Source organism: Streptomyces sp. NPDC050842 (genome assembly GCF_044456565.1).
In the GTDB taxonomy this organism is placed as follows: domain Bacteria; phylum Actinomycetota; class Actinomycetes; order Streptomycetales; family Streptomycetaceae; genus Streptomyces.
Genome location: NZ_JBITGA010000016.1, coordinates 55,634 through 109,948, shown reverse-complemented (window position 1 = coordinate 109,948; position 54,315 = coordinate 55,634). Strand labels below are relative to the sequence as shown.

At 72.4% G+C, this 54,315-nt stretch carries 52 protein-coding genes (1 of these 52 running past the window's edge); 28 read left to right on the top strand and 24 right to left on the bottom strand.

Going from position 1 to position 54,315, the window contains the following annotated elements:
- Window positions 1-207 precede the first annotated feature (207 nt).
- Window positions 208-576 carry a zinc ribbon domain-containing protein YjdM gene (locus ACIBG6_RS37360; protein ID WP_399227223.1) on the top strand — a complete coding sequence of 123 codons (369 nt, stop codon included), beginning with the start codon at window positions 208-210 and terminating at the stop codon, window positions 574-576.
- Window positions 577-691: 115 nt separating this feature from the next.
- On the opposite strand, the gene ACIBG6_RS37355 is transcribed toward ACIBG6_RS37360, so the two are convergent.
- From ACIBG6_RS37355 to ACIBG6_RS37340, 4 genes are read right to left on the bottom strand one after another with little or no spacing between them, the layout of a single operon-like run.
- Window positions 692-3,715, bottom strand: a complete 3,024-nt coding sequence (locus ACIBG6_RS37355; RefSeq protein ID WP_399227222.1) for a DEAD/DEAH box helicase — start codon at window positions 3,713-3,715, stop codon at window positions 692-694.
- A 52-nt stretch (window positions 3,716-3,767) separates the two neighbouring features.
- Window positions 3,768-4,484, bottom strand: coding sequence for a class I SAM-dependent methyltransferase (locus tag ACIBG6_RS37350; RefSeq protein WP_399227221.1), 717 nt, complete (start codon window positions 4,482-4,484; stop codon window positions 3,768-3,770).
- A 34-nt stretch (window positions 4,485-4,518) separates the two neighbouring features.
- A complete protein-coding gene (locus tag ACIBG6_RS37345) occupies window positions 4,519-5,052 on the bottom strand; it encodes a hypothetical protein (RefSeq protein WP_399227220.1) in 534 nt (177 codons plus the stop codon).
- Window positions 5,046-5,495 (bottom strand): ATP-binding protein, encoded by a 450-nt coding sequence (locus ACIBG6_RS37340; RefSeq protein WP_399227219.1) that lies wholly within the window; start codon window positions 5,493-5,495, stop codon window positions 5,046-5,048. The genes ACIBG6_RS37345 and ACIBG6_RS37340 overlap by 7 nt, the downstream gene beginning before the upstream one ends.
- Before the next feature lie 262 nt (window positions 5,496-5,757).
- Between ACIBG6_RS37340 and ACIBG6_RS37335 the strand changes: the two genes are divergently transcribed.
- The 3 genes from ACIBG6_RS37335 to ACIBG6_RS37325 all read left to right on the top strand — a co-directional run bounded on the left by ACIBG6_RS37335 (window position 5,758) and on the right by ACIBG6_RS37325 (window position 7,747).
- Window positions 5,758-6,630: a helix-turn-helix domain-containing protein gene (locus tag ACIBG6_RS37335; protein ID WP_399227218.1), complete on the top strand. Its 873-nt coding sequence runs from the start codon at window positions 5,758-5,760 to the stop codon at window positions 6,628-6,630.
- A complete protein-coding gene (locus ACIBG6_RS37330) occupies window positions 6,631-6,867 on the top strand; it encodes a DUF397 domain-containing protein (RefSeq protein WP_055640502.1) in 237 nt (78 codons plus the stop codon).
- A gap of 73 nt (window positions 6,868-6,940) precedes the next feature.
- Window positions 6,941-7,747, top strand: coding sequence for an SAM-dependent methyltransferase (locus tag ACIBG6_RS37325; RefSeq protein WP_317600773.1), 807 nt, complete (start codon window positions 6,941-6,943; stop codon window positions 7,745-7,747).
- Between the two features lie 92 nt (window positions 7,748-7,839).
- Here ACIBG6_RS37325 and ACIBG6_RS37320 read toward each other — a convergent pair whose 3' ends face one another.
- Both ACIBG6_RS37320 and ACIBG6_RS37315 read right to left on the bottom strand, forming a co-directional pair.
- On the bottom strand, window positions 7,840-9,750 hold the full coding sequence (locus ACIBG6_RS37320) for a M64 family metallopeptidase (protein WP_399227217.1): 1,911 nt from the start codon (window positions 9,748-9,750) through the stop codon (window positions 7,840-7,842).
- A gap of 101 nt (window positions 9,751-9,851) precedes the next feature.
- The gene (locus ACIBG6_RS37315) at window positions 9,852-11,195 is read right to left on the bottom strand and encodes a 6-phospho-beta-glucosidase (RefSeq protein WP_399227216.1); all 1,344 of its coding nucleotides are present in this window, start codon (window positions 11,193-11,195) and stop codon (window positions 9,852-9,854) included.
- Between the two features lie 149 nt (window positions 11,196-11,344).
- On the opposite strand from ACIBG6_RS37315, the gene ACIBG6_RS37310 reads away from it, so the two are divergent.
- Window positions 11,345-11,776 (top strand): YchJ family protein, encoded by a 432-nt coding sequence (locus ACIBG6_RS37310; protein WP_399227215.1) that lies wholly within the window; start codon window positions 11,345-11,347, stop codon window positions 11,774-11,776.
- 65 nt (window positions 11,777-11,841) lie between these two features.
- Here ACIBG6_RS37310 and ACIBG6_RS37305 read toward each other — a convergent pair whose 3' ends face one another.
- The 3 genes from ACIBG6_RS37305 to ACIBG6_RS37295 all read right to left on the bottom strand — a co-directional run bounded on the left by ACIBG6_RS37305 (window position 11,842) and on the right by ACIBG6_RS37295 (window position 15,702).
- Window positions 11,842-13,944, bottom strand: coding sequence for an MDR family MFS transporter (locus ACIBG6_RS37305; RefSeq protein WP_399227214.1), 2,103 nt, complete (start codon window positions 13,942-13,944; stop codon window positions 11,842-11,844).
- 64 nt (window positions 13,945-14,008) lie between these two features.
- Window positions 14,009-14,260, bottom strand: coding sequence for a hypothetical protein (locus ACIBG6_RS37300; protein ID WP_024761539.1), 252 nt, complete (start codon window positions 14,258-14,260; stop codon window positions 14,009-14,011).
- Between the two features lie 383 nt (window positions 14,261-14,643).
- Window positions 14,644-15,702 (bottom strand): ATP-dependent DNA ligase, encoded by a 1,059-nt coding sequence (locus ACIBG6_RS37295; RefSeq protein ID WP_399227213.1) that lies wholly within the window; start codon window positions 15,700-15,702, stop codon window positions 14,644-14,646.
- A 52-nt stretch (window positions 15,703-15,754) separates the two neighbouring features.
- On the opposite strand from ACIBG6_RS37295, the gene ligD reads away from it, so the two are divergent.
- Window positions 15,755-16,786, top strand: a complete 1,032-nt coding sequence (gene ligD / locus ACIBG6_RS37290; protein ID WP_399227212.1) for a non-homologous end-joining DNA ligase — start codon at window positions 15,755-15,757, stop codon at window positions 16,784-16,786.
- A gap of 120 nt (window positions 16,787-16,906) precedes the next feature.
- The gene (locus ACIBG6_RS37285; RefSeq protein WP_399227211.1) at window positions 16,907-17,809 is read left to right on the top strand and encodes an alpha/beta hydrolase; all 903 of its coding nucleotides are present in this window, start codon (window positions 16,907-16,909) and stop codon (window positions 17,807-17,809) included.
- On the opposite strand, the gene ACIBG6_RS37280 is transcribed toward ACIBG6_RS37285, so the two are convergent.
- The 4 genes from ACIBG6_RS37280 to ACIBG6_RS37265 all read right to left on the bottom strand — a co-directional run bounded on the left by ACIBG6_RS37280 (window position 17,790) and on the right by ACIBG6_RS37265 (window position 22,280).
- Window positions 17,790-19,571, bottom strand: coding sequence for a hypothetical protein (locus ACIBG6_RS37280; protein WP_399227210.1), 1,782 nt, complete (start codon window positions 19,569-19,571; stop codon window positions 17,790-17,792). The two genes, ACIBG6_RS37285 and ACIBG6_RS37280, sit on opposite strands and share 20 nt — an antisense overlap.
- A 205-nt stretch (window positions 19,572-19,776) precedes the next feature.
- Window positions 19,777-20,475: a TetR/AcrR family transcriptional regulator gene (locus ACIBG6_RS37275; RefSeq protein WP_399227209.1), complete on the bottom strand. Its 699-nt coding sequence runs from the start codon at window positions 20,473-20,475 to the stop codon at window positions 19,777-19,779.
- Between the two features lie 68 nt (window positions 20,476-20,543).
- Window positions 20,544-21,368: an NAD(P)H-binding protein gene (locus tag ACIBG6_RS37270; RefSeq protein ID WP_399227208.1), complete on the bottom strand. Its 825-nt coding sequence runs from the start codon at window positions 21,366-21,368 to the stop codon at window positions 20,544-20,546.
- Between the two features lie 120 nt (window positions 21,369-21,488).
- Window positions 21,489-22,280: an IclR family transcriptional regulator gene (locus ACIBG6_RS37265; RefSeq protein ID WP_399227207.1), complete on the bottom strand. Its 792-nt coding sequence runs from the start codon at window positions 22,278-22,280 to the stop codon at window positions 21,489-21,491.
- Between the two features lie 199 nt (window positions 22,281-22,479).
- Between ACIBG6_RS37265 and ACIBG6_RS37260 the strand changes: the two genes are divergently transcribed.
- From ACIBG6_RS37260 to ACIBG6_RS37225, 8 genes are all read left to right on the top strand, one after another.
- Complete coding sequence (locus ACIBG6_RS37260; protein WP_399227206.1) at window positions 22,480-22,593, top strand: putative leader peptide; 114 nt, start codon at window positions 22,480-22,482, stop codon at window positions 22,591-22,593.
- Window positions 22,594-22,861: 268 nt separating this feature from the next.
- Entirely contained in the window at window positions 22,862-23,890 is a 1,029-nt protein-coding gene (locus ACIBG6_RS37255; RefSeq protein WP_399227205.1) for an ABC transporter substrate-binding protein, read from the top strand.
- Between the two features lie 65 nt (window positions 23,891-23,955).
- The gene (locus ACIBG6_RS37250; RefSeq protein WP_399227204.1) at window positions 23,956-24,957 is read left to right on the top strand and encodes an ABC transporter substrate-binding protein; all 1,002 of its coding nucleotides are present in this window, start codon (window positions 23,956-23,958) and stop codon (window positions 24,955-24,957) included.
- Window positions 24,954-25,892, top strand: coding sequence for an ABC transporter permease (locus ACIBG6_RS37245; protein ID WP_399227203.1), 939 nt, complete (start codon window positions 24,954-24,956; stop codon window positions 25,890-25,892). Before ACIBG6_RS37250 ends, ACIBG6_RS37245 begins: the two co-directional genes overlap by 4 nt.
- Window positions 25,889-26,686, top strand: a complete 798-nt coding sequence (locus ACIBG6_RS37240) for an ABC transporter ATP-binding protein (protein ID WP_399227202.1) — start codon at window positions 25,889-25,891, stop codon at window positions 26,684-26,686. The genes ACIBG6_RS37245 and ACIBG6_RS37240 overlap by 4 nt, the downstream gene beginning before the upstream one ends.
- Window positions 26,683-27,546 carry an ABC transporter substrate-binding protein gene (locus ACIBG6_RS37235; protein ID WP_399227201.1) on the top strand — a complete coding sequence of 288 codons (864 nt, stop codon included), beginning with the start codon at window positions 26,683-26,685 and terminating at the stop codon, window positions 27,544-27,546. Before ACIBG6_RS37240 ends, ACIBG6_RS37235 begins: the two co-directional genes overlap by 4 nt.
- Before the next feature lie 5 nt (window positions 27,547-27,551).
- Window positions 27,552-28,634 carry an LLM class flavin-dependent oxidoreductase gene (locus tag ACIBG6_RS37230; RefSeq protein ID WP_399227200.1) on the top strand — a complete coding sequence of 361 codons (1,083 nt, stop codon included), beginning with the start codon at window positions 27,552-27,554 and terminating at the stop codon, window positions 28,632-28,634.
- A gap of 46 nt (window positions 28,635-28,680) precedes the next feature.
- Window positions 28,681-28,938, top strand: coding sequence for a WhiB family transcriptional regulator (locus ACIBG6_RS37225; RefSeq protein ID WP_329620278.1), 258 nt, complete (start codon window positions 28,681-28,683; stop codon window positions 28,936-28,938).
- 37 nt (window positions 28,939-28,975) lie between these two features.
- Here the strand turns inward: ACIBG6_RS37225 and ACIBG6_RS37220 are convergent, their stop codons facing one another.
- The 3 genes from ACIBG6_RS37220 to ACIBG6_RS37210 form a co-directional block, all read right to left on the bottom strand.
- Window positions 28,976-29,950 (bottom strand): acyl-ACP desaturase, encoded by a 975-nt coding sequence (locus tag ACIBG6_RS37220; RefSeq protein WP_399227199.1) that lies wholly within the window; start codon window positions 29,948-29,950, stop codon window positions 28,976-28,978.
- Between the two features lie 262 nt (window positions 29,951-30,212).
- Window positions 30,213-30,446, bottom strand: coding sequence for a hypothetical protein (locus ACIBG6_RS37215; RefSeq protein WP_399227198.1), 234 nt, complete (start codon window positions 30,444-30,446; stop codon window positions 30,213-30,215).
- 14 nt (window positions 30,447-30,460) lie between these two features.
- Window positions 30,461-31,312 (bottom strand): helix-turn-helix domain-containing protein, encoded by an 852-nt coding sequence (locus tag ACIBG6_RS37210; RefSeq protein ID WP_399227197.1) that lies wholly within the window; start codon window positions 31,310-31,312, stop codon window positions 30,461-30,463.
- A gap of 182 nt (window positions 31,313-31,494) precedes the next feature.
- On the opposite strand from ACIBG6_RS37210, the gene ACIBG6_RS37205 reads away from it, so the two are divergent.
- Window positions 31,495-31,968, top strand: coding sequence for an ATP-binding protein (locus ACIBG6_RS37205; protein ID WP_399227196.1), 474 nt, complete (start codon window positions 31,495-31,497; stop codon window positions 31,966-31,968).
- 87 nt (window positions 31,969-32,055) lie between these two features.
- On the opposite strand, the gene ACIBG6_RS37200 is transcribed toward ACIBG6_RS37205, so the two are convergent.
- The 3 genes from ACIBG6_RS37200 to ACIBG6_RS37190 all read right to left on the bottom strand — a co-directional run bounded on the left by ACIBG6_RS37200 (window position 32,056) and on the right by ACIBG6_RS37190 (window position 35,009).
- The gene (locus ACIBG6_RS37200; protein ID WP_399227195.1) at window positions 32,056-33,696 is read right to left on the bottom strand and encodes an ABC-F family ATP-binding cassette domain-containing protein; all 1,641 of its coding nucleotides are present in this window, start codon (window positions 33,694-33,696) and stop codon (window positions 32,056-32,058) included.
- A 277-nt stretch (window positions 33,697-33,973) separates the two neighbouring features.
- Entirely contained in the window at window positions 33,974-34,390 is a 417-nt protein-coding gene (locus ACIBG6_RS37195) for an SsgA family sporulation/cell division regulator (RefSeq protein ID WP_399227194.1), read from the bottom strand.
- 142 nt (window positions 34,391-34,532) lie between these two features.
- Complete coding sequence (locus ACIBG6_RS37190) at window positions 34,533-35,009, bottom strand: (4Fe-4S)-binding protein (protein ID WP_399227193.1); 477 nt, start codon at window positions 35,007-35,009, stop codon at window positions 34,533-34,535.
- 87 nt (window positions 35,010-35,096) lie between these two features.
- On the opposite strand from ACIBG6_RS37190, the gene ACIBG6_RS37185 reads away from it, so the two are divergent.
- Window positions 35,097-36,179 carry a WD40/YVTN/BNR-like repeat-containing protein gene (locus ACIBG6_RS37185; RefSeq protein ID WP_399227192.1) on the top strand — a complete coding sequence of 361 codons (1,083 nt, stop codon included), beginning with the start codon at window positions 35,097-35,099 and terminating at the stop codon, window positions 36,177-36,179.
- Between the two features lie 19 nt (window positions 36,180-36,198).
- On the opposite strand, the gene ACIBG6_RS37180 is transcribed toward ACIBG6_RS37185, so the two are convergent.
- Window positions 36,199-36,498, bottom strand: coding sequence for a YciI family protein (locus ACIBG6_RS37180; protein ID WP_399227191.1), 300 nt, complete (start codon window positions 36,496-36,498; stop codon window positions 36,199-36,201).
- A gap of 96 nt (window positions 36,499-36,594) precedes the next feature.
- On the opposite strand from ACIBG6_RS37180, the gene ACIBG6_RS37175 reads away from it, so the two are divergent.
- Window positions 36,595-37,290 carry an endonuclease V gene (locus ACIBG6_RS37175; protein ID WP_399227190.1) on the top strand — a complete coding sequence of 232 codons (696 nt, stop codon included), beginning with the start codon at window positions 36,595-36,597 and terminating at the stop codon, window positions 37,288-37,290.
- A 126-nt stretch (window positions 37,291-37,416) separates the two neighbouring features.
- A complete protein-coding gene (locus ACIBG6_RS37170; protein WP_399227189.1) occupies window positions 37,417-37,788 on the top strand; it encodes a VOC family protein in 372 nt (123 codons plus the stop codon).
- 72 nt (window positions 37,789-37,860) lie between these two features.
- On the opposite strand, the gene ACIBG6_RS37165 is transcribed toward ACIBG6_RS37170, so the two are convergent.
- Window positions 37,861-39,141: a saccharopine dehydrogenase family protein gene (locus ACIBG6_RS37165; RefSeq protein ID WP_399227188.1), complete on the bottom strand. Its 1,281-nt coding sequence runs from the start codon at window positions 39,139-39,141 to the stop codon at window positions 37,861-37,863.
- 181 nt (window positions 39,142-39,322) lie between these two features.
- On the opposite strand from ACIBG6_RS37165, the gene ACIBG6_RS37160 reads away from it, so the two are divergent.
- From ACIBG6_RS37160 to ACIBG6_RS37145, 4 genes are read left to right on the top strand one after another with little or no spacing between them, the layout of a single operon-like run.
- Window positions 39,323-40,486 (top strand): CaiB/BaiF CoA transferase family protein, encoded by a 1,164-nt coding sequence (locus ACIBG6_RS37160; RefSeq protein WP_399227187.1) that lies wholly within the window; start codon window positions 39,323-39,325, stop codon window positions 40,484-40,486.
- On the top strand, window positions 40,483-41,625 hold the full coding sequence (locus tag ACIBG6_RS37155) for an acyl-CoA dehydrogenase family protein (protein ID WP_399227185.1): 1,143 nt from the start codon (window positions 40,483-40,485) through the stop codon (window positions 41,623-41,625). Before ACIBG6_RS37160 ends, ACIBG6_RS37155 begins: the two co-directional genes overlap by 4 nt.
- Window positions 41,626-41,671: 46 nt before the next feature.
- Window positions 41,672-42,886, top strand: coding sequence for an acetyl-CoA C-acetyltransferase (locus ACIBG6_RS37150; protein WP_399227184.1), 1,215 nt, complete (start codon window positions 41,672-41,674; stop codon window positions 42,884-42,886).
- Window positions 42,887-42,933: 47 nt separating this feature from the next.
- The gene (locus ACIBG6_RS37145; protein WP_399227183.1) at window positions 42,934-45,108 is read left to right on the top strand and encodes a 3-hydroxyacyl-CoA dehydrogenase NAD-binding domain-containing protein; all 2,175 of its coding nucleotides are present in this window, start codon (window positions 42,934-42,936) and stop codon (window positions 45,106-45,108) included.
- On the opposite strand, the gene ACIBG6_RS37140 is transcribed toward ACIBG6_RS37145, so the two are convergent.
- Window positions 45,095-45,823, bottom strand: coding sequence for a MerR family transcriptional regulator (locus ACIBG6_RS37140; RefSeq protein ID WP_399227182.1), 729 nt, complete (start codon window positions 45,821-45,823; stop codon window positions 45,095-45,097). The two genes, ACIBG6_RS37145 and ACIBG6_RS37140, sit on opposite strands and share 14 nt — an antisense overlap.
- A gap of 223 nt (window positions 45,824-46,046) precedes the next feature.
- Between ACIBG6_RS37140 and ACIBG6_RS37135 the strand changes: the two genes are divergently transcribed.
- Window positions 46,047-46,547, top strand: a complete 501-nt coding sequence (locus tag ACIBG6_RS37135) for a hypothetical protein (RefSeq protein WP_399227181.1) — start codon at window positions 46,047-46,049, stop codon at window positions 46,545-46,547.
- A 29-nt stretch (window positions 46,548-46,576) separates the two neighbouring features.
- Here the strand turns inward: ACIBG6_RS37135 and sph are convergent, their stop codons facing one another.
- Window positions 46,577-47,611 carry a sphingomyelin phosphodiesterase gene (sph, locus tag ACIBG6_RS37130; protein ID WP_399227179.1) on the bottom strand — a complete coding sequence of 345 codons (1,035 nt, stop codon included), beginning with the start codon at window positions 47,609-47,611 and terminating at the stop codon, window positions 46,577-46,579.
- A gap of 125 nt (window positions 47,612-47,736) precedes the next feature.
- On the opposite strand from sph, the gene ACIBG6_RS37125 reads away from it, so the two are divergent.
- On the top strand, window positions 47,737-48,225 hold the full coding sequence (locus ACIBG6_RS37125) for a hypothetical protein (protein ID WP_399227178.1): 489 nt from the start codon (window positions 47,737-47,739) through the stop codon (window positions 48,223-48,225).
- Window positions 48,226-48,334: 109 nt separating this feature from the next.
- Entirely contained in the window at window positions 48,335-49,219 is an 885-nt protein-coding gene (locus tag ACIBG6_RS37120; protein ID WP_399227177.1) for an oxygenase MpaB family protein, read from the top strand.
- A gap of 38 nt (window positions 49,220-49,257) precedes the next feature.
- Here the strand turns inward: ACIBG6_RS37120 and ACIBG6_RS37115 are convergent, their stop codons facing one another.
- Window positions 49,258-50,811, bottom strand: coding sequence for a M1 family metallopeptidase (locus ACIBG6_RS37115; protein WP_399227176.1), 1,554 nt, complete (start codon window positions 50,809-50,811; stop codon window positions 49,258-49,260).
- Between the two features lie 224 nt (window positions 50,812-51,035).
- Here ACIBG6_RS37115 and ACIBG6_RS37110 point away from each other — a divergent pair, with 224 nt between their 5' ends.
- Window positions 51,036-53,096, top strand: coding sequence for a Xaa-Pro dipeptidyl-peptidase (locus tag ACIBG6_RS37110; protein ID WP_399227175.1), 2,061 nt, complete (start codon window positions 51,036-51,038; stop codon window positions 53,094-53,096).
- A protein-coding gene (locus ACIBG6_RS37105; RefSeq protein ID WP_399227174.1) for a M14 family metallocarboxypeptidase crosses the window boundary here: on the top strand, window positions 53,093-54,315 show its 5' portion. 85 nt of this gene lie beyond the right edge of the window; 1,223 of the gene's 1,308 nt are visible here — the first part of the coding sequence; it begins with the start codon at window positions 53,093-53,095; its stop codon lies off the right edge, out of view. Before ACIBG6_RS37110 ends, ACIBG6_RS37105 begins: the two co-directional genes overlap by 4 nt.

Sequence of the window (54,315 nt, the reverse complement as noted above, 5' to 3'; positions counted from 1 at the left end):
CGTGACTCCTTGGAAGTTTCCTTCAACCTTGCACGGCCGGAAGGAGCATCAGTGCACCACCGCGCCCCGCGCCGCCCCCCCCCCCCCCCCCCCCCCCCCCCCCCCCCCCCCGCCCCCCCCCCCCCCCCCCCCCCCCCCCCTTCTCGTTTTCCACAGGCCGGGCGAGCGGCCGGGATGGCGATGACGCCGGGCGCCTATCCTGGGGGAGTGATCGAGAACCTTCCCCCGTGTCCCCAGTGCTCCAGCGAGTACACGTACGAGATGAACGACCTGGTGGTGTGCCCGGAGTGCGGCCACGAGTGGGTTCCGGCGGCCGACGGCGCGACGGACGGTGACGGTACGGCCGCGGCCGGCGAGCGCGTGATCAAGGACGCCGTCGGCAACGTGCTCACCGACGGCGACACGGTGACGGTAGTGAAGGCCCTCAAGGTCAAGGGCAACCCGTCCGGCATCAAGGCGGGCACCAAGGTACGCAACATCCGCCTGGTCGACGGCGTCGACGGCCACGACATCGACTGCAAGATCGACGGCTTCGGCGCGATGCAGCTCAAGTCCAGCGTGGTCAAGAAGGCCTGATCGCTGCGCGGAGGACGACAGGCCGGGGTTCCCCCAGCTCCCCTGACCGCGGCCATCGCCGACGACTCCGGCGCCGTGGTCGTCACCCACGACACCGGGCACGGACCACCATGGGTCACAGGGAGTTGTAGGACGCGAGCCAGCCCGAGGCCAGGCGGTCGCCGCGGGTGAAGACGACGTCGCCGCAGCCGGACGCCGCCGGGTCGGGAGTCAGGCCTGTCGCGCGTTCGGCGAGCAGGGCGAAGTAGGCGGAGGGGGAGAGCGCGCAGTCGCGAGGGGGTGTCGTGCCGGGCCAGTCGGGTGAGCCGAGGCCGAGGTCGAGGGCGGCGCGCCAGAGGCGGGGGACCAGGTGCGGGGCCAAGGGGGCGGTGGCCATGCGTTCGCAGATCCAGAGGAGGCGGCCCGCGCCGCGGGTGGGGCCGAGGGAGCGCCAGCGGATGCGCTGCGAGAGGTCCGAGGCGACCACAGCGACCCAGGGAGGCACTGTCCCGAGGGGGCCTTGGGCGCCGAGCCAGCCGAGGTAGCGGCGGGCTTCCTCCAAGATGTTGGTCATGCTTTCGACCGGGATGCCGAGGACGTAGCCGGAGTGGGTGCGGAAGAGCCGGGGTTGGTGGGCGATCAGGAGCAGTACCGCCCGGGCCAGGTCTCCGGCGATCAGCGGGGGTTCCTCCGTGCCGTCCGCCTGGGGTGCGTCGTGGTTTCCGAGAGCGCCGCTGCGCAGCACTTCGATCAGCGCGCGGCGTGACCGGTCGGAGAACGGGGCCTGTTCGAGGGCGGGCAGCCGGGTGCTGAGGACGTCCGCGAGGAGGTCCTCGGCGGCGTCGGGGGAGTCGGGTTCGGGCACGCGCCGGAGGACCGAGCCGATCTCCGAGGCGAGTTCGGCGTCGACCATGAAGCGGCTGGTCAGCGTGCCGAGGGCGGTGGGGCGCCAGGCGCTCGTGCCGGCGTCGGCGTCCGGCCCGGACTCGGAGGGGGCGAGCAGCCCCGCCGTGGCGAGGAAGGCGGCGGCCTCGTGCACGGGGTCGTGGGAGTCGTGGCCCTGATGCATGACGAAGGACTCGGCCCACCATTCCTCGGCGTCGGCGAGGGACGTCACGCTGCCCTGGACCGCCTCCGCGAGCAGGTGGTCAGGGAGACGTTCGTCAAGACGGGACCGCACGGTGTAGCCGACCGCGAGCCGCGCCTGCCAGTGGGCGCGTTCGTTCTCCTCGGCGAGCAGGAAGGCCCAGCCTTCGCGCTCGCCCGCGCCGACCCGGCCGGCACGGCCGAACATCTGCTGGACCATCGACACCTCCATGCGTTCCTGCCCGATGGTGGTGTCGGCGACGACGACCGCGCGGGCGGGCAGGTTGACGCCCGCGGCGACGGTCGAGGTCGCGACGAGGACATCGGCCTCGCGTGCGCGGAAGGCGCGTTCGGCCTCACGCTTGAAGGGCCAGTCGCGGTAGTGGAGCCGTACGCCCGCCTTGGTGCAGAGCCGTTCCACGGTGTCGGCGTCGTCGGCGTCGACACCGGCTGTGGGCACGCCGCGGTCAGCGGCGAGCGCGAGGGCGGTCGAGCGTACCCGGCGTTTGCTGCCGCAGAAGACGAGCACGCTGCCTCCGTCGGCGACGATGTCGCGGGCGATTCCGACCGTCGCCGCGGTGCGGAGGGCGGCGCGTTCGGTCCAGCTCCGGGCCTCGGCCGTGGGCAGGACGGGAAGCTGCCAGGTCAGCCGCGTGGGCCGCCAGGCGGTGCGCAGCAGCCGGGCACCGAGCCAGTCGGCGACCTCGTCGGCGTTGGCGACCGTGGCGGAGAGCCCGACGATGCGGACCTGGGCGGTGTCCCTGCGTACCCGGGTGAGGAGTGCTTCGAGCACGGCTCCGCGGCTGGGGTCGCCGAGGAGGTGGATCTCGTCGACGATCAGGCAGCCGACTTCGGCCAGCGCGTCGCGCAGGGAGCCGGTCCGGCAGATGGACTCGAACTTCTCGGTCGTCGCCACCCAGATGTCGGCGGTCCGGATCAGCTCGGCGTCGACGGCGAACTCCCCGGTGAGACGGACCACGACCAGCCCGTTGTCGCGCCACAGGGCCAGGTCGCGGTCGAGTTCGTCGGTCAGGGAGCGCTGGGGGACGAGCCAGGCGGCCTTGCGCCCGGAGGCGTGGGCCTTGAGCGCGGCGACCATGCCGATGGGGGTCTTTCCCGCGCCGGTGGGTGCGACGACGACCAGGGGGGCGTCGTCCGCGAGGACGGCGGGTACCGCGTCGGCTTGCGCGGGGTTGAACCGGGGGTGTGGGAGCAGCCGGGCCCAGTCCGTGGGGATCAGGTCGGTGACGGGGACGTACCCGGCGTCGCCGGCCGTGCCCGGAGGCAGGTCCTCCAGGGTGTCCCACTGCCCTGCGAAGGAGTCCCGGGCGGCGTGGGACCCGGGGCCGGTGACCGGTGTGGAGACTGCCCCGGTCGTTCGGACGGGATGCGCGACCAGGTCCGTGGGGCCGCCGAGGTCATTGAGCGTGCCGATGTGCTCCGACTCGATCCAGTACCGCGCGGTGCGAAACGGTACGGCCTCCTCGGTCAGGTGGGTGCGCAGGGCGCTGAAGCGCGGCCCCTCCGGAAGGATCACCCGTACGTCGTCGGCGGCCTTGACGGCGGCGGCGGACGGGCGCCACACGGGGTCCGTCACCTTGTGCCACAGCAGGGCACGCCGCTCGGGGCTCTCCGGCACGGGGAGGTCGTCCGGCCATCCGCCGTGGGATGTGCCCGCCGCTGCCGGCGAGGTCGCCCGCGGTGGCCTGGGGGCGGGGACGGTGAGGGGTGGCCCTCCCCGGTGGGCGCGGGGCGCGGTCACGGAACCGCCGGTCGCCGTCGGTGCGGCCCCCAGCTGGTCGTATGTCTTCAGCCCCAGGTCGGTGAGGGTGAGGGCCCGGGGGCACGCGGGGCAGACGAGGGCGACGTACCGGTAGATCCGGCCGCCCGACTCGTAGGGCCTGCGGAGAGTGTGCAGCGGTCCGGCGCAGTCGGGGCACGGGTGTGGGACCTGCTCCTCGTAGCTCCAGCCGGGCTCGTCGAAGCGGGGCAGCAGCGGACCGGGCATCGCCGTGCCCCAGCGCTGCCGCACCAGCGCGGCGACGGACAGGTCCTCGGTCTTCTCCTCAGCCATGCCCCGACTCTGGCAGGGTGCACGACGCCCGTGCCAGCGGTTTCGGGCAAGATCACTCGGCGCGCTTTCGGGCCACCACCAGGCGGCAGTGGGGGCTGCCGTCGTCTTGTCTGCCCAGGGGTTCGATCGGGGTCAGGGAGACGTCGAATCCCGCTTCTTCCAGGCGGGTGCGGACGTCCGTGAGGCGGAAGGTGCGGTAGTACATGACGAACCGCGGGCGCCATAGAGCGTTCCGGACGCGCATCGTGGCGTCGAAGCCCCACAGCGTCCAGTAGAGGCGCGAGCCGACCCGGGGTGGGGCCGGGAGGGGGAAGGCGAAGGTGCCGCCGGGGCGGAGTGAGGCGTGGACCTGGGTGAAGAGGGTGCGCTGGGCGTCCGGGACGAAGTGGCCGAAGGCGCCGAAGCTGACGGCCAGGTCGAAGACCGGGGCGAACGGCAGGGCCAGGGCGTCCGCGCGGACCAGGGTGGCCGTCGGGTGGGCGCGGCGGGCCCGGGTCAGCATGCCCGTACTGAAGTCGACGCCCGTGACGCGGCCCGCGCACACGGAGCGGAGGACGCCGAGTCCGGCGCCGGTGCCGCAGCAGACGTCGAGCCCCGAGTCGAAGGGGCCGAGCTCCTCCAGGGTGTCGGCCACCGCGGTCAGGAGGCGGTCGGAGGTGCGGAAAGGGGTCGCGTCGAACTTGTTCGCGAGCAGGTCGTAACCGTGCTCGACCGAGGAGAGGGCCTGGACGGTCAGCTCGCGGAGGCTGGGGCCCTGCGGGGTGAACATGGTCCCGAGCCTATGCGGTCATCGCCCCTGAGTGTCAGAGCGCACTGCGTACGGGGGGCGCCGGGGGCGTGGACCAGGCGGGGGCGATTCCCGTCAGCTGGCAGGCGAGCAGGTAGAGGGGGATCGGCGGTGTGTAGGGGGAGGTGCCGTCGGGGTGGTGGACGAGGCGGGGCCCGCGGTCCGGGACCTCGGCGCCGGGTGCGTAACAGGCGGGCAGCGGCCAGGTCAGGTCCAGGTCGGAGCCGGCCGGGACGAGCCACCACCACCAGTCGGTGTCGGCGTAGACGCAGCCCTTGGCGGGGAGGCGGGAGAGGATCTTGAAGCCGAAGCGGGCCGGGACGCCGACGGCGTCGCAGCCGAGGCCCGTGTACAGGCCGGCGGGGACGGTCAGGCGGGTCGCTCCGAGTTCCGGGGAGTCGAGGGTGCCGGAGCCGGGCGATGTGGAGCCGAGTGCCCTGCCGTGCGGTCCCCTGGGGTCCGAGGCACCGCGCTGGCGCGGGACCGTCGTGCTCTCCGCGGGCCTGCGGGCCGACCGGGGGATCAGGAGGGTGGCCACCGACCTCAGCACGGTTCCCCCATGCCGTGGGCCAGCTCCGCCCAGACGATCTGCGCCGTGCCGTGCCCGGTGCGGTCGGCGCCCCAGGCGGTGCACAGCGCGTCGACTATGAGCAGTCCGCGGCCGCGTTCGTCCTCGCCGCAGTCGCGCATCCGCGGTCCCGCAGGGCCGCCCTCGTCGCGTACCGCTATGCGCAAGGTGTCCTCGCCCTCGCGGAGTTCGCAGACCACCCGGCCGCTCGCGGTGTGGACGACGGCGTTGGTGACGAGTTCCGAGACGACCAGGGCGACCGTGTCGCGTATGCCGGGGCCGCAGCCCCAGAGGATGAGCCGCTCCTCCGCGAGTCGGCGGGCCCGCGCCACCGAGGCGGTCAGGGCGGGGAGCTCGAACGCGAAGCGGCGTACGCCATCGGTGCGGGTGCCGGTGTCTGTCAGGGGTTCCGGGCGCTGGGCCATGACTCGAGGGCTCATGAGACCTGAAGGCTGCGCGTTACCAGAAGCCACGACCGGTTCCTCACAACAGTGGGCAGGACTGCCGTACGGCGCTGCCCCCGTGGCGCGGTGGCGCACGGCGGCAGCGTGTACTGGTTCACCGGAACACTGTCCTCCTGACTCGGACACTTGGCAAGTGGCACTCTGAAAATTGCAGAGTGCTGTGTTCTCTACGGCCCGGCTTCGTGGCACACTCGTCGAAACAGTGCGTCGGGGAGGTCTGAGAGTGAGCGAGCCGCGGTCCGCCCCCACGGTGGGACAGGTCGTTCTCGGCCGGCGTCTGCAGGATCTGCGGGAGCGTGCCGGCCTGAAGAGGGAAGAGGCGGCCAAGATCCTCCGGGTGGCCCCGGCCACCGTCCGGCGCATGGAGACGGCCGAGGTCGCACTGAAGGTCCCGTACGTACAACTCCTGCTGAAGGAGTACGGGATCACGGACGCCGAGGCCGAGGGCTTCGTCGCCCTCACGGAAGAGGCCAACCTCCCGGGCTGGTGGCAGCGGTTCCACGACGTGCTGCCCGGCTGGTTCTCCATGTACGTGAGCCTGGAGGGGGCGGCCAGCCTCATCCGCGCGTACGAACCCCAGTTCATCCCCGGTCTCCTGCAGACCGAGGCCTACGCCCGAGCCATTCTGCGCAGCGGGGCGGTCGGCGGCAGCGATGCCGGCAAGGACGAGGACGCCGAGCGTCATGTAGCCCTACGGATGGAGCGCCAGTCCCTGCTGACGAGGGACGACGCCCCGAAGTTCTGGGTGATCATGGACGAGACGGTGTTCCGCCGACCGGTCGGTGACGGGCCCGAAGTGATGCGCGACCAGCTGGACCGGCTGCTCGAAGCGTCCGAGTTGCCGAACGTCACCCTGCAGATCGCGGAGTTCGCGTCCGGCCACCACCCCGGCACCTACGGACCGTTCGTCCTCTTCCGCTTCGCCATGCCCGAACTCCCGGACATGGTCTACAGCGAGTACCTGACCGGCGCCGTCTATCTCGACGCGCGCCCCGAGGTGGCATCCCACCTGGAGGTCATGGACCGCATGGCGGCTCAGGCCGCGACTGCACAACGCACGAAGGAGATTCTCCGGGATCTCCGCAAGGAGCTGTGAATGGATCGCATATACAACGGCATGCCCGCCGCTGAGCTCGGTGCCGATGGCTGGCACAAGCCCTGGAGCGGCGGGAACGGGGGCAACTGCGTGGAGGCCATGAAGCTGGCCGACGGCAGAGTCGCCGTGCGACAGTCCGCAGACCCTGAAGGACCCGCGCTCATCTACACCCACGGGGAGATCGCCGCTTTCATCCAGGGGGCCAAATCCGGTCAGGCTGACTTTCTGCTCACCTGACCCTTCCGCCTCGCCCGCTCCGTCGCGTAACTCTTGCTGAAGTGCCACTCGTTCGTCCCGACCAGGAGAGCCGATGACCCAGGACCCCGCATCCGTACGGATCGACACCAGCAAGCCGCATCCGGCACGCATGTACGACTGGTTCCTGGGCGGCAAGGACAATTACCCGGTCGACGAGGCGATGGCGAAGCAGCTGCTCACCGTCGACGCCCGGGGCCGGGACATGGCCCGAGTCAACAGGGCCTTCATGCACCGCGCCATCCGCTGGCTCAGCGCCCACGGCGTCCGGCAGTACCTGGACGTCGGTACGGGCATCCCGACCGAGCCCAACCTGCACCAGATCGCGCAGGGGGCCGCGCCGGAGTCCCGCATCGTCTACTGCGACTACGACCCGATCGTGCTCGCGCACGCGGCCGCCCTGCTGCGCTCGACCCCGGAAGGGGCCACCGAGTACATCCAGGCGGACGCCCGTGAGCCCGAGATCATCCTCGAAAGGGCCGGAAAGGTCCTTGATTTCGACAAGCCCATCGCTCTGTCGATGCTCGCCCTGCTGCACTTCGTCGGGGACGAGGACGGGGCCTACGACCTGGTCGCCAAGCTCGTCGACAAGCTGGCCCCGGGCAGCTACGTCGTCCTCTCCCACGTCACCGGGGACTTCGACCCGGAGGGCGCCGCGAAGGCGAGCGCCATGTACAAGGCGCGCGGACTGACCCTGCGGCCCCGCTCGCGCGACGAACTCGCCGCGTTCTTCGAGGGCCTGGAGTTCGTCGAGCCGGGCGTCTCGCTCACCGCCGAGTGGCACCCGGAGCTGGGCGAGCCCGTCCCGGTCCAGGGCGACGACCCGATCCCGGGGTGGGCCGCCGTGGCCCGCAAGCCCTGACGAGGTCTCTGAACAGTGCGCGCGAAGGCCCGCGGACCGAGGGGAGGTCCGCGGGCCTTCGCCTGCGCCCGGGCGATCGGCGGGCGCGCGGGCTAGGGAGCCAGGGGGGCGACCAGCGTCACGCGGAAGCTCCGCGCCCGGCTCACGTTCCCGGCCGCGTCGATCGTGCGGTACTCGACCGTGTGCGTGCCGTAGTCCGGGGTCGCGTCGTCCCACGGCACCGCCCGGCTCCGGCCCAGCTTCCCGTACACGAGGTCGTCGATCACCGTACCGCTCGGCGAGAAGCGGAAGGGCGCGTCGGCGTCCGTCGGCCAGCCGTAGTACGTGTACCAGCCGTCGCCGTCGACCCGGAACTGGCTCACCACGGCGCCGTCCTGGTCGTCGCGCGCGGTCAGCCGCATCGTGAACGGCCCGTCGTAGACGTACTCGACGGGGAGCCCGGGGCGCCGCACGGTGCGCAGAGGCGTGGACAGTTCGTACGAGGACGTGGCCGGACGCGCGTCGACCGTCCAGCTCACCTGCTCCTCCGTGCCCGGGATGCGCGCCGTCAGCCGGTGCGTGCCGGGCGTGAGGTCCAGTGAACCCAGGTCCAGGTCACGGTCGTTGCGGCTTTTGCCGCCCGCCGGGTGGACGGTTCGGCCGTCCAGGCGCCACTGCACGGCGAGGGTGCTGTCCGTCGGGTGTGTGGTGTCCGCGTGGACGACCGTCCGGGCGCCGACCGGGTCCCCGGTGGGGGTGTGACCGGTGAACGCGGCCTTCACCGGCGTCTTCCGGGTCGTGAGGGAGGTGTCGACCGTCCAGTCGACCGTGCGGGTGAGCGCCGTCGAGGCGCGGACGGCCGGGTCGCGCACGAAGGGCGTCGGGTCGGTGACCGTCGCCGTGAGCGTGTGCGTGCCGGGGGAGAGGTCCAGCCTCCGCAGGTCGATCGTGCGCGCGCCGCGGGTGGTGAGGTCGCGCCCGTCCAGCCGCCAGGTCACGGCGAGTTCACCACCGACCGGGTGCAGGGTGTCCACCCACACGGTCCGGTCCGCGCCGATCGGCGCGCTGTCGGGCGTGTGGTCCTGGACCAGGTCGACCTTCGCGGAGATCGCCCGGACCATCACCTCGCGCTCCACCTGGTCGAAGGCGTAGCCGAGGGTCTTCATCAGGGAGTGCCGGCTGGGCCGCCAGACGCCCTTCGTGCTGTACAGGCCGCCCTCGTGGCGGCCGATGACCCCGCCCGACTCGCTCTCCTCGCCCAGCCAGCGCCACCACTTGGCCCGCTGCTCCCGCATCTGAACCTCCGTCAGGAGGGTGTGGTGCGTGGAGCCGGGCTCCGGTCCCGAGTAGGTCCCGCCCGGTACGCCGCGCGCGTAGTAGTCGTACTCGTCCTGGAGGCCGCCGAGCGAGTGGCCTATCTCGTGCGGGGTGATGAGGGAGGACAGGGCGTTGCCGCCGGACGCCGTGGCGTAACTCCCGCCCGCGCCACCGTAGGTGGAGCTGTGGGCGAGGGCGACGATCTGCCGATTGGCGCGACTCGTGCCGGGGACGAGATCGGCGAGCGCGCCGGCCTTCGCGCTGTCGACGGTGAGCAGTCGCTGCACGCTGTCCGGGTTGCAGCCGCCCCAGAAGCCCATGTCGAGGGCGGTGTCGCGGGCGGGTGCCGCCAGGCCCGGGTCGCAGTCCACGCCGGACTGGGCCGAAGGTGCCTCCACCGCCCACACGTTGACGTACGAGCGGTACGAGGCGAAGGGCTCGATGCTCCACAGCGTGTTCAGATGCCGCTCGAGGTCGGCCCGGAAGGCCGGCATCTCCGCGGCCGTGTAGCCGTCGCCCATGAACACCAGGTTGAACCGCCGGTCCGCGGGCCCGGTCGTCTGGACGGGGACGACGACCGGCCCGTCGGCCGTCGTCGGGGTCTCGGCGGCCGCCGGTCCCGTTCCCACGAGTCCGACGGCCAGCAGACAGACCGCGACGAGGCGGGCCAGGCCTCTCCGTGCTCCCTTGCGACGCTGTGAGGTCATGGGGCGCGAGCCTAGGCCGCGCCCCTGATCCCGTAAAGATGTTCGTCAGCCGTACTGCACCACGACGGATCCGTGAATCCTCCGCGTCGCTTCGGTGCCGCTCAGTGCCGCAGATAGGCCAGACCGGCGTGCTCCGCCGTGTAGTTCTCCACCAGGCGTCGCGCCACCGACACCGAGTCGACCAGCGGATGCAGGGCGAACGCCTTGACCGCCGTCGCCCGCGAGCCGCTCTCCACCGCGGCGAGCACCTCCCGCTCCACCGCCTTCACCGCGGTCACGAGACCGACGGCGTGGTACGGCAGCGGGGCCACCGACACCGGGTGCGCGCCGTTCGCGTCCACGAAGCAGGGGACCTCGATGACGGCGTCCGCGTCGAGCGCGGCCAGCGTGGAGCCGTTGCGCACGTTGAGGATGAGCGTGGCCCGTTCGTCGCGCGCGACCGCCCGCATGAGGGCGAGCGCCACCTTCTCGTAACCGCCCGACTCCAGGTCCTCCTCGTCGCGTTCGCCGATTCCGGCGGCCTCGCGGTTGGCGGCCATGTAGGTGGCCTCACGGTCGGCGAGCGTCCGGTGCCAGGTGTCCAGGGCGGGCGTGTCGGGCTTGCCCATCTCCTCGTAGAAACCGGCCTGTTGGTCGCGCAGATAGGCGCCGCGGGTGCGCTCCGCGGTCCGGTAGGCGTGCACGGCCTCGCGGTTGAAGTAGTAGTAGTGCAGGTACTCGTTGGGGACGGCGCCGAGTGAGCGCAGCCACTCCGGGCCGAACAGCCTGCCCTCCTCGAAGGACCCGAGGGCCTCCTCGTCGGCGAGGAGCCGGGGGAGTTCGTCACGACCGCCGATCCGCAGACCGCGCAGCCAGCCCAGGTGGTTGAGGCCCACGTAGTCGATCCACGCCTCGTCGGGGTGCGCGCCGAGGACGCGGGCGACGCGGCGGCCCAGGCCCACGGGGGAGTCGCAGATGCCGACGACCCGGTCGCCGAGGATCCGGGACATGGCCTCGGTCACGAGCCCGGCGGGGTTGGTGAAGTTGATGACCCAGGCGTCCGGGGCGAGTGCGGCGACCCTGCGGGCGATGTGCTCCGCGACGGGCACGGTCCGCAGGCCGTACGCGATACCGCCCGCCCCGACGGTCTCCTGGCCGAGCACCCCTTCCGCGAGGGCGATCCGCTCGTCCGCCGCCCTGCCCTCCAGGCCGCCGACCCGGATCGCGGAGAACACGAAGTCGGCCCCGCGCAGCGCCTCGTCGAGGTCGGTCGTCGCCGTCACCACGGGCGCGTCCGGCACCCCTTCGCCCTGTTCCACGAGCACCCTGGCGATGGCCGAGAGGCGGCCCTCGTCGAGGTCGTACAGGGTGACGTGGGTGACCCGCCCCTGGCCGTGGTCGCCGAGGAGGGCGCCGTACACCAGCGGCACCCGGAATCCGCCGCCTCCGAGAATCGTCAGTTTCATGCCCGTACGCTACTCGCGCGCACCCCGCCGACAGCGGGACGACGGGCGGGCGTCCACGGCGCCGTCCACATGTCGGGCGCGGGGCCCGCGCGCCCCTGGGGGTGTCGTGCCGATCAGGCCGGGCCCGCGGCGTGGGGGAGAATGGCGGCATGTCCCGACGCAAGACCCGTCCCCGTACGTCCCCGGCCGTCACCGCGGACTCCCCCTGCCCCTGCGGCCTCGATGCCGCGTACGGCGCGTGCTGCGGCCGTCTCCACAGCGGAACGGCGGGCACGGCGCCGACGGCGGAGCTGCTCATGCGCTCCCGCTACAGCGCCTTCGTCGTCCGCGACGAGGCGTACCTGCTGCGCACCTGGGCGCCGGAGACCCGCCCCGGCGAGGTCGGCTTCGACCCGGCGCTGCGCTGGACCGGCCTGGAGATCCAGGAGACCACCGACGGCACCGCCTTCCACCAGCACGGCACCGTCACCTTCGCGGCGGGCTACGTCCACGGCGGCGAGCCCGGCGCGATGCGCGAGCGGAGCCGCTTCGCCCGCCACGAGGGTGCCTGGGTGTACGTGGACGGCGACGTCACCGAATAGCACCAGCCGTCTTCACCGGATGGCGCTCGGCGTCTTCACCGAGCAGCGACGGCGGCGTCACCGCGTCACCGCGTCACGGATACGGCCCGGTCCTCCGTCCGGCGCCCCGGGAGTCCGCTCGCCAGGTCCTCGGCGACGATCTTCTTCGCGATGGCGTCCGTCGCCACCCGCAGCTCGGGACCGCTCGGTCGGCCGCGCTCCTGCTCGATCCGGTCGGAGAGCCAGTCGCCCCAGGCCCGGGTGATCACCCCCGCCTCGCGCTCGCCCGCCGGGGTGTGCGAGAGCAGGTTGCCGTCCCGGGTGAGGAAGCCCTCGTCGACCATCCGGTCGAAGACCGGCAGGATCACCTCGGGCGGCACCCGCCGCCCGGCCGCGATCAGGCCGAGGCTGGCGTGCCCGACCGTCCGGGTGAAGAGCTCGACCTGCATCACCGCCCAGGCTCCCGCCGTGTCGAGCCGGGTGTCGGACGAGCCGACGATCCGCCGGGCGGTGTCGAAGTCGATGGTGCGGAGGATCCGGCCGACGGACAGTTCGAGGAGCTTCGCCGAGTCGCCGGACATCGTGGGGGAGGCGAACCCGTCGCCCATGTCCGGTGCGGCGGCGCGGGCCGAGTCGCGGAGCGTCACCTGCTTGAGGAAGAGGGCCACGACGAACCCGATCGCGGCGACCGGCACCGTCCACAGGAAGACGGTGTGGAGGGTGTCCGCGTAGGCGTGCACGATCGGTTCCGCGACCTCGGCGGGCAGGCCGTGCACCCCGGCCGGGCTCTGCGCCGCCTGCGCCAGACCCGCCGGGTCGATGCCGAGGCTCCCGGCGATCGCCGCCGCGTCGGCGACCCCCGCCGTGAGGTTGGGCGTGAGGGCGTTGACGTAGATCGTGCCGAAGACGGCGGTTCCGAAGGCGCTGCCGAGCGTACGGAAGAAGGTGACGCCCGAGGTCGCGGTGCCGAGGTCGGCGTAGTCGACGGTGTTCTGCACGGCGATGGTCAGGACCTGCATGCACAGGCCGATGCCGACGCCGAGTACGAACATGTAGAGCGACTCCAGCCAGGTGCCCGTCTCCGGTCCCATGAGCGAGAGCAGGAAGAGGCCGATGCCCATCACCAGACAGCCGACGATCGGGAAGATCCGGTAGTGGCCCGTCTTGCTGACGACGTTGCCGCTGAAGATCGACGCGATGAGCAGTCCGACGACCATGGGGAGGGTGCGGATGCCGGAGACGGTCGCCGAGTCCCCGTCGACGTACTGGAGATAGGTCGGCAGGAAGGTCATCGCGCCGAGCATGGCGAAGCCCACGACGAAGCTCAGCACGGAGCAGACGGTGAAGACCGGGTTGGCGAACAGCCGCATGGGCAGCATGGGTTCGGCCGCCCGGGTCTCCACCCAGCAGAACAGGGCGAGTGCGAGGAGGCCGCCGGCGAAGAGCCCGATGATGACGCCGGAGGTCCACGCGTACTCGTTGCCGCCCCAACTGGTCGCGAGGATCAGGGCGCTGGAGCCGGCGGCGACGAACGCGATGCCGGCGTAGTCGATGACGGGGCGGCTCGCGGAGCGTACGGAGGGGATCGTGCGGGCGGCGGCGATCACGACCAGGATCGCGATGGGGACATTGACGTAGAACGCCCAGCGCCAGCTCAGATGGTCGGTGAACAGTCCGCCGAGGAGCGGGCCGATGACGGTGGAGACACCGAACACGGCCCCGATCGCGCCCTGGTACTTGCCGCGTTCGCGCAGCGGGATCACATCGGCGATGAGCGCCATCGAGGTGACCATGAGGCCGCCGGCGCCGATGCCCTGGAGACCGCGCCAGACGATCAGCAGCGTCATGTTCGTGGCGAGCCCGCAGAGGAACGAGCCGGTGATGAAGATGATCGCCGAAATCTGGAAGATCACCTTGCGGCCGAACAGGTCGCCGAACTTGCCGACGAGGACGGTCGCGACCGTCTCGGCGAGCAGATAGGCGGTGACCACCCATGACATGTGGGCCGCGCCGCCGAGATCCGAGACGATCGTGGGCAGGGCGGTGCCGACGATCGTCTGGTCGAGGGCGGCGAGGAGGACGCCCAGCATGATCGTGCCGAACACGATGTTGCGGCGGCGCTTGTCGAGCACGGGTGGCTCGGTCGTGGCGGCCGGGGGCGCGGGCACTGCGTCGCTGGTCGTGGTCACCTTCGCAGCGTCACACCGCCACCGGCCTCGTGCATGCGGGGGACGGCCGAACAGGTGTACTGGGTCAGGGGGTGACAGGCAGTTGGGGATGGTGCTTGGCGAGGATCTTGTTGGCCCGCGCCAGCGCCGCGAGGGCGTGCTCGCGGTCCGCCCGGTCCTCCGCGCAGAGCGGCCCCCGGAACCGGTACACCTCGCGCGCCGCGCAGTCCGCGTCGACCTCGGCCTGGAGGACGTGCAGCGGGAGACAGGCGCCGATCAGTGCGGCCACGCTGTCGGGGATCGGTACGGGGACGAGGGGCGAGGGAGAGGCGATCACGGGGCAGTCCTTGTGGGTCCGGGGAGGGTGCGGAGTGTCTCCACCTCCATACGTACCGGATCGCCGTTCGGGTTCCGGCACGGGGCTGTCGCGACGGCGTGACGACGGGAGGCCCCGCGGGCGGGGAAGACTCCCGGCTGGGGAGCGGGAGGTGCGCCGGCGGCCGGCACCGCCTTGCTGCGTTCCCGCAGGTGCGGGGGTGGTCGGCGGCTCTTGCGCGGCACGGCGAAGCCCGCGCATCGAGAAGACGTTCGTCGAACATCTTCTCGATGAGGGGGTGTTGGGTGGAGGTGGCGGGCCGCGGAATGTGAACCATCTCACTCGCGGTTCCGGCGGCTTCCGCCCACGGTGATTCCGTGCGTGCTCGTCGTATGCGACGTGCCCTACGAGAGGATCTCCGTCAGGTCGTACGAGACGGGCTCGTCCAACTGCCCGTAGCCACAGGACTCCGGCGTCCGGTCCGGGCGCCAGCGCTTGAACTGGGCCGTGTGGCGGAAGCGGTCGCCTTCCATGTGGTCGTACCCGACCTCGCACACCCGCTCCGGCCGCAGCGCCACCCACGACAGGTCCTTCTTGCCCGACCAGCGGCTCGGCGCACCCGGCAGCCGGGCGCCCTCGTGCGCGGACTCGTCCGTCCACGCCGCCCACGGGTGCCCGTCCGGCGGATCCATGCGCAGCGGTTCCAGCTCCTCGACGAGCTCGGCGCGCCGGGCGGCGGTGAAGGCGGCGCACACGCCGACGTGCTGGAGGACGCCAACGTCGTCGTACAGGCCGAGCAGCAGCGACCCGACCACCGGCCCGCTCTTGTGGAAGCGGTAGCCGGCCACGACCACGTCGGCCGTCCGTTCGTGCTTGATCTTGTACATGAGACGGGCGTCCGGCCGGTACGGCAGGTCGAGCGGCTTGGCGATCACCCCGTCGAGCCCCGCCCCCTCGTACTGCTCGAACCAGCGGGCGGCCACCTCGACGTCCCGGGTCGCGGGCGCCAGATGGACCGGGGCGTCGACCCCGTCGAGAACCCGCTCCAGGGCCTCCCGCCGCTCGCTCATCCCCACGTCCAGCAGGGATTCGTCCCCGAGGGCGAGCAGGTCGAAGGCGACGAACCGCGCCGGAGTGGTCTCCGCGAGCATGCGGACCCGGGAGTCGGCCGGGTGGATCCGCTCGCTGAGCCGGTCGAAGTCGAGGTGGCCGTCGTGCTCGATCACGATCTCGCCGTCGACCACGCAGCGCTCCGGCAGCCGGGTCGCGAGCGCCTCGACCAGCTCGGGGAAGTACCGGGTCAGCGGCTTGCCGGTGCGGCTGCCGATGACGAGCTCCGGCCCGTCGCGATGGACGATCGCGCGGAAGCCGTCCCACTTCGCCTCGTACTGCATCCCGGGCGGAATCCGCTTCACGGACTTGGCGAGCATCGGTTTCACGGGCGGCATCACCGGCAGATCCATGGGTCGATTGTCCGGTATGCGGGACTTGTCGGCGAACCCTAGGCTGACCGGCATGGCAGGCAAGGCAGCAGCGATGGAACTGGAAGTCGGCGGCCGGACCGTGCGGGTCTCGAACCCGGACAAGGTGTACTTCCCCGAACCCGGCTACACCAAGCTCGACATGGTCACCTACTACCTCACCGTCGGCGACGGCATCACCCGCGCCCTGCGGAACCGGCCCACCACCCTGGAGCGCTACCCCGACGGGGTGACCGGCGAGTCCTTCTTCCAGAAGCGGGCCCCGAAGTACCTGCCCGACTGGATCCCCACCGCCCACATCACCTTCCCCAGCGGCCGCTCCGCCGACGAGATGTGCCCCACCGAGCCGGCCGCCGTGCTCTGGGCCGCCAATCTCGGCGCCGTCACCTTCCACCCCTGGCCCGTACGGCGGGAGGACACCGACCACCCCGACGAACTCCGCATCGACCTCGACCCGCAGCCCGGCACGGAGTACGCCGACGCCGTCCGCGCCGCCCACGAGCTGCGCTCCGTCCTCGACGAGCACGGACTGCGCGGCTGGCCGAAGACCTCGGGCGGCCGCGGGATCCACGTCTTCGTGCCGATCGCGCCCGACTGGACCTTCACGCAGGTCAGAAGGGCGGCCATCGCCTGCGGCCGGGAGCTGGAGCGACGGATGCCGGAGCAGGTCACCACGAAGTGGTGGAAGGAGGAGCGCGGTGAGCGGATCTTCGTCGACTACAACCAGACCGCCCGGGACCGGACCATCGCCTCCGCCTACTCGGTACGTCCGCGCCCGCACGCGCCCGTCTCGGCGCCACTGCGGTGGGACGAGATCGACGACGCCGTGCCGCGCGACTTCGACATCAGGACGATGCAGGTCCGGTACGCCGAACTCGGCGACGTCCACGCCGACATGGACGGTGAGCGGTTCAGCCTGGAGTCCCTGCTCGAACTGGCCCGGCGGGACGAGGCGGAGCACGGGCTCGGCGACCTGCCGTATCCGCCGGAGTACCCGAAGATGCCGGGCGAACCGAAGCGGGTCCAGCCGAGCCGCGCGAAGAAGGAACCCTCCGAAGAGGCGTGACAGGGCGGGCCGACCCGTTCCGGGTGGGGGCCGGCCCGCTCTGTCTCTCCGATCCTAAAACAACACGAACGGTCGTGCTAACATTTTTCGCACATCCTGGCCGACCGAGGAGATCCCGGCATGTACCCGATGGCTCCGCTCGTACGCACCGCCCTGAACACCGCCGCCCGCGTCGCCCCAGGACCGGCCGGACGCCTGGCCTTCCACCTCTTCGTCCGCCCGCTGGGCCGGGCCCGGCAGCGTCCCGAGGAGCAGACGCTCTTCGCCGCCGCCCGTACGGAACGCCTCCGCGTCCGGGGCAAGGACGTCGTCACGTACGCCTGGGGCGACGGGCGCAGGCCGGTCCTGCTCGTCCACGGCTGGTCCTCGCGCGCCTCACGGCTCACCGCCTTCGCCGAGGCGCTGATCGAGCGCGGCTACAGCCCGGTCGCCTTCGACGCACCGGGCCACGGCGAGTCCTCGGGCAGGGCGAGCAACATCATCGAATACCGCGCGATCATCCGGGAGTTGCACGCCGCGCACGGGGACTTCGACGCCGTCGTCGCCCATTCCTTCGGCGTCCTCGCCACCCACCTCGCCCTCCGCGACGGCGTCCGCGCCGATCGCCTGGTGGGGCTGGGCGGCGTCTCTTCCTTCACCATGCTCCTTGCGGGCTTCCGGGCCGGCTTCGGCGTGGACGAGCTCGTGATCCGGCGCATGCGCGCCCATGTCGAGCGACGGGTCGCGCCCGGCGAGCCCGGGATCTGGGACCGGTTCGACGCCGACGGGTCACCCGCCGAACTCGACCTCCCCGTCCTGCTGTTCCACGACGAGGCCGACGACATGGTCCCGGTCGTCCAGGGCCGCCGCCTGGCCCGCGCCCACGGCGACCGGGCCCGGCTCGTCGTCACCCAGGGCCTCGGCCACCGCCGTATCCTCACGGATCCGGGCGTCGTGGCCGAGGCGGTGGACTTCGCGACCGCCGGCTCCGCCACGGAACCGGCGGTCACGACACGCGACGGAGTCAGTCCAACGGCGTGGTGATCGTCGCCGAGTTGTTGCCGGACCGGGGATCAGGTGTGGTGCCGGTCGCGGAGGCCCCGTTCGTGACGGCCCCGGTCGAGCGCACCATCACCCTGAGCGTGAGGGTGGCCGTCGCGCCGCTGGCCAGGGTGCCGAAGCGGCAGGTCACGGTGTCCGTACTGCCCGCCGGCGGGGTGTCGCACGTGCCGGTGGACGGCGTGGCCGAGGTGAAGCGGACGTTCGCCGGGAGGTTGTCGGTGAGGACCACGTCCTGCGCCGCGTTCGGGCCGTGGTTGCGGACCCGGACCGTGTAGGTGAGGATCCCCCCGTCGGCCACCGGCTCAGGGCTCGCCGCGATGGAGGTGGCCAGGTCGGCGAGCGGCCGGAACACGGCGATGCTGTGCGTGTTGCCGGCGGCGATCGCGGTGATGCCTTCGAGGTACCGGAGACACGGCGAGGTCTCGCCGATGGCGCAGACCCGGAAGGGGGTGTGGCGCTCGGTCTTGGTGCCGTCGCCGAGCTGGCCGGATGCGTTGGCACCCCACGCGCGCACGGAGCCGTCGGAGCGCAGCGCGAGGCTGTGCAGGCCGTTCGGACCTCCGGCGACGGCGGTGACGCCCGTCAGGACCCCCGCGCAGCCGCCGGGGGCGCACACCTGGACCGGGACGAGTCGTACGAAGGTGTCCCCGACGCCGAGCTGGCCGTTGGCGTTGTACCCCCAGGCGAGGGCGGTGCCGTCACTGCGGGCCGCCAGGCTGTGGTAGGCGCCGGCCCCCACGGACCTCACCCCCGAGAGGAAGGCGCCGCAGGGCGCGAACTGCCCCAGCGCGCAGACCTGTACGGGGGTCGTGGCCACCGCGCCGGTGCCGTCGCCCAGGGCCGCTCCGGAGCCCCAGGTGAAGACGGAGCCGTCGCTCCGCGCCGCGATGCTGTGAACGGTGCCGGCCGCGACGGAGACCACGTCGGACAGGCTGGCGACCGGCACGGGGGAGGTGCGGAAGATGGTGGTGCCGTCGCCGAGCTGGCCGTCGTCGTTGAGGCCCCAGGAGCGGACGTGGCCGTCGGAGAGCAGCGCGAGACTGTGCTGGTATCCACCGGCGATGCTGGTGACATTGCTCAGGTACGACGTGCACGGGGCGGTCCCGCCCACGGCGCAGACCCGGACCGGCGACGTCTCGTGGTTGACCGCACTGCCCTCGCCGAGCTGGCCGAAGCCGTTGTTGCCCCAGGACACGACGGTCCCGTCGGTGAGCAGCGCGAGGCTGTGGACGTCGCCGGCCGCGACGGCGACGACGCCGTCCAGGAAGGACGTGCACGGCGCCGGTTCGCCGACGGCGCACACCTTGACGGGCGTGGTGCGGTCGGTGTGGGTGCCGTCACCGAGCTGGCCGCTGAGGTTGGCGCCCCAGCTGATGACAGAACCGTTCTCCAGGAGGGCGATGCTGTGGTCATCACCGCCCGCGACCTGCACGATCTTGCCGAGCGGCGTGGTGCAGGTCGCGTTTCCGCAGGCTCGTCCCGGGATGCTGCTCGACCCGGCGGTGCTGCCGTCGCCGAGCTGACCGCGCGCGTTGTTCCCCCAGGTGAGGACGGTGCCCGGCGGGGCCGTACGGATGTCCCGTGCCCCCGCGCTGTCGGCGTACGCGGGGGGTGCGGAGGACAGTCCGGCGCCGGGCAGCACCAGGGCGGTGGCCAGCGAGGCCGCGAGGGCGGCCATCGAGGTGAGTGTTCTTCGCAGGGCGGGTCTGCGGCGGGCGCCTGGCGGAGTGTCCGAGTCGGACATACGCGCTCCTCTCACGGGCCGGAGCGGACCGGAGGCGGGTTGCCGACGATTCCGTCCGACGCGCTCACCCTGCGGGTGCGTCCGGTCGCGCGCGCGAGCGACACCCCGCCCTCACTCGATCGGCGAGTGCGCCGTAGCCGGGCGGCTGGCCCGGGATGCGGGGAGTGCGGGGGCGTGAGAGGAAGGAGCCTTGCACGTGTGCGGGTCAGGCCGGATCGACAAGGGCTTCGCGGCCCTTCTCCGTGGCCGAGGAACGCAGCCGGGCCGTGACGCCCCGCTCGGCGCGACCGTACGCGCGGGTGTCGCCGAGCAGCACGGACTGCGCGTTGGCCGCCTCCATGAGGGCGATCACCTCGAAGGCCAGCTGCTCCACGTCCAGGTCCTCGGTGAAGTCGCCCACCGCGCGGGCTTCCGACAGGCTCCGCTCCATGTACGCGTTCCAGTCGATGCGGGCCCGGGCCACGGCGTCGTGCACCGGACCCGTACGGGCATCGAACTCGGCCGAGACCGCGTAGAAGAAGCAGCCGCCTGAGAAGACCCGCCCCGAGGAGTACGTGAGCCAGTTCCGGCACAGCGCGCGCACACGGGATGCCCCCGGCGGCACGTCCTTCAGGGGGGCGACGACCTGCTCGGCGAAGACGGCGACGGCGGCCCTGATGGTGGCGAGCTGGAGCTCCTCCTTGGAACCGAAGAGCGCGAAGACACCGCTCTTGCTCAGCTCCAGCTCGGTCGCGATCCGGCCGAGGGACAGGCCTTCGAGCCCCTCGACGGACGCGATGTCCATGGTGCGGCCGAGGACGAGGCGTCGCGTCTGGTTGCCGCGCTCGACCCGTCCGTCCGTCTTGGTACCGGAGCCGGCGCGCGTGCCGGTCCCGGTGGTGGTGCTTCCCGTGCTGCCGCTCATGCCCCCATCGTACTGAACGCACGACCGTGCGGAAATCTGCGCGTACGGGCGTGCCGCACCTCTCGCGGTCAGGCGCGGAAGGCGGCGGCGTGGACCGTCGCCCACTGGGCGAAGCTCCGGGGCGGACGGCCGAGGACCTGCTCGACGGCCGGCGTCACCTCGGCCGCCGACGCGGGCACGGTCGCCCACATGCGCAGCATGAAGTCGATGCCCTCCTCGGGCCATCCCGCGGCCCGCCACTGGCGACGGGCCTCGTCGTCGGTCAGGTCGGTGAAGCGGAGCTCGCGGCCGGTCGCCGCCGCGAGCGCGGCCACCTTGTCGGCCGGGGCGAGGGCCTCGGGCCCCGTCACGACGAGCCGCCGACCCGCGTGACCACCCCGTACGAGCAGCTCCGTGATCACGTCGGCGACGTCCGCCTCGTCGGCCGAGGCGGTCCGCCGCCCCGCGTACGGCTCGCGGACCTCCGCCGTGGCGCGAACGGTGTCCGCCCACCCCAGGGTGTTGGCCATCAGGTCGATCGGCCAGACGAACGTCCACTCCAGGCCGCTCGCCCGGACCGCCCGCTCCAACTCGCCGCCCTCGTCCGGGGCGAGGACCGTCAGCCGCCGCACGCCCGCCGCGGCGCACATCGCCATGAGCTGCGGGCCGGTCCGCAGTGGGGCGTGGTCGTAGCCGGTGGCTCCGAGCAGGTGCAGGGCGGACACCCCGTCGAAAGCGGACTTCAAGGTCCCCGGGTCGGTGAGATCGCCGCCCACCACCTCCACGTCCCCGGGCAGGCGGCTCGCCCCCGCCGGGGTACGGGTGAGGGCCCGCACCTTCCGTCCCTCGCGCCGGAGCCCCTCGACCACCCGGCGCCCCAGGGTCCCCGTCGCACCGGTCACCAGAATCGTCACGTCGCTCACTCCTCGTCCGCGCGGGGCGGCGAGGCTTCGTCCGCGCCGCCACTCGCGACGAACGCTAGGCGGCAAGTAGGACGGATTGTGTCCTACTTGGCGGGTGGGGGGCGGGGGTCGTCAGGTGCGGTCTCCGGGGTCCCGCCGTTCCGTCGGGGCCAGGAGCAGGACTTCCAGCGCCCTCGCGCACTCCCGTGCCTGCGCCAGGTACCAGTCGAGCCGCGCGTCGGTGATCAGTTCCGGCGTCGCGCGGACGGCGAGCGCGAACCGCGCGTGCCCCGCCCGCTCCAGAACCGGTACGGCCACGGTCCGTACCCCGTGGGCCGACTCGCCGTCGTTGAGGGCGTACCCCGCCTCCCGCACGCGGGCCAACTCGGCGGTCAGAGCCGGGGGTTCGACGATGGTCCGCTCCGTGAACGCGGGCAGCGGCGGCAGGGAGCGCGGGCCGCCCTCGCCCGCGCGGGGCCAGGCGAGCAGCACCTTGCCGAGCGCCGTGGAGTGCAGGGGCCGGCGCAGGCCGACCTTCGGCGTCACCGAACCGCCCGCCACGATCACCACGTGAGGGCCGCTGCGCAGCGCCAAGTCCGCCGTCGCGCCCGTCCGTTCGGCCAGATCGGCGAGCTCGGGCGTGGCCAGGTGCAGCCCCCGCTGGTGGTACGAGAGCCGGCCCAGCTCCGTCATCGCCGGACCGAGCCGGTAGCGGGCGGTCCGGGCGTCCTGCTCCAGGAAGCCCGCGCCGAGCAGGGTCCGTGCCAGCCGGTGCGCCGTGGAGGTGGAGAGCGCGAGCCGGCGTGCGAGGTCGGAGGCGCTCAGATCGGGCCCGTTGTCGTGGAAACAGTGCAGCACGTCCAGGGCGCGGCGGACCGCCTGGGCGCCCGCCGGGGGTCGGGCGATGCCGGCCTCGGTCGTCATAGGGTTCGCTCCCCGTGGGTGATCGGGCTCCCACGCTCCCACATGGCGGGAGCCGAATCGGGCGGGAGACGGGGTCGGAAACACTCTGTTCATACGCAATCCCACATCGTGGGAGTCGAGTTGTGAGGGGCCGAACTTCCGTGGCAGGGTTCCGGCCAACACACCACAGCGGCGACGACGCGAAGGGAGCAGGCCCGCGATGAACGGACGACGTACCGCACGCTCCATTCCCGCCGCCTCTCCCGAGGCTCCCGCACTCACCCGGCGCCGCCACATAGACCTGGCGCGCGTCGCCGCCGCGACCTGTCGCTGAGCCGTCCGTACGCCGTCGCCCTGCGCACCCCGCCTCCGGCTCACCGGCTCGGCGGCGAAGGTTCCTGAAGAGACGCGCTCGCCGCGCCGGCCCCACTCCCGCTGACACGGGTTCTTTCCGCTGCGGCCTGTGACCTGTCACCGGTGACCTGCGTACCGGCCCGTTCGTTCCTCGCGCCGCGTTTCCGACGCGCGTCCTCGCCTCCACCACGCCACTGAGCGGCCCGGCCCCCTGTGCGCCGGCCCCACCACACCCAGGGAATCCCTCCATGACCCCTGCCCCTGCCCGCGTCCCCGACACGCTCTGGTTCACCCGCTGCCCGGTCCCCACCGCCACCGGTGTCGCCGCCGACCGCGGCTGGCTGGCCGGCGAGTTCGCCCCGGACGGGATCGCCGTCCGCTCCCTCCAGGACGCCGAACCCGGCGCCGACCGCGCCGCCCACTTCACCCACGCTCTTCCCGGGCTCTTCCGCGAGGGCGGCAACGTGCCGGCGCTGTGGGCCCGTTCACGCGGCGAGCGCACCCGACTCGTCGGCCTCACCTGGATCGAGGAGCGCCAGGCCGTACTCGTCGCCCCCGGCTCCCCGATCCGCGGAGCCGCCGCCCTGCTCGGCCTCCGGCTCGCCGTGCCTCGCCACTCCGTGCCGATCGACTTCTGGCGGGCCATGGCCCTGCGCGGCTTCGAGGGAGTCCTCGCCTCGGCGGGGTACGGACTCGCCGACGCCGTCCTCGTCGACGTACCGGCCGACGGGTACTCCGGACAGTGGGCGGCCGAGCTGGCCGCACTGCGCCGGGGCGAGGTCGACGCCGTGTACGTGAAGGGCGCCCTCGCCGTCGAGGCGGCCCGTCGCGCCGGAGCCGAGGTCGCCGTGGAACTCGACGAGCTCCCCGACCCCGCGCACCGCGTCAACAACGGCACCCCGCGCCCCCTCACCGTGCACCAGGACCTCCTGGACGAGCATCCCGAGCTGGTGGCCCGCTTCCTCGCCGTCCTGCTCCGCGCCGCCGACTGGGCCGCCGACGAGCCCGCCGAGGTCGCCCGCATCCTCGGTGCCGAGACCGGCGCGGGCGCCGAGGGTGTCGCCGGCGCCTACCGGCCCGGCACCCACCGCACCCTCCACCCGGACCTGTCGGCCGGCCGGCTCGCCCTGCTCGCCCGCCAGGAGGAGGCGCTGCGCGCGCACGGCTTCCTGCCCGAGGCCGTGGACGTACGGGCCTGGGCCGACCCGGAGCCCCTGCGCCGCGCCCGCCTCCTCGCCCCCGCCGCCCTTCGGCAGTCCCCGCACCCCGTCCCGTAACCGCGAAGCGCCGCCGCCTCGCCCGCTCCAGCCCTCCCGACCCGCCTCCGAGAAGGACGACCGCCATGCGCTCACTCACCCCGCTCGCCGCTCTGGCGGCCCTCGCCGCCCTCTCCACCGTCACCGCCTGCGGCGCCGCCACGGGAACGGAAGCGTCGAAGGGAACGAACGGCACCGTCACCGTCCGCATCCCCGACCCCGGCAACGCGGGCGTGCTCGCCCGCGGCAAGAAGGACGGCAGCCTCGACGAGGCGCTCGCCGCCGTCGGCGCCAAGGTGGCCTGGACCGGCAGCGCCGGCCCCTTCGCCCCCGCCGCCCAGGCCATGAACGCCGACCAGCTCGACATCGCGACCGGCTCCATCACCTCCGGCATCACGTCCCTCTCCCAGAGCCCCGGCTTCGCCTTCTTCACGGCCACCGACCCCGACCCCGTCGGCGAGGGCATCCTCGTCCGCGAGGGCTCCGACATCGCCTCCGTCAAGGACCTCGTCGGCCGCAAGGTCGCCGTCAACAAGGGCGGAACCGGCGAGTACCTGCTGCTCAAGGCCCTCGCCCGGGCAGGCGTCCCCGCCGACAAGGTCGAGCGGGTCTATCTGCGCCCCGACCAGACGGCCGCCGTCTTCAACGCGGGCCAGGTCGACGCCTGGGCCGTCTGGTCCACCTACGCCGTCGCCGAGATCGGCTCCGGCAAGGCGCACTTCGTCGCCGACGGCACCGCGATCGGATCCGACAACTACAGCCTGAACGCGGTCCGTTCGGACTTCGCCGCGCAGCACCCCGAGGTCGTGAAGGCGCTCTACCGCTACCTCCACGAGAACAGCGCCAAGGAGAAGAGCGACCCGGCCGCCTACCTCAACGTCTTCACCGACGCCGGCCCCACGGCCGTCAACGGCAAGGCCAAGGAGGTCCAGATCGGCTTCACCCGCAGGGGAGGCACCGTCGACCCGATCGGCGCGGAGGACATCAAGCGCTTCGAGACCGTCGCCGGGTTCTACGCCGACCAGAAGGTCACCCCGAGCAAGGTCGACATCGCCGCCCATCTCCTCGACATCGAGAAGCTGTCATGACGAGCGTGACGACCGAGGCGACCAAGGCGGCCGAGGAGGCCGAGGCGATCGAGGAGGCCGAGGCGATCGAGGAGGTCAAGGCGACGACGACGGCCACGGCCACCGCGACCGCCACCGCGACCGGACTCGTCGCGCCCCGCCCGCCCGTCCGGCGACCCCGCTCCCGCACCCGCTCCCTCACCGTCCGCGCCCTCGGCCCGGTCGCCCTCCTCGCCCTGTGGTGGATCTCCTCCGCCACCGGCCTCCTCACCCCCGACGTGCTCGCGTCACCACCCCAAGTCGTCACAGCAGTAGGGGAATTGTGGGGGAACGGTCAGCTTCCGGACGCGCTCGCCACGTCCCTCACCCGCTCGGGCATCGGACTCGTCATCGGTCTTGCCGCCGGGCTCACCCTCGGCATCACCACCGGCTTCACCCGGCTCGGCGACGAGCTCCTCGACTCCTCCCTCCAGACCCTGCGCACCATCCCCTTCCTCTCCCTCGTCCCGCTCTTCATGGTGTGGTTCGGCATCAACGAGACCGCGAAGATCCTGCTCATCGCCGTCGCCACCACCTTCCCCATGTACGTCTCCACCTCCGGCGGCGTCCGCAACACCGACCGCAAGCTCGTCGAGGCCATGCGCAGCTTCGGCCTCGGCCGCCTCGCGATCGTCCGCCAGGTCGTCCTGCCCGGCGCACTGCCCTCGCTCCTCGCCGGACTCCGGCTCTCCATGACGCTGAGCGTGATCGCGCTCATCGCCGCCGAGGAGATCAACGCCACCGAAGGCATCGGCTACTTGATGTCCCAGGCCCAGAGCTACGCCCGCACCGACATCCTCGCCGTCTGCATCCTCGTGTACGGACTGCTCGGCCTCACCGCCGACGTCCTCGTCCGCGGACTGGAGCGGATCCTCATGCCCTGGCGCACGGCGGGCCCCGGAGGAGGAACCCGATGAGCACGTCCACGTCCACAACCACGTCCACGTCCACAACCACGTCCGCTTCCACGGCCGTACGGGTACGGGGCCTGCGCCGCGTCTTCGGTACCCGCCCCGTCCTCGACGGCCTGGACCTCACCCTCGCGCGCGGCGAGTTCCTCGCCCTGCTCGGGGCGAGCGGCAGCGGCAAGACGACCCTGCTGCGCATCCTCGGCGGCCTCGACGGCGCCGACGGGGGAGAGGCCCTCGTCCCCGCCGCCCGCACGATCGTCTTCCAGGAGCCCCGGCTCATCCCCTCCACGAAGGTCCTCGGCAATGTGACCGTCGGGCTGCCGCGCGGGGCGGCGACCAGGGCGACCGGCCTGCGGGCCCTCGCCGAGGTCGGCCTTGACCGGCACGCCGACGCCTGGCCGGCCACCCTGTCCGGTGGCGAGGCCCAACGCGTCGCGCTGGCACGGGCGTTGGTCCGGGAGCCCGAGCTCCTGCTCCTCGATGAGCCGTTCGCCGCGCTCGACGCGCTGACCCGGCTCCGTATGCAGGACCTCGTCGGCGAGCTCCGCCGTGTCCACCACCCCGCGGTCCTGCTCGTCACCCACGACGTCGACGAGGCCGTACGCCTCGCCGACCGGGTCGCCGTCCTGCGCGACGGGCGGCTCGTCACCGACGTCCCCGTCGCCGTCGCCCGGCCCCGCGACCCAGGCGACCCCGCCTTCGTCGCCCTGCGCCGCCGCCTCCTCGCCGACCTCGGCGTCCACGCGCCCGAGGAAGCACCCACCGCCGTCCCCGCCCCCCTCGAAGGAGCCGTCTCATGACCGTCACCATCGGTGTCCACCGCAGCAACCCCTCCCTCTACCACCTCTCCCGCCTCGGCTACGCGGAGCAGGAGCTCGCCGCCCTCGGCGAGACCGTGACCTGGCACCCGTACACCGACGGAGTCCGTACCGGGGCGTTCCTGGCCGACGGAACCATCGACTTCGGCGGCACGGGCTCCACCCCGCCCGTCACCGCGCAGGCCGCCGGCCACGACATCGTCTACACCGCCGTCTCGGCGCCCCGCCCCGACCACGGCGCCCTCCTCGTCCCCGAGGACAGCCCGGTCCGTACCGTCGCCGACCTGAAGGGCGGCACCGTCCACCTCGCCGTCGGCTCCTGGCAGACGCATCTGGTCGCCAAGGCCCTGGACGACGCCGGCCTCTCGTACGCCACCGACATCACGCCCGTACGCGGCGACTCCGCCAGCGAGGCGAAGCTCCGCTCCGGTGAGATCACCGCCTGGGTCGCGCAGGGCGCCGAGCTCGCCGCCGCCCGCCGCACCGGCGGACTGCGCACCCTGGTCCGCACCGGCGAGGTCATCACCGACCGGTCCGTGTTCTTCGCCCGCCGTGACCTGGCCGAGGAGCGGCCCGAGCTCGTCGAGGCGCTCACCCGCGCCCTCCGGCGGGCCGACGACTGGGCCGCCGCGCATCCGCGCGAGGCCGCCGAGATCGCCGCCGCCGACCAGGGCGGCACCGCCGACGACTGGGAGACCGCGCTGCGCGCCCTGCCCTGGACGATCGAGCCGGTCACCGAGGAGTTCATCGCCGAGCAGCAGCAGGCGGCGGACATCTTCCACCGCACCGGATTCATCGACCGCGCGATCACCGTCGCCGACGCGCTGCCCCGGAAGGCCTGAGCACCGTGACGACCCCCGCACCCGAAGTCCTCTGGTACATCATCCCGCGCGAAGGCGCCTACCCGTGGGAGCCGGCCGGCCGGCGCTCCGTCGATCTCGGCTACCTCACGCACCTCGCCGGGACCGTGGAGCGCCTCGGCTACACAGGGGCGCTGCTGGCCACCGACCTCTACGACGTCTGGCCCCTCGGCTCCGCACTCGCGGCCGCCACCAGCACCCGCTTCAAGCCGCTGCTCGCCGTCCATCCGGGCCTGATCGCCCCGACCCTGCTCGCCAAGATGGCGCTCAGCTTCGACAACCTCTTCGGCGGCCGGCTCCGCTTCAACGTGGTCAACGGCTCCACCGCCGCCCTGCGCGAGTACGGGCTCCACGTCGAGCACGACGAGCGCTACGCACTCAGCGCCGAGTACTGGTCGATCGTCAAGCGGCTCACGGCGGGGGAGGTCTTCGACCACCAGGGCCGCTTCTACGACCTCAAGGGAGCGGGCGCCTCCTTCCGGGACCTCAGGCCCGTCCAGGAACCGCACGTCCCGCTGTGGTTCGGCGGCTCGTCGGCACCCGGCATCGAGATGGCCGCCGAGCACGTCGACGTCTACCTGACCTGGGGCGAGCCCCCGCACCTGCTGAAGGAGAAGTTCGACCACGTACGGGCCCGGGCCGCGGCCCACGGCCGTACCCTCCGGATCGGTCTGCGGCTCCACCTCATCGTCCGCGACACCGAGGACGAGGCCTGGGCGGCGGCCGACCGGCTGCTCGACGTCACCAGCGAGGCGACGTACGCCCGGCAGCTCGGCGGGCGGGCGGGTGAGGACGGCGTCGGCTGGCAGCGCCAGTTCCGGCAGCACGGCGGCCGGGTCCCCGCGCGGGCGCGCGAACTGGAGGTGCACCCGAACCTCTGGCCCGGCATGGGGCTGTTCCGGCCCGGCCCGGGAACGGCGGTCGTCGGCTCGACGGCCCAGGTCGTGGAGCGCCTCCAGGAATACCGGGAGCTGGGCGTGGACACGTTCATCCTGTCCGGGAACCCGCTCCTGGAGGAGGCCTACCGGGTCGCCGAGACGGTCCTCCCGGCCCTGGGTATCCGCCATTGATCGAACGTTGATGGCCTGTTTACGCCCGGCAGGCAACGTGTGGGTCATGCAGACGGATACCGACGTGCTGACCGCTCCCGACTTCTCCTGGCGTGAGAACGCCCTGTGCGCCCAGGCGGGCCCCGAGTTCTTCTTCCCGGCCCCCGGCTCGTCGACGCGCGAGGCCAAGCAGCTGTGCGGGGCGTGCGAGGGGCGCGTGGCGTGCCTGGAGTACGCACTGGCCCACGACGAGCGCTTCGGGGTGTGGGGCGGGCTCTCCGAAAAGGAGCGCGTGCGGCTCAAGCGGCAGCAGGGCAGCCGCTGAGCCGCACGCGCTCCTTTTCGGGCGTGCGAAGAGTGGATCAGCCGGCCGCTCGGGCCGCCATGCGGGCCTTGCGGGCCGCGAGCTTCTCGTCGAACTTGCTGGCCTCGCTGTCCAGGCCGTTCATGTACAGCCCCAGCTCGTCCTGGGCCTGGAGGCCCTCCGGGCCGAGCCCCTCGATCTGGAGGACCTTGAGGAAGCGCAGGACCGGCTGGAGGACGTCGTCGTGGTGGATGCGCATGTTGTAGATCTCGCCGATCGCCATCTGCGCCGCCGCCCGCTCGAAGCCCGGCATGCCGTGTCCGGGCATCCGGAAGTTCACGACCACGTCCCGCACGGCCATCATGGTCAGGTCGGGAGCGAGCTCGAAGGCCGCGCCCAGCAGGTTCCGGTAGAAGACCATGTGCAGGTTCTCGTCGGTGGCGATGCGGGAGAGCATCCGGTCGCAGACCGGGTCGCCCGACTGGTGGCCGGTGTTCCGGTGCGAGATGCGGGTCGCGAGCTCCTGGAAGGCGACGTACGCCACGGAGTGCAGCATCGAGTGCCGGTTGTCGGACTCGAAGCCCTCGCTCATGTGTGACATCCGGAACTGCTCCAGCTTGTCCGGGTCGACCGCGCGCGAGGCCAGGAGGTAGTCGCGCATCACGATGCCGTGGCGGCCCTCCTCGGCGGTCCAGCGGTGCACCCAGGTGCCCCAGGCGCCGTCGCGGCCGAAGAGGCTGGCGATCTCGTGGTGGTAGCTCGGGAGGTTGTCCTCGGTGAGCAGGTTCACCACGAGGGCGATCTTGCCGATGTCGGTGACCTTGGACTGCTTGGGGTCCCAGGCCTCGCCGTCCTCGAAGAAGCCGGGGAAGTTCCGGCCGTCGGACCACGGCACGTACTCGTGCGGCATCCAGTCCTTGGTGACCTTCAGGTGCCGGTTGAGCTCCTTCTCCACGACCTCTTCCAGCGCGTAGAGCAGGCGCGCGTCGGTCCACTCCGCCGAGCTGCCGAGGTGGGGAGAGGTGAGCGTCACGGGGACTCCTGGGGACGGAGAGAAGGGCATACGGGATTACCTACGGATTCGTAGGTTACGAGACCGTAGGTTAAGGCTCCGTAAGGCGTCGGCCAAGCCCGTCTGGACGATGTCCGGTTACGTTCCGTTATGTGCGCTGCTCCGGCACGGTACTGGAGATGCAGGTCACGTCCCCGTCGCGCGCCGTCGGCCGCCCGTCCGGCTACGCAGAGCAGACGGATCGGAGCAGACGGTTCGGAGCGGACGGTTCAGAGGAGACGGTTCAGAGGAGATGGTCCGCCGCGCCGGCCTTCACCGCGGAGATCAGCGCGCGGAGCGCCTCCACCGAGTCGCTGACGTACTCGCCGGGGGCGAGGGTCGAGCCGATGTAGGCCCGGCCGGAGTCGTCGAGGCCGAACCGGAAACAGTTCGCGCCCTCACTGCAGAAGGCCTCGTTCCAGTCGATGTCGGCGGCGACGGGGGCGGCGGCGAGGGGGGTGTCGGTCGTGACGTTCATGGTGGGGCGGTCCTTCACAGATCCTGGGCGATGGTGCGTATGAACGCGCGTGATTCGGTCGTGGACAGGGCGAGTCCGCGCAGTCGCTCCAGGAGCCCCCGGTAGCGGCGGAGCTTCATGTCGGCGTCGAGGAGGATCGATCCGTGGGAGGAGTCGAGCTGCACGGTGTCGAGCTGCGGCACGCGCGCGGCCACATAGGTGAACGACTGGCCCGCGCCGGGGAAACCCCCCGCGGCGAAGGGGATGACGCGGACGGTCACGGTGTCCCGCTCGGCGTACGCCAGGATGTGCTCCAGCTGGTCCCGCGCGACCTTCGGCCCGCCGAACTGCATGCGCAGCGCCGCCTCGTGGATCACGGCCTCGTAGAGCACGGGCCGGTCCCGGTCCAGAACCTCCTGGCGGCGCAGCCGCAGCGCGAGGCGGGCTTCCAGATCGGGTCCCGGCAGGAGCGGGACGGCGGTGTCGAAGACGGCCCGCGCGTGCTCCTCGGTCTGCAGGAGACCCGGGATGTGGGTGGTGACCGCGCTCTGCAACTCCGAGGAGTGGTACTCCAGTTCGGCGATGTCGATGAGCGCGGGCGGCAGCAGTCCGCGGTGCTCCTCCCACCAGCCCCGGTCCCGCTCCTGGGCGATGTCGGCGAGCAGGTCGACGAGCGCCGTGTCGGGGCAGCCGTAGTTGAAGGCGAGGGTGCGGACGCGTTCGGCGCTGATGCCGAAGCGGCCCGACTCGATGTTGGGGATACGGGTGCGGTCGACGCCCAGGAGGGCGGCGGCCTGCTGGGCCGACATGCCCGACTGTTCGCGCAGTTTGCGCAGTTCGCTCCCGAGGCGCTGCTGTCGTGCGGTCGGGCTGCTCCTGGGTGGCACGCGCGATCTCCCCTTTCGTTGCGTGACGACGACGACCCTCGCGGATTGCCGTTTCGGCCGGAATGGCACGACTACCCGCAAGTAGTAGCACCGTGCTCCGGTCGTGCGCTACGGTCGGTAGCGCAAGTCTCACACGGGGCGACTGTGACCGTGTGTGCGTACCCCCCCAATGCGCAAGAAATGTGAGCAACCCGATGAAGGGCGCACTGCGTTGCCTCCCGTCCGCCGTCGCGGCCGGGCCCATACCTCCCGCCACGGAGAACCTCAGCTACTCGATGCTCCTCCCCGGAGGCGCCTACTGTGCCGGACTCGCCCGTGAGTCGGTCGGCACGCTCCTCACCCGGCACGGCCTCTCGGACCTCTGCGAGACCGCCGCCCTCGCCACCTCCGAACTCGTCGCCGCGGCGTACCGCTTCACACCCGACCGCGAGATGATCCTGCGTGTCCGCTGGCAGTACGAGGCGCTGCGGATCGTGCTCTACGACCAGCATCCGGTGCATGCCTCGCCCACCGCCGCCGAGGAATGCCGCGACCGCCGCAGCCGCAGCATGTGGCTGCTGGCCGCGGCGGTCGACGCCCACGGTGGAGACTGGGGGCTCGCCCCCGTACTGACACCGGGCGGCGGGACCAAGTCCTGGGCTTTACTTCATCGTTGACACCCTGTCACTTGATATCTGACATCTCGATGCCTCGACATCCCGTCCCACGGGCTCGATGCCCCACCCCCGCGGCTCGAAGCCCCGCTAGTGCCTCGCCGTCACTCCCCGGACCTCCTCCGCCGTCGTCGGCCGCAGCTCACCGTCGAGCAGCAGCCAGCGCGTGATGCCGAGCGACTCCAGGAACGTCACGTCGTGGCTCGCCACGATCAGCGCCCCCTCGTACGCGTCGAGGGCCGCCGTCAGCTTCCGGACCGACCCCATGTCCAGGTTGTTCGTCGGCTCGTCCAGCATCAGCAGCTGCGGAGCCGGCTCCGCCAGGAGCAGCGCCGCGAGCGTCGCCCGGAACCGCTCCCCGCCCGAGAGGGTGCCCACGGGCTGATCCGCCCGCGCCCCCCGGAACAGAAACCTCGCCAGCCGCGCCCTGATCGCGTTCCCCGTCGCCGTGGGCGCGAAGCGGGCCACGTTCTCCACCACACTCAGCCCGTCGTCGAGGACGTCGAGCCGCTGCGGCAGGAAGCGGAGCGGTACCCGCGCGTCCGCCTCGCCCGACAGCGGCTCCACCTCCCCGGCGATCGTCCGGAGCAGCGTCGTCTTGCCGGCGCCGTTCCGGCCGACGAGCGCGATCCGCTCCGGGCCGCGCAGCGCGAACTCGCCGTCGACCCTGGCCCCGTACCGCAGCTCCAGGTCGCGTAGGTACAGGACCTCGCGGCCCGGCGGCACCGAGGTGCGGGGCAGTTCGACGCGGATCTCGTCGTCGTCCCGTACCGCCTCCACCGCCGCGTCGAGCCGCTCCTTGGCCTCGGAGAGCCGCTCCGTGTGCAGGGTGCGGTGCTTCCCGGCCGCGACCTGGGCGTCGCTCTTGCGGCCGTTCGCCACGATCTTCGGTACGACCTTGTTCTCGTAACTCTTCTGCGCGAACCGCTTGCGGCGCGCCAACTTCGTCTGGGCTTCGCCGAGTTCACGCTTCTGGCGCTGTACGTCGGCTTCGGCGACCCGCACCATCCGCTCCGCGGCCTCCTGTTCCGCGGCGAGTGCCGTCTCGTACGCGGACCAAGGGCCGCCGTACCAGGCGACCTCGCCGTCCCGGAGATCGGCGATCTGGTCGACGCGCTCCAGGAGTTCACGGTCGTGGCTGACCACGACCAGGACGCCGGACCAGCCCTCCACCGCCTCGTACAGACGGGCGCGGGCGTGCAGGTCCAGATTGTTCGTCGGCTCGTCGAGCAGCAGCACGTCGGGCCGGGCGAGCAGCAGCGCCGCGAGGCGCAGCAGGACGGACTCACCGCCCGAGACCTCGCCGACGGTCCGGTCGAGGCCGACGGCGGTGAGCCCGAGCTGATCGAGGGTGGCGCGGGCCCGCTCCTCGACGTCCCAGTCGTCGGCGAGGGCGGTGAAGTGTTCCTCGGCGGGGTCGCCCGCCTCGATGGCGTGCAGCGCGGCACGCTTCGCCGCGATGCCGAGGATCTCGTCGACCCGCCGCGAGGTGTCCAGGACGAGGTTCTGCGGCAGGTAGCCGAGCTCGCCCGTGACCCGGATCGCGCCGGAAGCCGGGGTGAGCTCTCCCGCGAGGAGTTTCAGGAGCGTCGACTTGCCGGAGCCGTTGAGCCCGACGAGTCCGGTGCGGCCGGGGCCGACCGTGAGGCGGAAGTCGTCGAGGACCTCGGTGCCGTCAGGCCAGGAGAAGGAGAGTGAGGAACAGGTGATGAACGTGGGGTGATGCGCCATGGAGGCCTCCCGGTTGCGCGAGCGCGGGCGTGAATGGGCGACGCGAGAGACACCGGGGCGCGGGCTGTGGAAAGAACGGCTCGTACGCCGAGGTCGAGAACGGCACACGCGGCACAGTGGGCACGCGCGGCGCGGTGTCTCGCAACCTCAGACGAGCAACGTCCTTCTCCGATCAAGTGACGACAAGGTCAGGTACGACCGTACGACCTCGACCGGGCAGCGGCAAACGATTTACGGGCGCCCGATTCATGGGCGCACGCTCTACGAGGGAATCGGCTTACGGGCGCTCGCGCAGCAGCGCCGCCAGGTCCTGGTCCCAGTTCAGGTACTGGTGCTCGCGTCCGGCCGGCACCAGGTGCTCCGAGCGCTCCAGGAAGAGGCGCAACTCCGAGGTCCTGACGTGCACCATCGCGACCCCCTCCGGGGCGTGGAACTCGACCACCGTGCGGTCGTACCCGTACGGGCGCAGCCGGACGTCACCGACCCCCGCCGGGCGCTCGACGCCCTGGACGAGCAGCTCGCGGGCGAAGGCCCAGGAGACCTCGACGCCCTCCAGGGTCGCCGGTGGTGGGAAGGCCATGCTGACGGCGTACGGGTCCTCGCGGTCGTACCGCAGGGTGGCGGGGACCGTCTCCATCCGGGGCACGGATGCGACCAGACGGGCCTGGACGGAATGCTCGATGACGGCGGACAAGACCGGCTCCTCTCACGCGGGTTTCGGATCCTGTGCGTCTCCCCGACACCAGGGCACCTCACACCAAGCAAGACGAGCGGCACGGCCGGAACGTGCACTCGGGGACCACGTGACCTGCGTCACCGGAAGGACGCGGTCGAGGTCAGCGCTGATCGGCGACGTCGTCGTCCGGCTCGGCACAGGGGCCGGAGTGGTCGCAGTACGGCTGGTTCGCGGAGGCGCCGCAGCCGCACAGCATCAATCGGGTCTCGTGCCGGTCCCCGTGCGGGCCGGTCACGAGCAGGTCCCCGCGCAGAACGAGCTGGCCGGAAGGGGTGCGGCGCACGGTGGTGGGGGATTCGGGGGGCTCGGCGACGGCGGCGTCCGCCGGGTGGTGGTGGTACTGGAGCGCCCCCGAGGGACAGCGGCGGATCACCTCGGCGACCAGGCCGGGCTCGGCGGCGTCGGGCAGCACCCACGGGCGCCGGGTCAGGTCGAAGACCTCGGGCAGGCCGTGCACGCACTCGGCCGCGTGCAGACAGCGTCGTGGCTCGAAAGTGACGGTGATGCCCTCGCCCTCGTACTCCTTGAGCTTCGGCTTCTCCTCGGTCGGCGCGTGCTCGCCCGGACGGTCGCTCATGCCCCTCAGCCTAGGAACGCCCGGCAAGGGGCGCACCCGGGACGCACCCTGGACGGGAACCGCCCGGGGGCGCTAGCTTCCGGCGCCATGACGTCCATGGGGAAGACGAGACGAATGATGTCGGTGGGGCTGATCGGGGCGGCGCTCGCGCTGAGCCTGGCAGCCCCTGCGCGTGCCGGGGAGACCCCCACGGCCGCGGCCGGCTGGCAGCTGACACCGACCGGCACCGACGCCCGCTTCCGCGGGCTCGCGGCGGTCGACCGGAGGACCGCCTGGGCCGCGGGCTCCAAGGGCACGGTGCTGCGCACCACGGACGGCGGCCGGAGCTGGCGAGACGTCTCGCCGCCCGGCGCGGAAGAGCTCGAATTCCGCGACGTGGAGGCCTTCGACGCCCGCCGGGCCGTCGTCCTCGCCATCGGGGAGGGCGAAGCCTCGCGCCTGCTGCGCACCGAGGACGGCGGCGCCACCTGGACCGAGTCCTTCCGGAACACCGACCCGCGCGCCTTCTACGACTGCGTCACCTTCTTCGACCGGCGGCACGGACTCGCCATGAGCGACCCCGTCGACGGGAAGTACCGCATCCTCTCCACCGGCGACGGCGGCCGGACCTGGCGGGTGCTGCCGAGCGCCGGCATGCCGGACGCGCTCCCCGGCGAGGCCGGCTTCGCGGCGAGCGGCCAGTGCCTGGTGTCCTCCGGACCCCGGGACGTGTGGCTCGCGACGGGCGGCGGCGCCACGGCCCGCGTGCTCCACTCCGCCGACCGGGGGCTGACCTGGACCGCCACCGCCACGCCGATCCCGGCCGGGGACCCCGCCCGGGGTGTCTTCGGCCTCGCCTTCCGCGACCGTACGCACGGCATCGCCGTCGGCGGTGACTACCGCAAGGACCAGCCGTCCCCGAAGGCCGCCGCGGTCACCAGGGACGGAGGCCGCACCTGGCGGGCCTCGGACGCGCCGCCGCCGGCCTACCGCTCCGGCGTCGCCTGGCTCCCGCACAGCAGGGCGGCCGCGCTCGCCGTCGGCCCGACCGGCACCGACCTGACGACCGACGCGGGCCGCACCTGGCGCACGATCGACACCGGCTCGTACGACACGGTGGACTGCACGGACGACGGGTCGTGCTGGGCCTCCGGCGAAAAGGGCCGGATCGCCCGCCTCGGGCGCGACTGAGCGATGGCGACGGCGATGGTCAGGAGGGCAGCTGGTCCCGGTACGGGGCGAGTCCCTCGACCGTCTTGGTCGCGTAGAACTCCGTGATCCGGTACGCGCACACGCCCTCGGCGCTGAACGGGTCGGCCGCCGCGATCGCCTCGATCTCCGGGCGGTCGACCCCGGCGGCCAGGATCACCCCGCCGTCGCGCGGGTTCTTCCGCCCCGAGGCGAGGAACACGCCGGCGGCGTACTGCGCGTCCAGCCACTCGACGTGCGCGTCGAGCAGCGCGTCCGCCCGCTCGACGGGCGCGGTGTAGGTCAATTCCAGTACGAACATGATCGCCAGGCTACCGGGCATCCGGCGGACGCCGACGAGGCGTTCCAGCCCTCGGAACCGGGGTCGCGGAACCGGGGTCGTAGGGTGGCTCGCACTATGACGATCATCGGGATTCCGGCGGGCTGGCCCGCCGACGAGGACGCCGCACGGGACGTCCAGCGGGAGCTGCGCGGGCGGATCGTGCTCGACGAGCCGGGGCCGGCCGTCGGCGAGGGCCACGTCACGGGGCTCGACGTGGCCTACGACGACGAGCGCGACCTCGTCGCCGCCGCGGCCGTCGTCCTCGACGCCCGGACCCTCGACGTGGTCGAGGAGGCCACGGCCGTCGGCCGTGTCTCCTTCCCCTACGTCCCCGGGCTCCTCGCCTTCCGTGAGATCCCGACCGTGCTCGCCGCGCTCGACTCCCTGACCGCGGACCCCGGCCTGCTCGTCTGCGACGGCTACGGCCTCGCCCATCCCCGCCGCTTCGGGCTCGCGAGCCATCTCGGGGTGCTGACCGGGCGGCCGTCCATCGGCGTCGCCAAGAACCCCTTCACCTTCACGTACGAGCAACCCGGGCCGGAGCGCGGTGAGTTCAGCTCCCTGCTCGCCGAAGGCGAGGAGGTGGGACGGGCCCTGCGGACCCAGGCCGGGGTGAAGCCCGTCTTCGTCTCCGTCGGCCACCGGGTCGACCTCGACCGCGCCTGCGCCCACACGCTCCACCTCGCCCCGCGCTACCGCATCCCCGAGACCACCCGCCACGCCGACTCCCTCTGCCGCAGGGCACTCAAGGAAGCACTAGCCGCTACCTGAGTACCTGTACGGATACCGCGCCGCGTTCCCACCCGGCACAGTGGCCTCCATGACAACACCCCTTACCGTTCCGCCGCGTTCCGCGGAGCGCGGCATGCCGTACGTCGTCGCCGACTGGGTCCTGGCATGATCGGGCGGCTGCGGTGCGTCGTCCTCGACTGTCCCGACGCGCGGGAACTCGCCCTGTTCTACCAGCGGTTGATCGGCGGCGAGGTCGAGAGCCCCGACCCCCGGCTGGCCGTCGGCGAGGGATCCGCCATCCTGCGCGGTGCCGCCGGCCCGGTCCTCGCTTTCCAGGACGTGGCCGACCACCGGCCGCCCGTCTGGGGCGCGCCCGAGCAGCAGTTCCACCTCGACGTGCGGGTCGAGGACCTGGCCGCCGCGGAGGAGGCCGTCCTCGACCTCGGGGCCACCCCGCTCGACGGCGGGGGCGGCGACCCGGCCTGGCGCGTCTACGCCGACCCGGCCGGCCACCCCTTCCGCCTCGTACGGTTCTGAGGCCGGGCCCGCCCTGATCCGCCGCGCCCACCGGCCCCGATCCGCCGGGCCCGCCACGATCCGCCGCGCGGGTCAGCCTCGGTGCGCCACCCGGAAGCCGATGCCCGCCGCGCGGAGCCGCTCGATCAGCGCGTCGCCCATCGCGACCGCCGTCGTCACCTGGCCCGCCGTCTTCGGCAGCGCGTCGAAGGCCAGGCAGAGCGCCGACTCGGCGAGCATCTTGGCCGTCTCGTCGTACCCCGGGTCACCGCCCCACACCTCGGTGAACACCCGGCGCCCACCACCCTCGCCGACGAACCGCACCGAGAACCAGCTACGGGCACGCCGTTCCTCCGACGGACCCTGGCCCGGCTGGTAACGCTCCATCAGCCAGCGCCGCACCGAAGGGAGTTGAGCCGCCACCGCACCCGCGCCGACGGCCGCCGTGCCGCCCAGGGCCACCGGGAGCGTCTTCACGGAGGCGTAGTGGCGGTAGCGGAAGTCCGGCCCGTACCGGTCGAGGGCGGCGGCCGAGCGGACCACCACCTGCGGGTCCAGCGTCGGCAGCGGCAGGGCCCAGGTGCCCGTCTCCCGGCTGAACCGGGGGCTGCCCAGCGGCGCGCGGGCCCGCCGCCCCACCAGCCTCGGCGCGTGCAGGCGCCGTTCGCGCGCGGCGCCCAGGACGTGCCGGCCCCGGCCGAGCGCGGTCAGCGCCGAGGCGAAGGTGCCGCCGGAGAAGGCGGCCCCGACCCGCACGAAGCCGTCGACACGGAGCGGTACGCCCTCCGGGAGCTGCTGGACGGTGAAGTACGCGCCCAGGTCGTGCGGGACGGAGTCGAAGCCGCAGGCGTGCACGATCCGGGCCCCGGTCTCGCGGGCGCGCGCGTCGTGCCGTACGTACATCAGGTCCACGAACTCGGCCTCGCCGGTGAGGTCCACACAGTCCGTCCCGGCCTCCGCGCAGGCGGCGACCAGACCTTCCCCGTACCAGACGTACGGGCCGACGGTCGTCGCCACGACCCGGGCGGACTCGGCGAGCGCGCGCAGCGCGTCCGGATCGTCGGCGTCGGCGACGACCAGCGGCAGCTCCGCGCAGTGCGGCCACCGGGCGGCGAGCCGCTCGCGCAGGGCCTCGAGCCCGCCGCGGCTGCGCCCCGCGAGCGCCCAGCGGCACTCCGCGGGGGCGTGCTCGGCCAGGTACTCCGCGGTGAGCCCGCCCACGAAACCGGTCGCCCCGAAGAGCACGACGTCGTACGGCCGCCGAGTGGCGCCCTCGGCTCGCGCGCCGCCCGCCGCGTCCTCGGGTCCCTCCCCGCCCGCCGCGTCCTCCGCTCCCGCTCCGGCCCCGCGTCCGGTGCCCGCCCCTGTCTCCATCCAGCCCCTCATTTCGGCCGTACCGCGCCGCCGCGCGCGGTTGTCGTCGGCGGAGAATAGCGGAACTCCGCGCCGAGGCGATTTCCAAGCGCTTGCTCGGCCGGGGGGCTTGTGCCGAGTGGAACACGTTCCTAGCATCTCCGGTGTTACATCATTGGTGTCACACACTCCTGGGGGCTCGATGAGCACGACGCACACCGCCCGGAACGGCCCGCTCGCCGGGGTGCGCGTGGTCGAACTGGCCGGCATCGGCCCCGGCCCCTTCGCCGCCATGCTCCTGGCCGACCTCGGTGCGGACGTCGTCCGCGTCGACCGTCCCGGCGGAGCCGGCCTCGGCATCGACCCGGCCCGCGACCTCACCAACCGCAACAAGCGCTCCGTCCTCGTCGACCTCAAGGCCGAGGACGGCCCCGCCACCGTGCTCGACCTCGTCGCGCGCGCCGACGTCCTGATCGAGGGCTACCGCCCCGGCGTCGCCGAACGCCTCGGTGTCGGCCCCGAGCCCTGCCTCGCGCGCAACCCCCGGCTCGTCTACGGCCGGATGACCGGCTGGGGCCAGGACGGACCCCTCGCCACGACCGCGGGCCACGACATCGGGTACATCGCGATCACCGGCGCCCTCGGCATGATCGGCCCCGACCCGGACGGGCCGCCCACCGTCCCCGCCAACCTCGTCGGCGACTACGCGGGCGGCTCGCTCTACCTCGTCATCGGCGTCCTCGCCGCCCTCCAGCACGCGCGGGCGCACGGCGAGGGCCAGGTCGTCGACGCCGCCATCGTCGACGGCACCGCCCACCTCACGACCATGATCCACGGCATGCTCGCGGCCGGCGGCTGGCAGGACCGCAGGGGCGTCAACCTCCTCGACGGCGGCTGTCCCTTCTACGGCGTCTACGAGACCTCCGACGGCGGACACATGGCGGTCGGCGCCCTGGAAGGACAGTTCTACGCGGAGTTCGCCCGCGTCCTCGGCATCGAGGACGCCGCCGCCCTGCGCGGCGACCTCGCCCGGTGGCCAGAACTGCGCGCGGCCGTCGCCGACCGCTTCCGGAGCCGTACCCGCGAGGAGTGGACGTCCGTCTTCGAGGGCACCGACGCCTGCGTCGCCCCCGTCCTCTCCCTGCGCGAGGCACCGAGCCACCCCCACCTCGCCGCCCGCGCCACCTTCGCCGAGCACGCCGGCCTCACCCAGCCGGCCCCCGCACCCCGCTTCTCCGTCACCCCCGGCACCCTCCGCTCGGGCCCCGCCCTGCCCGGTGCCGACACCGCCGCCGTCGCCCGCGACTGGGCCGTCCCCGCCTTGAAGACCCCGAAGACCCCGGAGATCCAGGAGACCGAAGCATGAAGCGCCAGCTCTACACCGCCGACCACGAGGCCTTCCGGGCGACCGTCCGCACCTTCCTGGCCAAGGAGGTGCTGCCCTATTACGAGCAGTGGGAGCGGGACGGCATCGTCGCCCGCGAGGCCTGGCGCGCCGCCGGCCGGCAGGGGCTGCTCGGGCTCGCCGTCGACGAGGAGTACGGCGGCGGGGGCAACCCCGACTTCCGCTACGGAGCCGTCCTCGCCGAGGAGTTCACCCGGGCCGGCGCCCCCGGACTCGCCATCGGCCTGCACAACGACATCATCGGCCCGTACCTCACCTCGCTCGCCACCGACGAGCAGAAGCGGCGCTGGCTGCCCGGCTTCTGCTCCGGCGAGACCGTCACCGCCATCGCCATGACCGAACCCGGCGCGGGCTCCGATCTCCAGGGCATCCGCACCACCGCCGAGGACCACGGCGACCACTGGATCCTCAACGGCTCCAAGACCTTCATCTCCAACGGCATCCTCGCCGACCTCGTGATCGTCGTCGCCCGCACGACCCCGGAGGGCGGCGCGCACGGCCTCTCCCTCCTGGTCGTCGAGCGCGGCGCCGAGGGCTTCGAGCGCGGCCGGAACCTCGACAAGATCGGCCAGAAGTCCCAGGACACCGCCGAGCTCTTCTTCCACGACGTCCGCGTCCCCAAGGAGAACCTCCTCGGCGAACTCAACGGCGCCTTCCTGCACCTGATGACCAACCTCGCCCAGGAGCGCCTGGCCATCGCCGTCGCCGGCATCGCCGGGGCCGAGCACCTCCTGGAGATGACCACCCGGTACGTCAAGGAGCGCGAGGCCTTCGGCCGCCCGCTGGCGAAGCTCCAGCACGTCCGCTTCGAGATCGCCGAGATGGCCACCGAGTGCGCCGTCACCCGGACCTTCGTCGACCGCTGCATCGCCGAGCACACGGACGGCGCACTCGACGCCGTCCACGCCTCCATGGCCAAGTGGTGGGCGACCGAACTCCAGAAGCGCGTCGCCGACCGCTGTCTGCAACTGCACGGCGGATACGGCTACATGAGCGAATTCCCGGTCGCCCGCGCCTACACCGACGGCCGGATCCAGACCATCTACGGCGGCACCACCGAGATCATGAAGGAGATCATCGGCCGGTCCCTCCTCGGCTGACCTCCTGCCGACCGTCTTCTCCCACCCTCATCGCGAAAGGCTTTACGTGAGCACCGAAGCGTACGTGTACGACGCGATCCGCACCCCGCGCGGACGCGGCAAGGCCAACGGCTCCCTGCACGGCACCAAGCCCATCGACCTGGTCGTCGGCCTCATCCGGGAGATCCAGGCCCGCCACCCCGGCCTCGACCCGGCCGCCATCGACGACATCGTCCTCGGCGTCGTCGGCCCCGTCGGCGACCAGGGCTCCGACATCGCCCGCATCGCCGCCATCGCCGCCGGACTCCCCGACACCGTCGCCGGCGTCCAGGAGAACCGCTTCTGTGCCTCCGGCCTCGAAGCGGTCAACATGGCCGCGATGAAGGTCCGCTCCGGCTGGGAGGACCTCGTCCTCGCCGGCGGCGTCGAGTCCATGTCCCGGGTGCCGATGGCCTCCGACGGCGGCGCCTGGTTCGCCGACCCGATGACCAACCTGGAGACCAACTTCGTCCCGCAGGGCATCGGCGCCGACCTCATCGCCACCATCGAGGGCTTCACCCGCCGCGACGTCGACGAGTACGCCGAACTCTCCCAGGAGCGGGCCGCCGAGGCCTGGAAGGACGGGCGCTTCGCCCGCTCCGTCGTCCCCGTCGTGGACCGGGGCGGCCTCGTCGTCCTCGACCACGACGAGCACATGCGCCCCGGCACCACCGCCGACTCGCTCGCCCGCCTCAAGCCCTCCTTCGCCGACATCGGCGAGCTGGGCGGCTTCGACGCCGTGGCCCTGCAGAAGTACCACTGGGTCGAGGAGATCGACCACGTCCACCACGCGGGCAACTCCTCCGGCATCGTCGACGGCGCCTCCCTCGTCGCCATCGGCTCGAAGGAGGTCGGCGAGCGGTACGGACTGAGGCCGCGCGCCCGGATCGTCGCGGCCGCCGTCTCCGGCTCCGAGCCGACCATCATGCTCACCGGCCCCGCCCCGGCCACCCGCAAGGCCCTCGCCAAGGCCGGCCTCACCATCGACGACATCGACCTCGTCGAGATCAACGAGGCCTTCGCGGCCGTCGTCCTCCGCTTCGTCAAGGACATGGGCATCTCCCTGGACAAGGTCAACGTCAACGGCGGCGCCATCGCGCTCGGCCACCCGCTCGGCGCCACCGGCGCGATGATCCTCGGCACCCTCGTCGACGAGCTGGAGCGCCAGGACAAGCGCTACGGCCTCGCCACCCTCTGCGTGGGCGGCGGCATGGGCATCGCCACCATCGTCGAGCGCGTCTGACGGTCCCGTCCGAACCCCTCTTCACGGATCCACGGAGAAGCAGAGACATGAGCGAGAGCACCACCATCCGCTGGGAGCAGGACGCGACCGGGATCGTCACCCTCGTCCTCGACGACCCGAACCAGTCCGCCAACACCATGAACCAGGCCTTCCGGGCCTCGATCACCGCGATCGCCGACCGCGTGGAGGCCGAGCAGGACTCCATCCGGGGCATCATCTACACCTCCGCGAAGAAGACCTTCTTCGCCGGCGGCGACCTCAAGGACATGGTCCAGGCGGGCCCCGAGCACGCCCGGGACATCTTCGAGGCCGCCCTCGAGATGAAGAACGCGCTGCGCCGCATCGAGACCCTCGGCAAGCCCGTCGTCGCCGCGATCAACGGCGCGGCACTCGGCGGCGGCTACGAGATCGCCCTCGCCTCCCACCACCGCGTCGCCCTCGACGCCCCCGGCTCCAAGATCGGCCTGCCCGAGGTCACCCTCGGCCTGCTGCCGGGCGGCGGCGGCATCGCCCGTACCGTACGCCTCATGGGCATCACCGACGCCCTGCTCAAGGTGCTGCTCCAGGGCACCCAGTACACCCCGAAGCGCGCCGTCGACAACGGCCTCGTCCACGAGGTGGCCGCCACCCCCGAGGAGATGATGGCCAAGGCCATCGGTTTCATCGACGCGCACCCCGAGTCCCGCCAGCCCTGGGACGTCCCCGGCCACCGGATCCCCGGCGGCACCCCGTCGAACCCGAAGTTCGCCGCCAACCTGCCGGCCTTCCCCGCCAACCTGCGCAAGCAGCTGAACGGCGCGCCCTACCCGGCGCCCCGCGCCATCATGGCCGCCGCCGTCGAGGGCTCCCAGGTCGACTTCGAGACCGCGAGCACGATCGAGAGCCGGTACTTCACCGAGTTGGTCATCGGGCAGACCGCGAAGAACATGATCCAGGCGTTCTTCTTCGACCTCCAGGCCGTCAACTCCGGCGCCAGCCGCCCCAAGGGCATCACGCCCCGCCCGGTCCGCAAGGTCGCCGTCCTCGGCGCCGGCATGATGGGCGCCGGCATCGCGTACTCCTGCGCCCGCGCCGGCATCGAGGTCGTCCTCAAGGACGTCTCCGCCGAATCCGCCGCCAAGGGCAAGGCCTACTCCGAGAAGCTCTGCGCCAAGGCCGTCGCCCGGGGCCGCACCACCCAGGAGAAGGCCGACGCGCTCCTCGCCCGCATCACCGCCACCTCCGACGTCCAGGCCCTGGCGGGCTGCGACGCCGTGATCGAGGCGGTCTTCGAGGACACGTCCCTCAAGCACAAGGTCTTCCAGGAGATCCAGGGCGTCGTCGCCCCCGACGCGCTGCTCTGCTCCAACACCTCGACCCTGCCGATCTCCGTCCTCGCCGAGGGCGTCGAGCGCCAGGCCGACTTCATCGGTCTGCACTTCTTCTCGCCCGTCGACAAGATGCCGCTCGTCGAGATCATCAAGGGCGAGCGGACCGGCGACGAGGCACTCGCCCGCGCCTTCGACCTGGTCCGGCAGATCAACAAGACGCCGATCGTCGTCAACGACTCCCGCGGCTTCTTCACCTCCCGCGTGATCGGCCACTTCATCAATGAGGGTGTCGCCATGGTCGGCGAGGGCATCGAGCCCGCCTCGATCGAGCAGGCGGCCGCCCAGGCCGGCTACCCGGCGAAGGTCCTCTCCCTCATGGACGAGCTGACCCTGACGCTGCCCCGCAAGATCCGCAACGAGACCCGGCGCGCGATCGAGGAGGCCGGCGGGGAGTGGGCCACCCACCCGGGCGAGGCCGTGATCGACCGCATGGTCGACGAGTTCGGCCGCCCCGGACGCAGCGGCGGCGCGGGCTTCTACGCGTACGCGGAGGACGGCAAGCGCGGCAAGCTGTGGCCGGGCCTGCGCGAGCACTTCACGAAGCCCGGATACGAGATCCCCTTCCGCGACATGCAGGAGCGGATGCTGTTCTCCGAGGCCCTGGACACCGTCCGGCTCCTGGAGGAGGGCGTCCTGACCTCCGTCGCCGACGCCAACATCGGCTCCATCATGGGCATCGGCTTCCCGGCCTGGACCGGCGGAGTGCTCCAGTACGTCAACGGCTACGAGGGCGGTGTCGCCGGCTTCGCGGCCCGTGCGCGCGAGCTGGCGGAGACGTACGGCGAGCGCTTCGAGCCCCCGGCGCTCCTCGTCGAGAAGGCCGAGCGCGGCGAGGTCTTCACCGACTCCTGAACGCGGCGCGCAGCTCCTCGCGGAGCGAGCGCTGGAACGCCGTGACCAGGGCCTGGACCACCATCGGCTGCATATGGGCCGAGAGCGACCGCATGGCGTTCAGGTGGTCCGGGTCCTCGGCGCTCTCCCGGTACGGGTTCCACACCTCGTCCCGGAAGAGCCGGGAGAGCTCCTGGGCTGCGGAGCGCGCGTGCTCCACGAGCACGGTCCGGGAGGCGAGGATCGTCTCGTGCTCGATCGGCACGTCGAGCAGCTCGACCCCGAGCCGCAACAACGTCCCGTCGAGCCGGAAGTCCTCACTCCCGGGGATCCGCTCGACCACCCCCATCGCGGCGAGCCGCTCGACATCCTGCTCGGTCAGGGCCCGCCCGGCGCGCCGCTCCAGCTCGCGCAGGGTGATCTCCTCGGCGGACTCGGGCGCCCAGGAGGCCACGAGGGCCCGGTGGATCGCCAGGTCCTGCTCGCTGAGGTCGGCCGGCAACTGCTCCAGATACCGCTCGATCGCGGCCAGCGTCATACCCTGCCGCTGGAGCTCCTCGATGAGCGCGAGCCGCGCCAGATGCCCGGGCCCGTAGTGACCGACCCGCCGGGCCCCGATGACGGGCGGTGGCAGCAGCCCCCGCGTCCCGTAGAACCGCACGGTCCGCACCGTGACCCCGGCCCGCGCGGCCAGCTCGTCGACCGTATAGCTCGGCTCGTGTTCCTCGTCGCTCACTTGGACAGTATTGCTGTCTCACCACCGCTGTAAAAGACCACGCACCTTGTCAGTGGCTGCCCGTAGCGTGATCGACATGAACGGTGGGCACCGGGGGATACCGGTCAGCGTGGACGACTTCGGCGCGTAAGGGGCACGCGGGCGGGGCATCGCGGGCGCTGTGGGTGGTGGGAGCTAGAGTCGGCGGCTGTTCGAATCGGGGGAACGGCAACAGGGGAGTCAGATGTACGCGCAACTCAGGGAGACGGCTGACGAGTTGGCCGGAATCCTGTGGCGGGAGCACACCGTCTACCGGGAGCGGGGCGGTGGTGTGGTCATCCGGGGCGAGCATGTGCGCCGCTGGATCAGTCTCGCCCCGACCGGGGGCAAGGACCGGGCGCTGCTGCGGGCCGGGCGGCTCCTCGACGGGGGGACCACCGCCCCGGCCCGGAGCGAGATAATCGTCGACCTGACGGCCGGGACGGCGGAGCTGGCGACGATCTGCCGGCGGCTGCTCGCCGATGTCGCCGCCGGCGCCGACACGGCCCACGGGCCGTCCCGCGCGGGACGGCCGGAGGGCAGGTCCGGGAAGCGGGCCAAGCCGGAACGGGCGGCGCGGGCCGCCCGCCCCGGCAGACCCCGCACGTCGCGGCACACGAGCTTCGGCTCGTGGTTCGTGCTGCTCTGCGTCGCCGGGGTCCTCGGCGTCTGGTTGTACAGCGTGTTCGGGCGGTCCGGGTACTAGGACCAGCTACCAGCTCGCGGACCGGTCGGTCAGAAGCCGGTGACGGGGTAGTGGTCGGAGAGGTTGGTGTACGTGTACTGCGTGCCCCAGCTGGAGACCGTCCACGGGGCGCTCTTCTCCAGGACCACGTGGTTGGTCCAGCCGGCGGGGCGGGCGTTCCCGGCCCGGTAGAGGACGTAGTCGAGGTCCTCGCGCGGGTCGTCCGGGTAGCGCTCGGACGCGATCGAGTTCAGCTCGGTGTCGAAGGAGTACGGGTGGCCGGTGCGCGAGTCGGCCCCCGCCAGGCCCGCGTCGGCGAGCATCGTGCCGTACTCGGACGTGCGCGAGTCGACGTTCATGTCGCCGGCGACGATGACCTGCTCGTTCGCCGGGATGTTCTTGGCGTCGAGGAAGGCGTCCATCGCCTTGAACTGGCGGCTGCGCATCTGCGCCGCCTCGCCCGCCGAGCAGCCCGGGTCGGTGGACTGGGCGTGGGTGCCGACGACGTGGACCCGGCTCCCGTTCACGTCCAGGACGGTGTAGACGAAGCCCTTGTTCGAGTACCAGTCGGCGCCGCAGGCGTCCTTGTAGACGTACTGCTCCTTGCGGACGATCGGCCACTTGCTGAAGATCGTCACCCCGCCGTCCTCGGGCGTGGTCGCGGAGTAGGCCCCGCCGGTGGCGTCCCAGCCGGTCTTGCTGCGGCCCATGACCGGGGTCTGGTGCGGGTACTGCGCGGCGGCGTTCGCCTTGAGCGCGTCGGAGGAGGAGTTGTCGAAGGCCTCCTGGATCACGACGACGTCCTGCCCCTGGAAGAAGGAGGCGGCGGGGATCGCCTTGGCCCGGTGGTCCTGGCCCCAGTTCGGGTAGAGGGTCTTGGAGAAGAGGAACGCGTTGTACGTGAGCACCTTCAGGCGCGGGGCCTCGGCGGTCGCGGCGGAGGCGGCGCCGGCGGCCGGGGCGGTCGCCGCCAGGGTGGCGGCGGCGAGCGCGAGGGAGAGGGCGGCGCCGGGGGCGCGGCGGAGCGCGGCGAAGGACAAGGGAACTCCCAAGGAGGCGTGGGGGGTTGGCCTGGCGCCGCACATACAATCAGCCGTGGTTACCTTCCGGTAGCCTTTGGGTGCCGGGAATCTTGCCGGACTCGCACAACCGCGCCAACTCTCATCCCGGTGTCTGAATTGTCCTTATTTGGACCAGGTAGAATGCGCGCATGACCCTCGCGAGTAACCCCACCGTCTTCGAAATGGACCTTGGTCCCCTCAACCCCGTCTGGGCCGAGCTCATTCTCGGCGTGGTGTTGTTTGCCCTCACCTTCCTCATCCTGGCCAAGGGGATCCTGCCCAAGATCCGCCGCACGCTCGACGAGCGTGAGGACGCCATCGACGGCGGCACAGGCCGCGCCGACGACCTGCGCTCCGAGGCCACGCAGATCCGCGAGCAGTACGAGGCGGAGCTCGCCGAGGCCCGCCACGAGGCCGCGCGCATCCGCTCCAGGGCCACCGAAGAGGGCTCGGCCGCCATCGCCGCCGCCCGCGCGGAGGGCAACGCCGAGCGCGAGGCAATCCTCGCCGCCGGTGCCGAGAAGATCGCCGCCGAGCGCGCCGCCGCCGAGCGCGAGCTCACCGCGGACGTCGACGCCTGGGCCGCCGCCCTCGCCACCCGTATCGTCGGCGAGCCGGTCGGGGCCGACCGCTCCTGACCTCAGGTTCTCCATGAGGGGGCCGTCCCCGGGCAGCAGAACGCCCGGGTGACGGCCCCTTCGTCGTGGGTGCAGCCTGGATGTGTGACCGTGTGAGGAGAGCGACCGTATGAACCGCCCGCAGGAGTCCGCCGCCCGAACCCCGGCCGGCGATCCCGCGCCCCCGCCCGTCGGCGGCGTGCTGTGGAGCGTCGCCGGCGACATCCGGGCACTCCTGATGCTGCCCGCCGCCCTCGCCATGCAGGTCGCGCACCCCGCGATCGGCGCCGGGGTCGACGAGCACTCCGTCTTCCGCACCGACCCCTGGGGCCGCGGCGAGCGCTCCCTGCGCTCGGTCCAGCTCTGGGTGTACGGAGGCGACGAGGCCGCCGAGGAGGGCCGCCGCCTCCGGCGGCTGCACCGCGACATCCAGGGCACCGACGCCCACGGTCGCGGGTACCACGCCCTCACCCCCGCCTACTACTCGTGGGTGCACGCCACCGGCTTCCCCGTCTACCGGTACGGTCTCGGCCTCCTCGCCCGACCCCTCACCGACGCCCAGGAACGGCAGCTGTACGCCGAGTGGCTCCGGGTCGGCCACGTGCTCGGCATCCACGACCGGGACATGCCGCAGACGGTCGAGGAGTTCTGGCCGTACTACCGCAGGGTCCTCGCCGAGGAGCTGGAGGCGACCGTCGTCGTCCGGGAGCTGCTCGACCCGGACCTGCCGGTGCCCGCCCCGGACCGGGGGCCCCTGCCCGTCCGGCTCGCGCTCCGGCTGCTCTGGCCCGTACTGCGCCGCCCGTTCCTACGGCTGCGGGCCTTCCTCACCGTGGGCCTGATGCCCCCGGACGCCCGCGAGGCCATCGGCCTGGAGTGGACGGACACGCAGGAGCGCGCGCTGCGCCGGTTCGCCCTGGTCGTCCGGGCCGTGGTCCCCGTCCTGCCCGAGCGGCTGCGCTACCTGCCCCTGGCCCGGAAGGCACGCGGGGCCGCCCGCCGCGCGAAGCGCTGACGGACGGCCCGCTCACCTCACGAGGATCGTGCGCGCGGTCAGTGCTCGTCGTGGTCGTGGACCGTGTTCGTCGCCGCGATCTTCTTCCACGACTTCGGCTGCGCGGGCTTCGGAGCGGCCGACCGCGCCGCCGACCGCGCGGTGGGACCGGTCGCGGGCGCGGCCGCCGCGGGCGCGGACAGACCGGCGGCGGCCGCCGTCGACGCGGCCGGCTTCGACGGCTGGTACAGCCAGGTGTCGAAGAGCCCGGCCAGCGGCTTGCCGGAGACCCGCTCCGCGTACCGCACGAAGTCGCCGACGCGCGCGTTCCCGTAGGCGAACTCCTGCGGCCAGCCCTTCAGGATCGCGAAGAAGTCCTCGTCGCCGATCTCGTTGCGCAGGGCCTGGAGCGCCAGCGCGCCCCGGTCGTAGACGGCGATGTGGAACTGGTTCTCCGCGCCCGGGTCACCCGGCTTGACCGTCCAGAACGGGTCCTCGGCCGTCCGCGTGGCGTACACGTAGTCCGCCAGCTCCTGGGCAGTGCCCTCGCCCTCCTTCTCCGACCACAGCCACTGGCTGTAGCGGGCGAAGCCCTCGTTGACCCAGATGTCCTTCCAGTCCTGGACGGACACGCTGTCGCCGTACCACTGGTGCGCCAGCTCGTGGACGACGACCGACACGTTCGCGCCGTTGGCGAACTGGCGCGGGCTGTAGAACGGGCGGGTCTGCGTCTCCAGGGCGAAGCCACTGGTCACGTTCGGCACGTACCCGCCGAGGGAGTTGAAGGGGTACGGCCCGAAGACCCCCTCCAGCCACTCCGCGACCTCGGTCGTGCGCTCGATCGAGGCGCGCGCCGCGCCCGCGTTGTCGCCGAGGTCCTTGCTGTACGCGTTGAGGACCGGCAGCCCGTTCGCCGTCTTGTCCGTCGTGATGTCGAACTTGCCGACGGCGAGCGTGGCCAGATAGGTCGCCTGCGGCCTGTTCGAACGCCAGTTGAAGCGCGTCCAGCCCAGCCGCGAGGACTGCGACTGGAGCACGCCGTTGCTGATGGCCTGCGTGCCGTCCGGCACGGAGACGGAGACGTCGAAGGTGGCCTTGTCCAGCGGGTGGTCGTTCGACGGGAACCACCAGACGGCCGAGTCCGGCTCCTGCGCGGCGACGCCGCCGTCCGGGGTACGGGCCCAGGCCGACCAGCCGTCGACCTTGAACTCGGAGGGCTTGCCCGCGTAGCGGACGACCACCGAGATCGCCTTGTTCTTCTCCAGCGGGGCGGCCGGGGTCACCTCCAGCTCGTGGTCGCCCGAGGTGGTGAACTTCGCGAGGCGCCCGTTGACGCGGACCTCGCTGACCTTCAGGCCGAGGTCCAGGTTGAACCGGGACAGGTTCTGCTTCGTCGTGGCGAGGATCGTCGCCGTACCTTCGAGCAGATCGGTCTCCGGCTGGTACTTCAGCCGCAGGTCGTAATGGGAGACGTCGTAGCCGCCGTTGCCGCTGGCGGGGTAGTAGGAGTCGCCGATGCCCGGGGCGCCCGGCTGGAAGTCGGCCGCCGATGCCGGGATCGCCAGCAGCAGGGAGGCCGCGAGGGCGCTCGGAACGATGATTCTGCGGTGCACAGGTGCTCCCCAAGTCATAAGAAACGTAAGACGCGCGGGTGGTCGTCGGTCCTTAGTTCGGAGCCTATTCAGCCCCCGACGCACCGTCACGTCCAGAGGACCCCCTGTCACACGATCGCCATTCGGCCGACACGAACCCCTCCGTCTCGGGGATGACCCCGAATCACCCCTGATTGCCTCCTGCACTCTTTTGCACGGGAGTTGACCGGGGTACGTTCCCGCCCATGCCGATGCGAATGCGGAGAACCCGCGGAGCCCGACTGCCGTACGGAACCCTCGTGGCCGCGGCCACGGCCGCCCTGCTCGCGACCCTGGTCACCCCGGCGGGCGCGGAGCCGCAGCCTTCCGTGCCTTCGGCGTCCGCCGCGCCTGCCACGCCTGCCGCGCCTTCCACGAACTCCGTACGCGAGTCACGGCCCGTCCACTCCTACGCCGACGCCATCCGCGAGTCCGTCTGGGTCGACACCGGACTCGACGGCGACGGAGACGGGCGCGGCGACCGGGTCGCCGTCGACATCATCCGGCCCCGGGAGCCCGCCGCGGCAGGCCGGAAGATCCCGGTCATCATGGACGCCAGCCCGTACTACGCCTGTTGCGGACGCGGCAACGAGAGCCAGAAGAAGACGTACGACGCCGACGGCAACCCCGTGCAGTTCCCGCTCTTCTACGACAACTACTTCGTCCCGCGCGGCTACGCCTTCGTCGGCGTCGACCTCGCCGGGACCAACCGCTCCGACGGCTGCGACGACGTCGGCGGACGCTCCGACGTCCGGTCCGCCAAGGCCGTCGTCGACTGGCTGAACGGCCGGGCCCGCGGCTACACCACCCGCACCGGCACGGCCAGGGCCGGGGCCACCGGCTGGAGCACCGGGAACGTCGGCATGATCGGCAAGAGCTGGGACGGCACCGTCGCCAACGGCGTGGCCGCCACCGGCGTGGAAGGGCTGAAAACGATCGTTCCGATCGGTGCCATCTCGTCCTGGTACGACTACTTCCACTCCCAGGGCGCCCCCCTCTACAACGCCAACCCGACCTGGCTCTCCGACTACGTGAGCAGCCCCGAGGCGAGGGCCCGCTGCGGGGCCGTCCAGGACCGGATCGCCGCGGGCACCCCGTACAGCGGTGACTGGACCGCCGCCTGGAGCGAGCGGAACCATGTGCCGGACGCCTCGAAGGTGAAGGCCAGTGTCTTCGTCGTCCACGGGCAGCAGGATCTGAACGTCCGCGCCAACCAGTTCGGACAGTGGTGGGACGCGCTCGCCGCGCACGGCGTCGAGCGGAAGATCTGGCTCTCCCAGACCGGCCACGTCGACCCGTTCGACTTCCGGCGCGCCGACTGGGTCCGCACCCTGCACCGCTGGTTCGACCACTACCTGCTCGGATACGACAACGGCATCGACCGCGAGCCGGTCGCCGACATCGAGCGCGCCCCGGACCGCTGGACCACCGACCGGCACTGGCCACCGCGCGGCACCGCGGCCACCACCCTGCGCCCCGCCCCGGGCGCCGAGCCCGGCGCCGGCACCCTCGGCCGGACGCCCGCCGCCCCCGGCTCCACCGCGACCTTCACCGACGACCCGGGGCTCGGCGAGCTGGACTGGGCCGCCCGCGTCGACTCCGCGACCCCCGAGAAGGCCGGGTTCGTCACCCGCCCGCTCTCCCGCGACCTGCGGATCTCCGGCGCCTCGAAGGTGACGGTCACGGCCACCCCGACCACCGCCACCGCGCATCTCTCCGCCGTCCTCGTCGACCTCGGCCCCGACACGATCCGCGACTACGCGGCGGCGGGGGAGGGCATCACCACGCTGACCGACCGCACCTGCTGGGGTCCGAGCACGCCCGGCGACAGCGCCTGCTTCAAGGAGACCCGAGCCCGCACGACGGACGTCGGGTACACGGTCGTCAGCCGCGGCTGGGCCGACCTCGGCACCTGGGCGGACCCCCGCAAGGAGCGGCCGCTGACCCCCGGCAGGGCGTACACCCTCACCCTGGACCTCGCCTCCGCCGACCACGTCGTCCCGGCGGGCCACCGCCTCGCCCTGATCGTCGGCGGCACCGACAAGGACCTGATCGACCCCCCGTCGACCACGCCGACCGTGACCCTCGACCTCGGCCGTACGTGGGCGAAGCTGCCCCTGGTCGGCGGCAAGGACGCGTTCACCAGGGCCACGTCGGGACCGGCTCCCGCCCTGCCCCCGACTGCCGCCCGCCCGTCCCTGAGCGGCTCCGCACCCCCGGCCGCCGTCACCGGACCGCGCCTTCCCGCGACAGGAGCCGCCCGATGAGACTCCGTACCGCGCACCGGAGTTCGCGCCGCGTGCTCGCCCTCGCGGCGGGCGTCGCCGCCCTGACCCTGCCGCTCGTCACCGTCCCCGCCAAGGCGGCGGACAGCGCGCCCCCGCGCCCCCTCCCGCGCACCGGATTCGAGACGAGCCACGGCGCCCGGTGGACCACGGAGGCCGAGGAGCGGGAGTTCCTCGCGGCCGTCGACCGGGGGAGCGACCGGGTGTCGCTGCGCACGATCGGCACCACCTCGCAGGGCCGGCCGCTGCGGCTCGCCACGCTCGGCAGCGGGCGCACCACCGTGCTCCTCGTCTGCAGTCAGCACGGCGACGAGCCCGCGGGCCGCGAGGCGTGCCTGAGCACGCTCCGCGACCTCTCCTCCGCCCAGGACGCGGAGACCCTGCGCTTCCTCGCCCGGACCACTCTCCTCGTCGTCCCCACCGCCAACCCCGACGGACGGGAGGCCGACACCCGGGGCAACGGCGACGGCATCGACGTCAACCGCGACCACATCGCCCTGCGCACCGCCGAGGCCCGGGCCGTGGCCGCCGTCATCCGCGACCGGCGCCCCGTACTCGTCTACGACCTCCACGAGTACGGGGCCACCCCCCGCTACTACGACAAGGACCTGCTCGCCCTCTGGCCCCGCAGCCTCGACGCCGACCCGCACGTCCACGACGAGTCCCGGACGCTCTCGGAGTCCTACGTCCGGCCCGCCGCCGGGCTCGCCGGCTACACCACCGGCATCTACGGCATCTGGACCGACCCCCTCACCGGCAAGCCGGTCAAGCAGGTCGCGGGCGACGGCCAGGAGCGGATCCTGCGCAACACCGCGGGCATCAAGCACGCGGCGGGCCTGCTCGTAGAGACCCGCGTGGACGCGCTCGACGAGGCCGAGAAGGACGACCCGGCGCGCAACCACCGGCGCCGCGTCGCCACCCAACATGCCGCGCTGGACGGTGCGTTCGCCTACGTCGACGAGCGGCGCGGGCCGCTCACGGCGGTCACCGCGGCCGCCCGGCACCGGGGATTCGCCGACCGGGGCCCGGTGTTCCTCGGTGGCGCCGACAACGATCCGCCGGAGCCTGGGGAGATCCTCGCCGACCCGCCCTGCGGCTACCGCCTGGACGCCGCGCAGTACGCCGAAGTGGGCGACGAACTCGACCTGCACGGGGTCATCGTCCGGGCGGCGGGCACCGGGGTGTTCGTGCCGTTGCGCCA

What these genes read in the sequence shown, in the direction of transcription:
- ACIBG6_RS37355 (WP_399227222.1), bottom strand. Translation starts at nt 3,715, where the DNA reads ATGGCTGAGGAGAAGACCGAGGACCTGTCCGTCGCCGCGCTGGTGCGG.
- ACIBG6_RS37350 (WP_399227221.1), bottom strand. Translation starts at nt 4,484, where the DNA reads ATGTTCACCCCGCAGGGCCCCAGCCTCCGCGAGCTGACCGTCCAGGCC.
- ACIBG6_RS37340 (WP_399227219.1), bottom strand. Translation starts at nt 5,495, where the DNA reads ATGGCCCAGCGCCCGGAACCCCTGACAGACACCGGCACCCGCACCGAT.
- ACIBG6_RS37330 (WP_055640502.1), top strand. Translation starts at nt 6,631, where the DNA reads ATGGATCGCATATACAACGGCATGCCCGCCGCTGAGCTCGGTGCCGAT.
- ACIBG6_RS37325 (WP_317600773.1), top strand. Translation starts at nt 6,941, where the DNA reads ATGACCCAGGACCCCGCATCCGTACGGATCGACACCAGCAAGCCGCAT.
- ACIBG6_RS37320 (WP_399227217.1), bottom strand. Translation starts at nt 9,750, where the DNA reads ATGACCTCACAGCGTCGCAAGGGAGCACGGAGAGGCCTGGCCCGCCTC.
- ACIBG6_RS37315 (WP_399227216.1), bottom strand. Translation starts at nt 11,195, where the DNA reads ATGAAACTGACGATTCTCGGAGGCGGCGGATTCCGGGTGCCGCTGGTG.
- ACIBG6_RS37310 (WP_399227215.1), top strand. Translation starts at nt 11,345, where the DNA reads ATGTCCCGACGCAAGACCCGTCCCCGTACGTCCCCGGCCGTCACCGCG.
- ACIBG6_RS37295 (WP_399227213.1), bottom strand. Translation starts at nt 15,702, where the DNA reads ATGGATCTGCCGGTGATGCCGCCCGTGAAACCGATGCTCGCCAAGTCC.
- ligD (WP_399227212.1), top strand. Translation starts at nt 15,755, where the DNA reads ATGGCAGGCAAGGCAGCAGCGATGGAACTGGAAGTCGGCGGCCGGACC.
- ACIBG6_RS37285 (WP_399227211.1), top strand. Translation starts at nt 16,907, where the DNA reads ATGTACCCGATGGCTCCGCTCGTACGCACCGCCCTGAACACCGCCGCC.
- ACIBG6_RS37280 (WP_399227210.1), bottom strand. Translation starts at nt 19,571, where the DNA reads ATGTCCGACTCGGACACTCCGCCAGGCGCCCGCCGCAGACCCGCCCTG.
- ACIBG6_RS37275 (WP_399227209.1), bottom strand. Translation starts at nt 20,475, where the DNA reads ATGAGCGGCAGCACGGGAAGCACCACCACCGGGACCGGCACGCGCGCC.
- ACIBG6_RS37265 (WP_399227207.1), bottom strand. Translation starts at nt 22,280, where the DNA reads ATGACGACCGAGGCCGGCATCGCCCGACCCCCGGCGGGCGCCCAGGCG.
- ACIBG6_RS37260 (WP_399227206.1), top strand. Translation starts at nt 22,480, where the DNA reads ATGAACGGACGACGTACCGCACGCTCCATTCCCGCCGCCTCTCCCGAG.
- ACIBG6_RS37255 (WP_399227205.1), top strand. Translation starts at nt 22,862, where the DNA reads ATGACCCCTGCCCCTGCCCGCGTCCCCGACACGCTCTGGTTCACCCGC.
- ACIBG6_RS37250 (WP_399227204.1), top strand. Translation starts at nt 23,956, where the DNA reads ATGCGCTCACTCACCCCGCTCGCCGCTCTGGCGGCCCTCGCCGCCCTC.
- ACIBG6_RS37245 (WP_399227203.1), top strand. Translation starts at nt 24,954, where the DNA reads ATGACGAGCGTGACGACCGAGGCGACCAAGGCGGCCGAGGAGGCCGAG.
- ACIBG6_RS37240 (WP_399227202.1), top strand. Translation starts at nt 25,889, where the DNA reads ATGAGCACGTCCACGTCCACAACCACGTCCACGTCCACAACCACGTCC.
- ACIBG6_RS37235 (WP_399227201.1), top strand. Translation starts at nt 26,683, where the DNA reads ATGACCGTCACCATCGGTGTCCACCGCAGCAACCCCTCCCTCTACCAC.
- ACIBG6_RS37225 (WP_329620278.1), top strand. Translation starts at nt 28,681, where the DNA reads ATGCAGACGGATACCGACGTGCTGACCGCTCCCGACTTCTCCTGGCGT.
- ACIBG6_RS37215 (WP_399227198.1), bottom strand. Translation starts at nt 30,446, where the DNA reads ATGAACGTCACGACCGACACCCCCCTCGCCGCCGCCCCCGTCGCCGCC.
- ACIBG6_RS37200 (WP_399227195.1), bottom strand. Translation starts at nt 33,696, where the DNA reads ATGGCGCATCACCCCACGTTCATCACCTGTTCCTCACTCTCCTTCTCC.
- ACIBG6_RS37190 (WP_399227193.1), bottom strand. Translation starts at nt 35,009, where the DNA reads ATGAGCGACCGTCCGGGCGAGCACGCGCCGACCGAGGAGAAGCCGAAG.
- ACIBG6_RS37185 (WP_399227192.1), top strand. Translation starts at nt 35,097, where the DNA reads ATGACGTCCATGGGGAAGACGAGACGAATGATGTCGGTGGGGCTGATC.
- ACIBG6_RS37180 (WP_399227191.1), bottom strand. Translation starts at nt 36,498, where the DNA reads ATGTTCGTACTGGAATTGACCTACACCGCGCCCGTCGAGCGGGCGGAC.
- ACIBG6_RS37175 (WP_399227190.1), top strand. Translation starts at nt 36,595, where the DNA reads ATGACGATCATCGGGATTCCGGCGGGCTGGCCCGCCGACGAGGACGCC.
- ACIBG6_RS37170 (WP_399227189.1), top strand. Translation starts at nt 37,417, where the DNA reads ATGATCGGGCGGCTGCGGTGCGTCGTCCTCGACTGTCCCGACGCGCGG.
- ACIBG6_RS37165 (WP_399227188.1), bottom strand. Translation starts at nt 39,141, where the DNA reads ATGGAGACAGGGGCGGGCACCGGACGCGGGGCCGGAGCGGGAGCGGAG.
- ACIBG6_RS37160 (WP_399227187.1), top strand. Translation starts at nt 39,323, where the DNA reads ATGAGCACGACGCACACCGCCCGGAACGGCCCGCTCGCCGGGGTGCGC.
- ACIBG6_RS37155 (WP_399227185.1), top strand. Translation starts at nt 40,483, where the DNA reads ATGAAGCGCCAGCTCTACACCGCCGACCACGAGGCCTTCCGGGCGACC.
- ACIBG6_RS37145 (WP_399227183.1), top strand. Translation starts at nt 42,934, where the DNA reads ATGAGCGAGAGCACCACCATCCGCTGGGAGCAGGACGCGACCGGGATC.
- ACIBG6_RS37135 (WP_399227181.1), top strand. Translation starts at nt 46,047, where the DNA reads ATGTACGCGCAACTCAGGGAGACGGCTGACGAGTTGGCCGGAATCCTG.
- sph (WP_399227179.1), bottom strand. Translation starts at nt 47,611, where the DNA reads ATGTGCGGCGCCAGGCCAACCCCCCACGCCTCCTTGGGAGTTCCCTTG.
- ACIBG6_RS37125 (WP_399227178.1), top strand. Translation starts at nt 47,737, where the DNA reads ATGACCCTCGCGAGTAACCCCACCGTCTTCGAAATGGACCTTGGTCCC.
- ACIBG6_RS37120 (WP_399227177.1), top strand. Translation starts at nt 48,335, where the DNA reads ATGAACCGCCCGCAGGAGTCCGCCGCCCGAACCCCGGCCGGCGATCCC.
- ACIBG6_RS37110 (WP_399227175.1), top strand. Translation starts at nt 51,036, where the DNA reads ATGCCGATGCGAATGCGGAGAACCCGCGGAGCCCGACTGCCGTACGGA.